Origin of the sequence: Halococcus sediminicola (genome assembly GCF_000755245.1) — an archaeon.
GTDB lineage: Archaea > Halobacteriota > Halobacteria > Halobacteriales > Halococcaceae > Halococcus > Halococcus sediminicola.
The window spans coordinates 53,872-109,524 of record NZ_BBMP01000004.1 but is presented as its reverse complement, the minus strand read 5'-3'; the positions used below and the strand labels follow the sequence as shown (position 1 = coordinate 109,524).

Genomic DNA, 55,653 nt, shown 5'->3' with positions numbered 1-55,653 from the left:
ATGCTTCCTCACATCCTTCGACTCCGGGCGGAAAATGATATCTACCTCCGAATCGGTGGAGCAACTAGGCGCGCTTTTAGCAAGCGTCACCGGCCACATTCTCAGGCTGATGAGTCGCCCGGCACTCGTCGTGAAAACAGTGACTGATAGTTAGCGACGCTCGCCAACCGCCTACTTTTCTCAGATATTCCTCGAATCTGGTTCGCTACTGTGGACGGCGTTTCAGAGCTCTGTTCGCGTTTCCGTTCGCGTGGTCAGCTCGTCGGGAACGAGCCGATAGAACTCGAAGGCCACTTCCCGCGGGGGTGTGCCGAAGATATCGATGAGGGGAATGTGGACTCGCTCAAGCCCCTGCAGGCTCTCGGTAGCGACCGATTCTTCAGAAGTTCGCTCCAGCTGTCCGGTCGCCACGACGCTTTTCCACCCGTTGTCGTTGCCGTAGGTCACGAACGAGACAGACCGGTCGGCGAGGTCGCCCTTCTCGCTGTCTGGCTGGGCGGCGAGCCGGAAGTAAAAAACCGACTCAGCCGCGTCGTAGCCGTACGAAACGGGAGTCGAATACGGTGCCGTCTCACCCGCTGCGAGGGAGATGACGCCCGTGCCACCGGTGCCGAGAAACCCATCCCGTTCGTCTTCATCCATCGTCCCGGAGTTACCCTCACCCATAGCGTGTACTATGCAATCAATCGACAAAACTCTACCCCAGTGGCGAATCGGAGCGACCCAACCACCACGGGAACGGGAAGCATGAATCCATAGGCCCGTTCCCCGCACCCCGGAACTGTCGACTGGATTTATGTGCCAGCGAATCGACTCGACGGATGATGTACGAAACCATCCTCGTCCCGACTGACGGCAGCGAGCACGCGATTCGGGCCGCCGAACACGCCCACTATTTCGCACGGATATTCGACGCGACGGCTCATCTCGTCAGCGCCGCCGACATCCAGACAGCGGGTGGTATGTTCAACGCTGGCGGCGTTGATCAGCAGTTCATCGAGCGTATCGAAGCCGAAAACGAAGAAGCAATCGCGGCGACCGAAGCCGCCTTCGAGGGCGACGCGGTAGAGACAGCGGTACTCAGAGGAAGACCCGCCGACGCGATAGTTGAATATGCTGATGAGCATGACGTCGATTTCATCTCGATGGGCACCCACGGCCGGACCGGAGTGAGCCGGTACGTTGCGGGCAGCGTGACCGAGCGCGTCGTGCGCCAGGCTTCGTGTCCGGTACTGACGGCCAAGGCAGTCGAGTGCAGCGAACTCACCGGCGACTACGGAGACGTGCTGATTCCGACCGACGGTAGCGATGCGGCGAGCATCGCCATCGGCCACGGTATCGAGATCGCCAAACGGGCCGGCGCTCGCATTCATGCAGTCAATATCGTCGATGTCGGCGCGATAACGCTCACGCCGGGCTCTTCCGCGCCGACGGAACTGGTTGAGCGGTTCGAAGCCGAAGGCGAGCGCGCGACCGAAGAGATAGTCGACCGCGCCACGGACGCGGGTCTCGATGTGACGACGAGCGTCCAGGAGGGGGTGCCGGCGAGCGACCTGCTCGACTACGCTAACGAACACGAGGTCGACCTCGTGACGATGGGCACGACCGGCCGGACGGGTCTCAATCGCTACCTCCTCGGAAGCACGGCCGAACGAGTTATCAGACACGCTGAAATGCCGGTATTAGCCGTCAACGCGCGGAGAGACGTGGAACGATAACAACCGATGCACTGGGCGAACACAGCATAGTCGCGCTCGGGTACCCCCAACCAATCAGGCGGTCGACACGGTGAATCACCCGATCAGGACATCTTTGCCGCCCAATGTGCAAGATACGCCCCCTGTATCTCGCACGGCGATTTCAATAAATCGGATATCTGTGATGTGAAAACCCTCGAGGATCAGTGCTAATCTCTAGAGCAATCAGCTCGATATCTACGTCCACCGATAGAACAAAGTGCTGAGCATCAAGTGATAGCAGTATGTCAGAGTGTCTGAATTGCGGCGCGTTCGTCACCGAGCGATACGTTCGCGTGTTCGCTCCGACCGGCATGGAGACCGTGCGAGTCTGTCCTGAATGTCCCGATATGCTTCGTGAGGGTGGTGACGTACGCGAGGCGAAATCCCCGCGACAGTAGTCGTTTACCTTGTTTCAGATCGAGTAGACATCAGAGATGCAGCTTTCGCGAAATCGGGAGCTCGTGGGCATTCATCTCGAACTGCCGATCGAGGTCTGTTCGGACTGCTGTGCTGGCGGGCAAACACCGATTTCGGGGTATTCTGGTTCATGAGTATTTTCGACGGATCGCCGGCCAGTAGCCGGTGATCCATCTGTGACATCAGCAAGCCCGTTGTGTGTCTCGATGAACCCGCGCCATCGCTCCAGCGCTGGCAGGGCGGCGAACACCTCGTCGATCTCTACCAAGCCGGCAAACAGCTCGTAGTTGAGCCGGAGTCAGGCAGAGAGCAACTCGATCCAACGGACTCTACCTTTATTCCGATGGTTCGTATCATGGTCTTGTATTGTGAAATCGTTCACCACATCATTCCGAGTGTGTGAACTCTAGTTCGAGGAGCACATAGCGGCACACAGGCGGTTTACACACCGCTACTGTACCTTTGCTTGCACGACACGGTCCAAGCTACGTTTCAGTCAATCCAATGGAGGTGGAACACCTCTTTGGAAGAAAGTCATCTCAGCGTCCCTCCTCGTCGGTTCGTGTGGTGAACTTGTTCACAGTGTCCGGGTCCTGTGAATTCCCACGGAGCTTGCCACAATCGACCTTGAGCGCCTTCTTCTTCTGAGTGGTGCCGCTCCCGGTCGTGACGCTCATTGCATCGCGGACGCCGGCCCACTCGTACTGGTCGCTGTTGCCGATGGTATCGACGAGGTCGTAGGCGTAGCGGCGACTCACGCCAGTACAGCCGCGGATCTCGCTCGCCTCGACGAGGACCTTTGACTGGCTTCCGTCGACCTTTTGTTGAGCGAAGGCAGCAATCGCGGCGACCTTCTCATCCTTGCCGGTCTTCTCGCTCCCGACATCGCGAATGGCTTCGAGCTGTTTGCCGTGATTCGTGACGGCGCTCTGGAGGTCGTCGATGTCACCACGGGTCTGTTCACCGGCGCCGGGCAATCCCTCGAGCGGGTGGTGCTCGCCGCCGATCTCGGCGTCGGTAAGCACAACGAGCGTCCGTTTGATGAACGCCAATTCGTTACGCATGGCTGACGTGCTCTCATCGAGACTCTCGATTTCGTCTTCGAGATCGCGGATGTGTGCTTCGAGCTCGTCATGCGTCCACTCGCCGAGCGCGACTGGCGACTCACTCATCGGCAGAAGCCTCCACGTACGGGTCGGCGTTCTCGACATCATCGCTGCTGTCGCCAAGATGGTCACCGGCGTCGGCCTGCCGGCCTGCTTCGGCGGCCTCGCCGATGAACTTGACGCAGTCCTCGCGGCCGAGTTCTTCGAGGAGCCGACGGCGTTCAACGTCGCCGCACTTGATGGGACCAGTGCGCGTCATGTCGCCCGCACCTCCTCGATTGCTGGCTCGTAAATCTCACCGTGGCGCTTGAGACGGTTGTAGGCCTGCTTAACCACGCTTTCGGAGAGGCCTAGCACACCCGCAATGCGGAAGACGTCTTCGACAGGGACGCCCGACACTCGCCGGTCTTCATCGAGGCGATTGTCGAGGAACACAATCGTTCGTTTGACGTCAACGACCGCCTCTTGTCCGGCCGCCTGTTCGTCATCTGCGAATCCATAGACGTCAGCTTCGAGGTCGCGCACGCGTGCTGCAAGACTCTCGACTGTAGGTTCATCATCGCGCTCGTCGCCGTCGCTGTTGCTAGCTGTGATCTCGTCGAAGCTCATGGCGTTCCTCCCGTGACTGCAACCCGCACGATTCGCTCGCTATCAGCGAGGTCCTGTTCGCAATCGTCGCAACGGTAGATCTCCGTCGAGAGCGCCCCGCAAGAATACGGCTTTCGGAGGTCGTCGACGTTGGCCAAATCGTTCTCCTCCCGATCCGTCACGCTCGCTCACCCCCTTCGAATTCACCAAAGCCGCACTGTGGCGTCTCGACCTCGCTGACGAACTGGTCTTCGAATAGCGTCGTCAGTGGGGTGGTCAGCCCGCGCTTCTTCCCGGCAAGGTCCGAATAGCGTTTGACGATGACCTTTACCTGCGGGCCGTCGCCGACGGTGCGCCGGGGATTCACGCCGACTTACCCCAGCTGTCCGCGACTACGCTGCTACACTGGTTCTGGAGCAGGCCGCCATTGGCGTGGATAGGAATTCCGGACGGCCCATAGTCAGGACACATACCGCGGGGATGGGGCGTCGAAGCAGCCATCACCTCACTCCCAAATCCTTGCAGCACTTGCTCTGGCAAGTACCTGCAAGCCTTGCAGAACGCTCTTACAGAACGTCCAAAAACTCCAGGAAGAGGCGAGATATGGACTGTTATGTTAGCATAGGCGTTCTTATACCATAGTATAGGCCACTATTTCCGGTATATTTTCGCAGGCTCAGCATATATAGACCCCTAGAATCGAAGTGACGTCTCATTTGGATAGATAAGAATTAGAGTACGGAATAGTGTTGTCCCGGTAATGGCCACGATTTGCTCGAACGAGAGTGTCGTCGGCACTCCTTCGAGTATGTACTTACGGACGGACGGCTGGCCAGAGAGCCGCTCGGTGAAGAGGTATCGAAGCGTGTACGGCGTGAAGTTGTTCAGCTCGGATTCCTCGTCGGTGAATCCCAGCGTCGCAGCCCGTGGTTCGACTGAATTATGGATGGCAAGCGGCGACAGCCGTTCGCCCCACGAGTACGTACTGACGAACAGCGGTCGAGACCGCCGCTGTGTATCTGGACGGACAGCCAACCAGCGCTTGAAAATCCGACACATCAGCTCGTCGAGTGGGATGAGAGTGGTTTTGGCACGCTCACTCCGTGGTGAGTAGGGTTCGTCCCCTTCGACGCGGATTCGAAGCGCTGGGTGGTCGTTGTTCACCCAGTCGAACTCCCTGACCTCGTGTGCTTCGGAAACGTCGCCATCGTCGAGAAAGACATTCGCCATGCACAGATCACAGAGTTCGCCGACGCCGATACCGGTCTTCGCAAACAGTCCAAGGATCGCCCGTTTCAGCGGATGCTGGGTCCTCCGAACCAGCCTGCTGACCTCCTCGACTGTCGGCAGTCAGCGTTCGTTCTCCGTTTCCCTGTTCGGGTCATACACGTTCTCTTCGTGAGCACCCGCATGGTACGACCGACAGACCGCCACCAGGTTCGTCGGCTTGTTCTCGTCCCGCCCTGTTCGAGCGGCACGACGTGGTGTACTTCGAGATATGTCTGTGCCCCCCCAGTTGACACACTGGTGGCCGTCGTGGGAGAGGACCTCCTTTCGCAATCGATTCCACTCGGCGGAATCCAGACGCTGGCCCGGAGCCGTCTCCTTGTCCATCTGACTAGTACCGAGTGCGCTGGATACCATTTATCGCTACCGGTCACCCGTCAGCAGCACTACCGCAGTCCTTTCCAAGTGTCCGCACGACCGTTTCCTAGCTACTTGATGGATTTTCCCGAAATTCGAGCGTGATAGTTGTTCCAAGCCCAACCAGTAAACTACATGCTGCTATATCATGCCCACTACGCTATTCGGCCCCGCCGATGGCCTGGCGCTCGTGAATCGGGCCGGTGTGCTCGGCGAGGTGTCGCGGCGTTCGATCGCTTTCGACCGCGAGCACCTCGGCGACGATGCTGTAGGCGATGCGATAGGGAGAATCACCGCCGAGGTCGAGACCGATGGGCGTGTAGATACGGTTGATGTCCTCTTCGGCGAGTTCCACGCCCTCCGCGGCGAACTCCTCGCATATCTCCTCGAAGCGTTCGTGTGGCCCCATCAGACCGATGTACGGCACGGGGGTTGCGAGCAACTCTTCGAGCGCGAGGCGGTCGTCAATGAAGTTGTGCGTCATCACCACCACGTGGGTGTCGTCGTCGAAGTCGACCGCTTCGCGCAGTTTCGGTGGCGAAGTGGTGCGAACCGCGTCGGCCGCGGGAAAATCACCGGCAGACAGCGCACCGCGGAAGGCGACGACCGTGCTCCGGAGACCGACCCGCGCTGCGAGTTCGATTACTGGACCGACGTCGGGTCCCGAACCGACCACGACGAGTTTCGAGGGCGCTTCGATGCCGTCGACGAACACCTCGACGGTGCCCTCGTCCGTTTCCACTTCGACCGTTTCGCTCCGCCCCGCTTCGAGGAGCGCCGTCGTCGGTTCGGCCAGTCTCTCAGTCATCCACTCGGGCAGATCACCCACAAACCCGTCTTCGGAGTCGTACACCCCGCGCTCGCCGAGCGGGCGGTCGCCGCCGGTGACCGTGACGACCGCACAGTCGATACCGTTCGTCACGTGCTCGACGGCCGGTCGATAGCTCGCCTCGAGCGGTTCGAGCAACACGGTGATGATCCCGTTACAGCCCATGCCGAGACCCCAGACGTCGTCGTCACCCATCAGGTCGTAGGTCTCGATGCGGGGCCGGCCCGCGTCGAGGACCTCACTCGCCAGTTCCCGCACCTCGTCTTCGAGGCAACCAGCGGTGAGGCTGCCCGCGCCGCCGTCCTCGTCGATGAGCATCTTCGCGCCGGGGCGGCGGTACGCACTGCCCTCGACGTCGATGACGGTCGCAAGCACCGCCTCGCGCTCCCTCTCGATCGCGTTGCCGATCGCTGCCAGTACGTCCGTTTCGACCATTCCCCAGTTCGTGTCGGTCATGTCGTTTGTGTTTGGTGAGTCGTTCGTCGCTCGGTTCGCCACGCGTCGTGTTCGTAGCCGATGGAGCCGTGGGGACCCTCTCGTCGGAGCTGCCGGGCGAGGTCGACGAGGTCGGCTGGCCCGGCGAACGCGAACAATCCGTCGAGATACGGAAGCGCGGCGGCCATCCCGCGAGCCGTCGGCTCGTACTCCGGCGAAGCCGCGAGCGGGTTCAGCCAGAGCACCGCGCTCGCCGTCCGTGAAAGCCCCGACAGCGCCGTTTCGAGGGCCGATACATCGCCCATCTCCAGTCCGTCGCTGACGACGATCAGCACCGACCGGCGGTCGACCGAGTATGGAAAATCGGTGCGGAGGCGGTCGAGCGATCTTCCAAGATGCGTGCCGCCGCCCCATTCGGTCTCGGCGCGTTCGAGAGCGGCGAGCGCCGCGCCCGAACTCGGTGCGTCGAAGGAGTCGGTGACCTCCCGGAGGTCCTCGTCGAAGAAGAATGTCCGTGTATCGCGCCACTCCGCGTGCGCACGCTGGAGAAAACGAAGCAAGAAGGGCCGCTCGACGACGTCGAGTACCGACCGGCTCACGTCGACGACCACGCGCGCCCGCACCGCCGTCCGCGCCCGCTCGCGTCGCGGGAGATCGACGACCGCACCACCAGTGCCAAGGCTCGCCCGGAGCGCACGCCTGACGTCGGGGCGCTCCTCGCCGCCGGTCCAGCGCCGGCCCGCAAGTTCGGCGAGCGCGCGCGTCAACTCGTCGAACGCATCGTCGAACCCCTCCGTGTCGGGAACGGCGAACGACGAAATCGCCTCTCGTTGGCCCGTCGGGCTGTATCGTGCCGCCGTCACCTCCTCGCCGGCCTCTCCGGCCCCGCGACCGACCACCGCGCCCAACCCGCTCCGTTCGCCCTCCTCCCCATCGCGCTCGTCGTTCTCACCGTCGGAGTCGGCGTGCTCGCCGGGGGCTGGGTCGGCCCCGAGCGGCGCGAGACCGCCATCCGGCGGGTTTTCGGGTCGCTCGGCGGGACCGCTCGGATCGAGTCCGGCGGTGAGCCGTCGCCAGAACTCCGCGAACAGTTCGTCGAACGTCCCTTCGTCCTCTCCTTTGGTGATGAGCGACGCCCGGAGGGCGACCCGCACGCGTTCGCGGTCGGCTAGTCCGACGGCGGCGAGCGCACTGGCGGCCGTCGTGCCGGCGTTGGCGGGGACGGCGACGCCCGCCCGGCGGAGTGCGCGCACGAATCGCACGAGTTCCTCGCGGGCGTGCTCGGCGGGGTCCATCAATCGGCCTCCGTGCGGGCGCGCTCGGCGGCCTCGCGCAGCGATACTAGTAGTTCTTGGTCGACGCGCTCGATGTCCTCGACTTCCTTCAAGAGACAGCCGAGCGTGCGTTCGACCGTCTCGTCGTCGAGAGCGCTATCCCCGCCATCGCGCAGCGCGGCGACCGCCCGCGCCCAGTCGATGGTCTCGGCCGCGCCGGGCGGTTTGAGCAGCGGCTCCTCGCGCAGTCGTCCGGTCATCGCACAGAGTTCGGCGGCCACAGTCCTACCGAGTTCGGGCACCTTGCGCTCGACGATGGCGCGCTCTTTCTCGAAGGTCGGCGGCGCGACGTGCAAGAACAGACACCGGCGCTTGAGCGCGTCCGACAGCCCTCGGGTTCGATTCGAGGTGATGATCACGACCGGCGGGGTCCGTGCGCGTACGGTCCCTAACTCGGGAACGCTCACCTGAAAGTCAGAGAGAACCTCCAGAAGGAGTGCCTCGAACTCCTCGTCGGCACGGTCCACCTCATCGATGAGCAACACTCGTCGACCCTCGCCGCGGAGCGCGCTCAGCAGCGGACGTTCGAGCAGATGTTCCTCGTCGAAGACTGACTCGCCACCCTCCGCGCTCTGCATGCTCAGCAGCTGTTTCGTGTAGTTCCACTCGTAGAGCGCGCTCTCGGCGGTCAGTCCCTCGTAACACTGGAGCCGAAGGAGTTCGGCGTCGAACCCCCCCGCGAGGACTTTGGCGAGCTCGGTCTTGCCCGCGCCCGGTTCGCCCTCGACGAGCAGCGGCTTGCCGAGTCGCAGCGCCAGTTCGACGGTTGTAACGATGTCGTCGTCGGCGACGTAGTTCTCCGACTCGAAGGCCGCCCGGACGTCGGCCGTGGTCACGTCACTGAACCCGGTGGCGGCGTCGCTCATTCACCCTCCACAGCCCGCCGGCGACCGGTCGACGACGCCGGCCGTCGAGCGCCCCCCGGCGGTGTTGGGATCGGTCCACAGCGCACGATACGGAACGTTGGTTGTGGCACGCCCGCACGTAACGCACCGATGCGTAAAACCCGTTCGTCAGTCCACCGTCACGAACCACCGGACGGATGCTCACCGACTCGGGGAACATCCGCGCTCGCCAGATCGCTCGACGACGGCCGAAACCGTCGAAAAGGATAGCGGGCTCAGTCGGCCGCGGCCGACGACGAGCCGGCGTCCATCGCGTCCGTCAGCGCCCGCTCGGTGTAGACTTCGAGCAGTTGGGCGCGGAACTCGTTCGAGGCCTGCAGGTCGGACATCATCATGTCCACGTCGAGGTCGTCGCCGGCGTGGCTCGCGGCCGTCCCGATGTCGTCGCCGTCGGCGAGCGCGTCCTCGACGGGCGAAAGGCGCACGCCGTGGTCCATTACGCCGTTCGCGCCGACGCGCGCCGACGTGACGCCGTCGCCGTCGGTTTCGAGCAGGGCGGCGACGCCGACCATCGCGTAGCCCGACGAGGGACTCGGCTTCTTCGCATAGGCCCCGCGCGCGCCGGCGGCCGAGGGTATCTCGACGCGCGTGAGCAGTTCGTCGGGACCGACGTCGGTCGTGTACATCCCGAAGAAGAAGTCGTCAGCCGGAATTTCGCGCTCGCCGTCGGGACCCTCGACGACGAGCGTCGCATCCGAGGCGAGCGCCGCGCCCGGCAGGTCCGCCGCCGGGTCGGCGTGGGCGAGGTTCCCACCGATAGTACCGCGATTTCTGACCTGGACGTCGCCGACCTGCGCGACGGCCGCCGCGAGCGCCGGGGCGTGTTCGCTCACGTCCTCGGAGTCGACGAGGTCACTGTAGCGCGTCATCGCGCCGATCGAGAGCGTGTCGCCATCGACCGTGATGCCCTGCATCTCGTCGACACCGCTGATGTCGATGAGGACATCCGGACTCGATAATCCCGTTTTCATCGCCGGTAGGAGACTGTGGCCGCCAGCGAGCAGTTCTGCCTCCGTATCGGAGTGCTCGTCGAGCAGCGAGAGTGCCTCCTGGACGCTATCGGCCTTGTAGTAGTCGAACTCGTCGGGATACATCAGTTCTCACCTCCCTCGTCGCTTCCGGACGGCTCGTCTTCGGCGCGCTCGCCGCCGTCCGCAACCGCCTCGCTGCCTCCGTCCTCGGCGCTCGGGGCGTCGTTCACCGCGCGCCAGACTCGCTCGTTCGTGAGCGGCATGTCGATGTGGTCGATGCCGAACGGTTGGAGTGCGTCCGTGACGGCGTTCACCACGGCCTGCGGAGCCGCGATGGTGCCTGCCTCGCCGACACCCTTGACGCCGAGCGGGTTGTGCGGCGAGGGCGTCACGGTCGAATCGGTCTCCATCCGTGGAATGTGCTCGGCCTTCGGCACCACGTAGTCCTGCATCGACCCCGTGACGAGCGTCCCATTACTATCGTACTCGGCCCCCTCGTAGAGTGCCTGTCCGATACCCTGTGCGACGCCGCCGTGGACCTGTCCCTCGACGATCTTCGGGTTGATCTGTGGGCCGACGTCGTCCACAGCAACGTAGTTCTCGAACTCGATCTCGCCCGTTTCGGGGTCGACCTCCACGACCGCGATGTGGGTCCCGAACGGGAAGACGAAGTTGTCAGGGTCGTAGAAGGAGGTCTCTTCGAGCCCCGGTTCGATGCCCTCCGGCATGTCGTGGGCGAGATACGACTGGGCGGCCACGTCCTGGATGTGCATCGAGCGCTCGGGCGCTCCTGCAACCGAAAATTCTCCATTGCTGAACTCGATGTCCTCCTCGCTGGCCTCCAGTTGGTGGGCGGCGATCTTCTTCGCTTTCTCGACGACTTTTTGTGAACTTGTCGCCAGCGCGCTTCCGCCGACGGCCGCCGAGCGCGAGCCATACGTGCCCATCCCCTGTGGGATTTCATCGGTGTCACCCTCGACGATCTCGATGTCGTCGTAGGGGATCCCCAGTTCGTCCGAAACGATCTGGGCATACGTCGTCTCGTGACCCTGGCCGTGCCCAGAGGTGCCACAGAACGCCGTGACTTTTCCTGTGGGGTGGACTCGCACGAGACCGGACTCCCAGAGGCCGGCCTGTGCGCCGAGTTGACCCGCGAGTTCGGATGGTGCGAGCCCACAGGCCTCGATGTAGCTCGATAGTCCGATGCCCAAGTATCGACCCTCCTCGCGCAGTTCCGCTTGTCGCTCTCGGAGATCGTCGTAGCCCACGGCTTCGAGGGCTTTGTCGAGCGCCGGTTCGTAGTTGCCGCTGTCGTATTCGACGGCGACGGGCGTCTGGTGGGGGAAGTCGTCTTCGGGGACGAAGTTCTGCCGCCTGAATTCGGCGGGATCCATCCCCATCTCGCGCGCGCCGAGGGTAATGATGCGCTCGACGAGATACAGTGCCTCCGGCCTTCCTGCACCCCGATACGCATCGACGGGTGCGCCGTTGGTGAACGCGCCGACCACGTTACAGTGGATGGCCGGGATGTCGTACTGGCCCGACAGGAGGGTGCCGTAGAGGTATGTGGGGACTGCAGGCGCGAACGTCGAGAGATACGCGCCCATCCCCGCGTAGGTCTTGACGCGCATCCCAGTGATCGTTCCTTCCTCGTCCATCGCCAGTTCGGCGTGTGAGACGTGGTCGCGGCCGTGGGCGTCGGTGAGGTAGGTTTCGGTGCGCGTGGCGGTCCACTTGACGGGCCGTCCGGTTTCCATCGCACACCAGCACGCGAGCGCCTCGTCCGGGTAGTGGTGGATCTTCGAACCGAACCCGCCGCCGACGTCGGGCGCGACGATGTGGAGTTTGTGCTCGGGCACGTCCAGCACCCCGGACATCAACTGGCGGTGGAGATGCGGGTTCTGGGAGGTCAGGTGCACCTCCAGTTCCTCGGTACCGGGTTTGTACTCGGCGACGGTCGCGCGCGGCTCCATCGCGTTCGGGATCAGTCGCTGATTCGTGAGGTCGACCTCGGCGGTGTGGGCCGCGTTCGCGAAGGCGTCGTCCGTCTCGTCGGCGTCGCCGATCTCCCAGTCGAAGGCTGTGTTATCCTCCAAATCGTCGTGGACCACCGGCGCGCCGTCTTCGACGGCTTCCTTGGGATCCGTGACCGCATCGAGGCGTTCGTACTCGACCTCGATGGCGTCGCGCGCGTCGCCCGCGATGGAGCGCTCCTCGGCGACCACGACCGCGATGCCGTCGCCCTGATAGCGCGCCACGTCGCCCGCCAGCAGCGGGTGGACCGGCGTTCGGAGGCTGTCGAGCAGCCAGCCGACGGGTATCTCGCCGGGGACGTCGAGGTCGTCGGCGGTGTAGACACCGATGACCCCGTCCATTTCTTCGGCCGCGCTGGTGTCTATCCCGTCGATCCTCGCGTGGCCGTACTGGCTTCTGAGGACGGCCATGTGGGCCATGTTCGGCCGCTGGATGTCGTCTGTGTATTCGGCCTCGCCCGTGATGAGCGCGGGGTCCTCGCGGCGCTCGACCGCCGAGCCGAGTACCGATTCGACGTCGAGTTCGTCCGATGTGATGGTCTCGATTCCCATGTTCAGTCACTCCCTGCGGGTTCGCCGCTTCCGTCCGCCGCAACCTCGGCCATCTCGTCGGCGGCGAACTCGACGGCGTTGACGATGTTCTGATAGCCCGTACACCGACAGAGGTTGCCCTCGATCGCTTCCCGAATCTCTTCCTCGTCGGGGTCGGGGTTGCGCTCCAGCAGGTCGTTCGCCGCGAGCATCATCCCGGGCGTGCAGTAGCCACACTGGAGACCGTGCTCCTTCTGAAACCCTTCCTGAATCGGGGCGTAGCTGCCGTCGTCGGCGAGTCCTTCGACGGTGCCGACCTCGCTGCCATCGGCCTGTACCGCCAGTAGCGTACAGGATTTCACCGCGTCGCCGTCCAAATGCACCGTACAGGCCCCACAGGTCGAACTTTCACAGCCGATATTCGTCCCTGTATAGCCCAACTCGTCGCGCAGAGCGTGGACGAGCAGCGTCCGTGAATCGACGGTGAGTTCGTGTTCCGTGCCGTTGACCGCAATCTCGATGTCGTGTTCTGTCATGTGTTAGTTTCCTTCCGATCGGCCGAGAATGCGGTCGACGATGCCGCGGTCGTCGTCGGTCGATTCGGCCGCTTCGACTTCGCCGCCTTCGGCGATTTCGCGCTCGCGTAGTTCGTCCTGGACCGACGAGAAGAACCGCTTGACGACCTGGTTGGCCGCCGGGTTGATGACGCGCTGGCCCATCCCCGCGATGCGCCCGAACACGTCGGCCTCGGTCTGCCACTCGACTTCGACGCCGTCGTCGACGTCGGTCAGATCCATCCACGAGGTCATCTCGAAGGAACTGTCGCCGGCCGACCCCTCCCCCGAGGCCTCCATGTACGGCTGGTCGCGCTCGTCGATGGTCACCACCGTCTCGAAGGTCGGATTCACCGGACCGATGCTGATGCCGACGATGCCGGCGTAATGATTCCCTTCCTCGAAGGCGCGCTCGGCGATGACTTCCGGGTCCGAGGTCGGTTCGACGTCCCTCTCGCTATACTCCTCGCGGAGGGCGTCGAAGTCCGGGTTCGTGTCCTCGACCTCGACGAGGAACTCACAACCCGGCAGCGCGTGTGCGATCATCACCGGGTCCGAGAGCGCGAGCCACACTTCCTCGGTCGTCGTGTCGTCGAGTTCGAACGTCCCACTGAATTCCATGTGTGAGTGTCTCCTCCGGGAGTGACCCACTCCCACGTTATACTCCCGCCATGTGACCAAAAAGATTGGCATGGAATCGGGGGGTCGCGACGGCGTTAATCGATCGCGATAGAGCCGTCGAAGAGCCAAACCACACCCATTCCACCGAGTCGTGAACCTACTCCAACCCAGCGAGCACGTCATCGAGCGCCGCCACGAGGTGGTCCGCGTGATCGCTCTCGAACACCAGCGGCGGCCGAATCTTCAGTACGTTCCCCGCTTTCCCGGTCGCGCCGATGAGAACGCGGCGCTGCCGGAGACGGTCGACCACTTCCGTCGCCTCGTCCGTCGCCGGCGTCCACGTCTCCCGGTCCTGTACGAGTTCGACACCGACCATGAGTCCGCTCCGGCGTATCTCCCCGATGGAGTCGTACTGTGCAGCCAGTTGTGTCAGGCTCTCCTGTAGATAGTCGCCGACCGCGGCGGTGTGCGCCAGTAGCTCCTCGTCTTCGATGACGTCGAGTACGGCGAGCGCCGCCACCGACGACACCGGGTTCCCGCCGAAGGTGCTGAACAGTCCGGTTCGCTCCCTGAGCGTCGCGGCGATCTCCGAGCGCGTCGCCACGGCCGCGACGGGATGGCCGTTGCCCATCGGCTTGCCCATCGTGACGACGTCGGGGACGACGTCCGCCGCCTGAAACCCCCACATATGTGAACCGGTTCGCCCGAACCCGGCCTGCACCTCGTCGGCGACGACGAGTCCGCCCGCCTCGTGGACCTGTTCGACCATCCGGCGGAGTTTCGCGGGTTCCGGCGGGAGGATGCCGGCGCTGGCGAACAGCGGGTCGAATAGGAACGCGGCGATTTCCGACCCTCGTTCCCCGAGCGCGTCGAGCGCATCGGCCATCGTCGCCGCGGAATCGGCGGCATCGATTCCGTGATACTCGGAGCCGACCGGTGGCGAGACGGTCTCGACGTGGGATGGCCGGTAGCCGTCCGGCCAGTTCTCCGGCGACAGCGCCGCCGTCGTGTCGGTGATGCCGTGGTAGGCGTGGTCGGTCACGATACCGCCCTCTCGACCCGTCCGGGTGGTCGCCAGCCGCCACGCGACCTCGTTGGCCTCGCTGCCCGAATTGACCAGTATGACTCTGTCCAACTCGTCGGGCAGTGTCGCCAGCAGCCGCTCGGCGAGCGCGACCGTCGACTCGTGCAGGTATCGGGTGTTGGTGGTCAGTTTGCGGGCTTGCGTCTCGATGGCGGCAGTGACCTCGGGGTTCGCGTGTCCGACGACCTGCACGTTGTTGTACGCGTCGAGGTAGCACCGTCCGGACCCGTCGAACAGCCAAGCGCCGTCGCCGGCGACGAAGTGGACGGGGTCACGGTACGAGAGCCGCGCCGAACCGAGCACCCGCCGGCGGCGCGAGAGCAGTTCGGACGTCTCGGTTTGAGTATATGGAACGGCGCTTCCCTGCGCGGCGGTTCGCAGGAGCCGTCTCAGTGCGTCGAGATCGGTCCCCTCGAGCGCCAGCAACGTCTCCCACAGCTCGTCGGCGTCGTCGGCGTTGTGTGCGTACTTCTCGCGTTTCCACGCGTGCATGATCCCTCTCGCGGCGAGTCGTGCCGCCACGAGGTCCGGCAGCAGGCGAATCTCCGCGTCCTCCAGCGGCGTGACACCCACGTAGCCTCTGACAACCGACTGGGCCGCCGCAAGCGGGTCGTCGTGGCGGTTCAGCACGTTGGCGAGTACGACGGCGAGGTCACAGACGAGCGCCGTGTGGGTGAGGTCGCCGAAGTCCGTGATACCACTCACCCTGTCGTGCTCGTCCAATAGCACGTTGTCCGGCCCGAGATCGTTGTGAATCACCTGCGCGCGGAGGTTGCCGAAGGCGGGTTCGACGCGCTCGTCGAATCGGTCGAGGACGTCCTCGGCAAGGTCATGTCGCCGGTCGTCGGTGACGTGGTCGAGCAACGAACGGAGTGCCGACGCGTGGCGGAGGTCCCAGATGATGTCGTACCCCGCTTCGGGATGGAAGAAGCCGCGCAGCGCCCGCCCCATCCGCGCCACGCTCTCGCCGTATGCGTACAGCGCATCGTCGTCGAGATTCTCGAACGACGCGCTCCGACCGGGGACGAACGTGAACAGCTGTACGAGATGGGTCTCGCCGTCCACGGTCACCGACGTCCACGGGGCCCTGTCGACCGTCGGAATGACGTCCATCACCGGCAGGTCGGAATCCGTGTCGTGGATGTGTCGTATCGCCTGCGTGCGGAAATCGATTGTTCCTTCGTCGTCCGCCCGGTTGTACACCTTGAGAACGTATCTGTCCCCCTCGTCCGTGTCGATGCGGAAGTTCCGGTCTCGCTCCCCGCCCAGTTCCGTGGCGGTTCCGCGTTTCCCGAACCGCTCTGCGGCGATGTTCGATGCCTGCGGCGCATCGAGTGCCGGCGGGTCGGTGGTGAGCGGTTCGGAACCAGGGATGTCGTCGCTCATGTCGCTGCCACCGTTCGACTGCGGTTCATACTCCGGGGCGCTCGGCGTGCGTGGTTAAAGGTTTGGAGGAGCGAAGGAGGGCGGGAAACGGTCTTCGCAGGCAGCGAGCGCCCCGAGTCGATGACCCCGGACGGGGGCCAGTAGCACTAAGAGTCTGTACCGACTATATGGATTCATGGCAGACGACCAAGTGATAGAACTGCTCCGCAGCGCCTACAACGACGAGATGGAGACGGTGATGAACTATCTCACGAACGCCGCGGTGCTCGACGGCGTCAGCGCCGCCGAGGTCAAGGACAGCCTCCGCGCCGACGCCAAACAGGAAGAGCTACTCCACGCCGAGCGCCTCAGCAAACGCCTGAAGGAACTTGACGCGAAGCCGCTCGGGTCGTTCGAGTTCGAACCCGCACAGGAGGCGCTCCAGCCGCCCGAAGACACCGCCGACGTTCTGAGCGTCATCGACGGCGTCATCGAGTACGAACAGGCGGCCATCGACACCTACCGTTCGCTCATGAAAGCCGCTCAAGAGGCCGACGACCCCGTGACCGAGGACCTCGCCATCGATATCCTGAGCGACGAGGAGTCACATCGTAGCGAGTTCCGCAGTTTCCGCAAGGGCTACCGCGAGTAGTGACACCTACCCACACCCGAGGCCCAGCCAGCAAGACTAAATAGCACACCGAACCGAACCGTTTTCATGCCCGACCGGTACGACGTCGTCATCGCCGGCGCTGGTCCCGCCGGCGCACAGTGTGCTAGAGACCTCGCCGAGCGCGGCTACGAGGTGCTCGTCCTCGAAACCGAGCCCGAAGGAACGTTCCCGGCCCAGAGCAACAAGTCCACCGGGGGAACGTTCCCCTCGATGATGGGATCGTTCGGCATCCCCGACGACGTGGTGATGAACTACACCGACAGTGTCGTCTTAGAGTCGCCGAGCGAGAACTTCAACCTCACCCAACCCGGTGCGGTCCTCGAATTCGCCGACTTCAAGCGCTATCTCGTTCGCGATGGCCGCGAGCGCGGCGCGACCTACTGCTTCGATGCCCGCGTCTCCCAGCCCATCATGGAAGACGGCGCGGTCGCCGGCGTGCGCTACGGCGGCGGGAAGGAGGTGTACGCCGACATCGTCGTGGACGCGACCGGCCCGTCCGCCCCGATCGCCAAAGCGCTCGGGATGAGCGAGTTGCAGCGGAGCAAACAGGCCATCGGCATCGAGTGGGAGTTCGATGGGGTGGACCTCGATTGTCCCGACTACGCCGACCTCACCGACGCGATGATGCTCCGACTCGACCACGACCTCGCGCCCGGCGGCTACGCGTGGATATTCCACACCGGCGCGGACACGGCGAAGGTCGGTCTCTGCTTCATCCAGAACGAAAAGTACAGCCCGGAGGCCGAACGGGTCCGTATCGACGACGCGCTCACGCGCTGGCTCGACGACGACCCCCGGTTCGCGAACGCCGAGCGCATCGACGACAGCCAGCACCGTGGCTCGGCACACATCCAGCCGCCGGGCCAGTTGAGTACGGACGGATTCATGGCGATCGGCGACACCGTCCCCTCGATCGACCCGCTGTGGGGACAGGGCATCGACAAGTGCATGAAATCCGGGCGGGCGGCGGCCGTCACCGCCGACCGCTGTTTCACCGGTCGGATGGACACCTCGGCCGACGAGATGACGATCTACGACACGCTCTGGCATCGCGACGTGGCCCCGAAGGTCGCGGTGCGCCTGCTGATGACCCACCTGCTCTACTACGCCCCGACCGAGCGCTACGACCGCCTCATCCGCGACCTCCACCGACTCAGCAACGACACGCTCACGGCGGCCAACGGCGGCAACCCGCTCGCGCTGGCGAAACTGTTCCACGTCGGCGACGTCTCCCTGCTCAAGGAGTTCGCGGCCGATCACCGCGACCTCATCGGCCAGTTGCTCCCCGTTCCCCGCTCGCTGCTGCCCGAGTGACGGCGGACGGCGAACCCACCCTTCGAATCAGCGGTCGATTCGGTTCTCCCCGTCGGCCCGCGCCGGAGTCGCCCGCGTCGCGGTCGCCTTGAACGAGGCGAGCGCGTCGTCCCCGGGCGCGAGGTCGAGCGTGGCGATGCTCTCCCGTGTCACGAGCGCGAGCAGTCGCGTGTCGGTTCCCACGTCGAGCGCGACGCGCGCGAGCGCATCGCCGCCGTCGATGTCGACGACGGTCCCGCGAAACCGATTGCGGGCGCTGGTCTCTGATTCCGGGGTCGCCCCCGGTGCGTGGAGCGTGACGGCATCGGCCCGGACGGCGAGGCGAACGTCGCGGGCCGTCGCGGGGACGATCGCCCGGACGCTTCCAGCGAGTGTCTCGACCGTGGCGAGTTCGCCGTCGCGGTCGGCGACGGTGCCCGAAAGCACCGTCTCTCCGACCTCGGCCACACCGGTGAACTCCGCCCGGAGGCGGTCGAACGCGGCGAGGAGATCGTGGGCGGCCTCGGTGAGGCTGCTTCCGCCACCCCCCGAACCGCCCCGCTTGCGGGCGACCAGTGGGCCGAAGGCCTCTTCGAGGGCGACGACGCGGCGCTGCGAGCGCGAGTACGACCGCCCGAGCGCGTCGGCGGCCGCGTTGAGCGAGCCGTGGTCGTCGATGGCCCGCAGCAGCGCCGCGTCGCGCTCGTCGAACCCGACCCCCGACTTGTCGAACTGGGCGTCGAAACCCGCATCGAGATCCATGTCGGTCGGTTCGGGCGGGCGGGCAAAGCGTTTATGACGAATCGAGAACAACCCGGTTGTGTCCATGAGGGAACAACGCCGGCCGGCCAGCCGTTCGCGCCGCACGTTCCTGCGCGCGGCCGGCTCGGCGGGGCTCGTGGGTCTCGCCGGGTGCGTGGGGAGCGGTTTCAGCCGCACCGGCGGGCGCAAGGGAACCGCCGGCGATACCGATCCGGTCTCGATCCTCGCTGCCGGGAGCCTCCAGAACGCGCTGTCGAACGGTCTCGCTGCCGCCGTCGACGTTCCTGTCGAAGTCGAAGCCCACGGCTCGGCGACGGTCGCCCGACTGGTCGCCGAGGGCAAGCGCGACCCCGACATCCTCTCGATAGCGGACGTGGCGCTGTTCGACCGGCCGCTCTCGCCGGCGTGGCACTCCGTGTTTGCGAGTAACGCCGTCGTCGTCGCGTACAATCCCGACACCGAGGGCGGCGAGCGCCTCGCCGAAGCGGGGCCGGAAAACTGGTACGAGGCGCTGGCCGACGGGGACGTGCGACTCGGCCGCACCGACCCCGATCAGGACCCGCTCGGCTACCGGACCCGCTTTACCCTCGACCTCGCCTCGCGGTACTACGAGGATGCGTCGAACCTCACGGAGAAACTCCTCCAACGAAATCAGATCTACCCCGAGACGGGCCTCATCAGCCGCTTCGAGAGCGGTTCGATCGACGCCGCCATCGCCTACCGGAACATGGCCGTCGAGCGCGATTACGAGTACATCGATCTGCCCGACGAGATCGACCTGAGCAACCCCGAACACGAGAAGGATTGGTACTCGACGGTCTCGTACTCGCTGCCGAACGGCCGGACGGTACGAGGGGGACTCGTCAGCTACGGGGCGACCATCCGAGAGACGAGCGACGCCGCCCTCGACGTGTTCGCCGCCCATACGACCGGTGACTACCTCGACGAACACGGCTTCGTCCTGCGCGAGGGATTCCCGACCTACGAGGGAAGCGTGCCGAAACGGGTGCAACGAGTGATCGGTGGGTCCGAGACGGCGAACTCTGGGGCACAGTCCTCGCTTGGCGATCACAGCGGCCGACCGTCACCGTCGAAGTCGGGACCAGGGTCGTAACTCGCCGATGGCAACACGCTCGAATCCGTCCCGAACCGGAACGACGCTGCTCGGTTTCGACTGGCTCACCGTCGCGCTCGTCCTCGGCGGCGTGCTCTGTCTCTACTATCTCGCGCCGCTGATCTCGCTGTTCCTGTCGGTACCGCCGGGTGAGGTCATCGCCCGAATGACCGATTCGACGGTCGTGGACGCGGCGACGACGTCGGTGCTGTCGGCGTCGATCAGCACGACCGTCGCCACCGTGTTCGGACTGCCGCTCGCGTACTGGCTCGCGCGGGGCGAGTCGCGCTGGACGAACGCCGTGCTGGGGGTCGTCGTCCTTCCCCTGGTGCTCCCGCCGACGGTCGGCGGTATCGTCCTGCTCACGGTGTTCGGTCCCGGCGCACCGATCGGCGCGGCCGCGGCCAGCGCCGGCGTGCCGCTCACACGCTCGCTGACCGGCGTAGTGCTCGCTCAGACGTTCGTGGCCTCGCCGTTCATCGTCGTCACGGCGAAGGCGGCCTTCGAGGGCGTCCCGCTCGACCTCGAACACGCCTCGCGCTCGCTCGGCAAGGGGCGGTGGACGACCGCACAGAACGTGACGCTACCGCTCGCCATGCCGGGGATTCTCGCCGGCGTGACGCTCACCTTCGCGCGCGCGATGGGCGAGTTCGGCGCGACGATGATGCTGTCGTACTACCCCCGGACGATGCCGGTCCAGATCTGGGTCTCGTTCGTCGAGCTCGGACTCGACAACGCCTACCCCATCGCCATTCTCCTCCTTCTCATCTCGGTCGCGGCGCTCGCCGTTCTCAACACCATCGCGGCCAATCCGTGGGAATGACGCTCGTCGTCGACGGCGTGTGGAAATCCCACGGCGACTTCGAACTCGGTCCCATCGACCTCGCCGTCGGCGAGGAGGTCCTTTCAATTCTCGGGCCGTCCGGCTGTGGCAAGACCACGCTCCTGTCGGCGATCGCGGGCGTCGTCACTCCCGACGCCGGCGAGGTCGTTTTGAACGGGCTGGATCTCACCGGGCAGCCACCCGAAGCGCGTGGCACGGTGCTAGTCTTTCAAGATGGCGCGCTCTTTCCACATATGACCGCCCGCGAGAACGTCGCTTACGCCGCCCGATCGGAGGGTCGGGTGACGGAACTCGCCGACACGCTCGAAATAGCGGGAATACTCGACCAGCGCGCGGACACTCTTTCCGGGGGTGAGCGCCAGCGGGTCGCGCTCGCACGCTCGCTGGCGGCCGACCCCGATGCATTGCTGCTCGACGAACCGCTCGCCAACCTCGACGCGCCGATCAAACGTCGGCTCCGCGACGAACTCCGACCCATACTCTCCTCGCTCGACGTCCCCGTTATCTACGTCACCCACGACCAGCGCGAGGCGACGGCTATCGGCGACCGGTTGGCGGTCATCGCCGACGGCGAGATCCATCAACTCGATACGCCCTCGGAGGTATTCGCCCACCCCGCGACGCCCTTCGTCGCCTCGTTCACCGGCAGCGTCAATCTGTTTCGGGGACGAGTTATCGACACCGAAGCGGGGCCCGCGCTCGATTGGAACGGTCGGCGACTCGACGCCACCATCGAGGAAGGAGTGGGCACCGAGGTCTGGTTCTGCATCCGACCCGAGTACGTCGGACTCGTCGAGGTCGACCACCCGAACACCCTCACCGGAACCGTCACACGATGGGTCTTCGAGGGTGACGGCCATCTGATCGACGTCGCACTCGACGGGGGCGACGAGACCGTGCGCCTCGCGCTCTCGCCGTCCGTCGACGACCTGCTCGCTGGCGAGCGCGAGCGGGTTCGAGTGGCGCTCCCGCCCGACGCCATCCACGTCATCGGTGGCGTCGACGAACACTCTCAGTGAGATCGATGCCTCGGTAAGTCGGCGGTCGGACGGCACCGACACGCCTATGTTCCAAACCCGAGACGGGGGACGTATGTCACTCGTTCGACCCGCCGACGCGGCCGTCGAGGCGGTCGCCGCAGGCGATACGATCGCCGTCGGCGGGTTCGTCGCCGTCGGGATCCCCGAACACCTGCTCTCGGCGCTCGGCGAGCGCTACGCACGAACGGGGTCGCCCGGCGACCTCACGCTGTACCATCCCGCGGCCGAGGGCGACCGACAGGGGCACGGCGTCGCCCATCTCGCACGCGACGGGATGCTCGAACGGGTCATCGGCAGCCACTGGGGGTTCGTCCCGCAGCTCATGGAGCGCATCGTCGACGGCGACGTCGAGGCCTACAACCTGCCCTTCGGCGCGATGGACCACCTGCTACGCGACGCCGCAGCCGGCAAACCGGGAACGGTAACGACCGTCGGACTGCGGACGTTCGTCGACCCGCGGCGAACGGGCGGGAAGGCGAACGACGCGACCACCGAGGACCTCGTCGAGGTCATTACGCTCGACGGCGAGGAGTATCTGTTCTATCACGCGATAGCGCCCGACGTCGCGCTGATTCGCGGGACGACCGCCGACGAGCGCGGCAACGTCTCGATGGAACGCGAGGCGCTCACGGCGAACATGCTGGCGACCGCACAGGCCGCCCACAACGCCGGTGGGACCGTCATCGCACAGGTCGAGCGCGTAACCGAGGCCGGCTCGCTCGACGCACGCGAGGTCGATATCCCAGGAATCGTCGTCGATACGGTCGTCGAAGCCCCCGCCGAGGACCACACGCAGACGTACGGGACCGACTACAGCGGTGCGCTGAGCGGCGAGGTCCGGCCACCGCGCGACTCGACGCCAGAGGAAACGCCGCTGACCGCGCGGACGGTCATCGCGCGTCGGGCGGCGATGGAGCTGGTGCCCGACGCCGTGGTGAACCTCGGCGTCGGCGTGCCCGAGGCGATTCCGGCCGTCGCGGCCGCCGGCGGCGTCAGCGACGAGATCACTCAAACTGTCGAGGCGGGTCCCATCGGTGGTTCGCCGTCCGGCGGTATCGACTTCGGAACGGCCAGCAACCACGACGCGCTCGTGAGTTCGCCCGAGCAGTTCGACTTCTACGACGGCGGCGGACTCGATATCGGCTATCTCGGCATCGCACAGGCCGACCGCGACGGCAACGTCAACGTCAGCCGGTTCGGCTCGCAGCTACCGGGCTGTGGCGGGTTCATCAACATCACTCAGAACGCCGAGAAGGTGGTCTTCTGTGGCACGCTCACGACCGGCGACTCCTCGGTGTCCGTCGGCGACGGACGACTCACCGTCGAAAGCGAGGCTGGAGCACCGAAATTCGTCGAGCGCGTCGAACAGGTCACGTTCAGCGGCGACTACGCGCTCGAAACCGACCAGCCGATCGTCTTCGTCACCGAGCGGGCCGTCTTCGAACTCGGTGATGAGGGCGTCACGCTCACCGAGATCGCGCCGGGCGTCGATGTCGACAGCGACGTCGTCGACCGGATGGCGTTCGCGCCGGCCGTCGCCGACGACCTCTCGGAGATGGACGCGCGGCTGTTCCGTGCGGAGCCGATGACGCTGACCGAGTTCGTCCGATCGGAGTAAAACGGCTATTCGATGTGGCCTTCACGACGGAGCTGGTCGGCGTCTTGGTCGGAGTAGCGCCACTCGATGGTCCCCTTCTCGTCCTGCCAGTCCCACGGCTCGACGAGCACGACGTCGCCCTCGTTGATCCAGACGCGATACTTCATGCGACCGGGGATGCGGCCCATGCGCTCCTTGCCGTCCATACACTGGAGTTGGACGTGATTGCCGCCGTTGTGCTGGGTCACGACGGCGAACACCTGGTTGTCGTCGGGCATGCGGAGGTTCTTCCGCCCCGATGATTCTTCGCTCATGCGTCCGATAGGGATGGGAGACGGTTAAGCCGTTGGGAATCGCCGGCCTCCCCTCACTCCATCCGTCCGCCGAGTCGCGCGCCGCCGACGTACATCCCCTCTCCAGCGGGGCGCTCGTTCGCGTACCCCTCGTGGTACTCCATCAGTTGAAAGAGCGTTCCCGTTGCGTTCCGTGGCGAGACGAACGCCTCCGTCCACTCCTCGAAATCCGTGCGGTCGATGACCCGCAACCCGGCCGCCTCGCACGCCTCGATGACCCGCACAATGTCGGCGACTTCGAGCGTGACGTGATGGAGTCCCGGCCCGTGCTCGTCGAGGAACTCCGTCAGAAATCCCTCGGTTTCGGGTTCGATGAGTTCGAGCCGCGAGGCGTCGCCGAGTTCGTAGTACGCCCATCGGAATCGCCCCTCGACCGACTCCTCGGTGAGTTTCTCGCAGCCGAGCGCCACGAGGACGGGTTCGGCATCGGCGATGGACTCGACCGCGATACCCACGTGGTCGACGCGGATCGGCGTGTCGTGTGTCATCGCCTCCCGTTCGGAGACCGGGGATAAATCGCTACGGGTGAATATTTGGGTGTCGACCCACCACTCATTCGTGGACGTAGACGTTCTCGCGGTAGGTCTCCTCCCCGATGCGGGTCTCGCTTTTCTCGTCCAGTTCGAAGTCGAAGCGCCGATAGAACTCGTTGCCCGGCTCGTTTTCGGCGAGCACCATCGCGCGCACCCGCTCGGCACCGCGGTCGGCGAGTGCCTCGTGGGTGTGGCCGAGCAGGTCGCCGCCGATGCCCTCGTCTCGGTGGTCAGGCGCGACGTAGACGCGCAAAATCGTGCCGCCGGTCTCGTCCTCGACGGCGTGGGCGAACCCGACGATCTCGCCGTCGCGCTCGGCCACCGGTACCACCGCGTCGTCGCTGTCGATTTCGGTGGCGATGGTCTCGGGTGCGTACCACTCCTCGACGCCCTGTTCGACCGTATCGCGGCTCAGAATGTCGGGATAGTCGTATTTCCACGACACCCGCGCCACGCCCGCGATCGACTCCGCGTCGTCGCTCGTCGCCTCACGAACTGTCATGACGTGACGTATCACGGCGACCGGCATAGCCGTTTTGACGGCCTGGCGAGTGCGCTCGGGGTCACTCGCGGGCGTTGCTGTCGAAAGCGGAGCCGTTTAGCCGTCGGCTTCCGATAGGCCGTCCGTGACCATCCGATCATGACCGAGTGGGAATACGAGACGCTGCGCCCGCCGCGCGGGCCGACACAGAAGGAGGCGAGCGACCCGAAAGCGGAACTGAACGAACTCGGCGCTGCGGGCTGGGAACTCGTTACAAGTGTCGAGTACGCCGGCGGCGGCACGAAATTCTTGGTGCTCAAACGCCCCGTCGAGGGGTCCGCATGAGCGCCGACCCCGACGCACGGACGGACATCGATGCCGACCCGGAAGCGGACGTCGAGATGCACTCGGACATCGACCCGGACGTCGACGTCGGCACGGCGAACACGATGCGCGAGCGCGCCGACGAGAGCCGCATCAAGCTCTGGGTCATGCTCGGTGCGAACCGCCTGTTCATCACCGGCCTGCTTGCGCTCTCGGTGTTCGTGGCGTTCGTCGTCCTCGGCGTGTTCGTCTATCCGCCGTTCGAGGCGAGTCTCAGAACCGCCGACACCATCGAGACGATGTTCTCGACGATGGTCAGCGCCATCGTCACCGCGACGACGCTCGTGCTCACCATCTCACAGCTCGTCATCTCCCAAGAGAACGGCCCGCTCGGCGAACAGCACGCCCGCATGAGCGACACGATGGACTTCCGGTCGTACACCCGCGACCTCATCGGCCAGCCGATGCCGGCCGACCCATCGATGTTCCTCCGGGTCATCATCGACGCGACACGGCGCCGAGCGGTGGCACTCCGCGACGCCGTCTCGGACAACGACGACGACCAACTCCGCGCCGAAGTGGACGAGTTCACCGAGAGCATCGCCGGCAATGCCGACGAGGTCGACGACGAACTCGAAGGCGCGACCTTCGGCGAGTTCGACGTGCTCTTTGCGGCGCTGAACTTCAACTACGGCTGGAAGGTCTTTCAGGTCGAACGCATCGGCGACGACCACGAGGACAGCCTGACCGACGAGGACCACGCGATCCTCGAAGAACTCAGGACGACGCTGTCGATGTTCGGTCCCGCCAGAGAACACATCAAGACCCTCTATTTCGAGTGGGCGCTCATCGACCTCTCACAACTCATTCTCTACGTGGCGGTGCCGGCGCTGGTCGTCGCCGGTGCGATGCTCGCGTTCGTCGATGGCAGCACGCTCACCGGCGCGACGCTCGGCGTCCCGGACATCCTCTGGCTCGTCTCCGGTGCGTTCACGGTCTCGGCGCTCCCGTTCTTGTTGCTCATCGCGTATATCGCTCGGGTCGCGACGATCGCCAAACGTACACTCGCCATCGGCCCGCTCATCCTCCGTGGCTCCCAACGGTAGTCAGAAGAGTTCGTCGCCGCCGGTTTTCACCGTGTGCGTCTCGATGGTCGTTCCGTTGATCGAATCGGTAGCGGTGATGGTCGCGTTCTCGCCCGCCGGGAGATAGAGGGTGAGACCGCTGGTCTGGCCGCTATCGACCGTCGCCGAGTCGAACGATTTCCCGCTCTCGGTCGTCACCGTGAGGTCGGTGACGCTCTGTTCGCTCGTCGCGTTCGACGCGAGCGTGACCGACGTCTTGACGCGGCCGCTGACCCACGGTTCGGTGGTCGATATCTTCTCGAAGACGGCCGAACTATCGGTGTTGGCCGAAACTGTAGGGTTGAGAGTGAGACAGCCACCGAGTGCGAGACCGCCGACGAGCGGAAGGGTGGCGAGGAACCTGCGGCGTGAACGGACCATTGCGCTCGATTTGCGGTGTGAATACTTGAACGTTGCACTCCGCCCATGCAGGCACAGCGCTTTTTTGTCGGCTGCCGTTGTGTCCGTCCATGCTCGGTAGCACGGCAGTCATCAAGGCAGGGAAGAAAGGCTACAAACGATACGGAGTTCCCGGGGCGCTGGCCGCTGGCGTCGGGGCGCTTTTAGGGATCCGGCTGGTGAAGCGCATGCTCAGCCCCAGTAGCGGCAACGACGACACCACCGACGCCGCGGACGCCGAGAGTCAGTAACTCGCGACGAGTCCGCCCGTTTATCCGTTTCGGCCCAGTAGTCCGCCCATCGATGGCGACAGTCGTCAAGGGCCGAGTGCCTGCCGATGAGTTCGCACTCTACGAGACGCTCGCGTCGGGACCGGACATCGAGTGCGAGATCGAGCGCATCGTCGAGACCGGTGACGATGTCGTCATGCCGCTGGTCTGGCTCCGCGGTGCGAGCCACGAGGCCTTCGAGACGGCGCTGGCCGAGGACCCGAGCGTCGCCGACCCCTCGCCGTTGAGCGAACTCGACGCCGAATCGCTCTACCGGATGGAGTGGGTCGCCGACATCCAGCTCGTCGTCCAGATGCTCACCGGCTCGGAGGCGACCATCCTCGACGCCTACGGGGCCGACGGCTGGTGGTATCTCCGGGTGCTCTACCCGACCCGCGATTCGCTGTCGGCGACCTACGACTTCTGTGAGGCCAACGGACTGACCTTCGAAGTCCAGACCATCCGCGAGATGGACGGCAACCCGGTGGGTCGCTACGGCCTGACCGAAAAGCAGTACGAGGCGCTCACGCTGGCGACCGAGCAGGGCTACTTTTCGGTCCCACGAGAGATCGATGTCTCCGACCTCGCCGATGAACTCGACATCTCCCATCAGGCACTCTCCGAACGCCTGCGCCGCGCCCAGCGCGTACTCGTCGAAGACACGCTACTGATGGGCACGCGCTCGGACGAGTGATTCGGCCGGCTCAGCCAGCCCGATAGAGGCGCTCGTACTCGTCGGGCAGTTGGGCTCTGACCGCGTTCCACGTCTCCCCGGCGACAGACTCCGAGAGACTCTCGAAGACTGCCTGCGTGTGCAGTCGGGCCTTGTCGGCATCGAGGTCGGTCGTCTTCTCGCGCTCGGCCTCGCGCACCCACTCGACGAACTCGTCGGGGGTGAACCCGGCGGCTTCGTCGCCCGCGCTGTCGAGTGCCGCCGCGAGGTTTGCGGAGAGTTCGTCGGCGAGCGCCTCTATCGTGTTGAGCCGTTCGCCGAGCACGCCGAGGACCGACTCGGCGGCCGCGACCGCCTGCTCGTGGCTATCGAGATCGGCGCGCGATTCGACGTCGGAGAAGAACTGCTCGTCGTCCATGGCCGATCGTCGCCGACGGGCGTGTTCGGCGTGCTGCCTGCAAACGAAAGTCGTCTCAGAGGCCGAGGAACGCCTCGGCGTTCTCCCAGAGGAGTTTTCGTTGGATCTCTTCGGAGTAGTCGGTGTGTTTTGCGAAGGAGTCGAGCCACGCCTCCGGACGGATCATCGGGTAGTCGGTACCGAACATCACTTTGTCCTGCAGGATGGTGCCCGCGTAGTGGAGCACCTGCTCGTCGATGTATTTGGGGAGCCAGCCCGACAGATCCATGTAAACGTTCCCCTTCTGCTGGCAGATGGCCAACTGCTCTTTCTCCCACGGAAAGGCCGGATGCGCGAGCAGGATCTGGAGGTCGGGAAAGCGCGCGGCCACGTCGTCGACGAGGAGCGGGTTGCCGTGGTTGACCCGAAGGCCGCGTCCGCCCGGTGAACCAGCCCCCAACGTGGAGTTCCCACCGTGGAACACGACTGGGACGCCGAGGTCCTCGATGGTCTCCCACAACTCGTCGTGGTCGGGTGCGCTCGGGTCGAACCCTTGCGCTATCTGTTGAAATTTGAATCCCGAGAGGTCGAGGTCCTCGATCGCGCGCTCGGCCTCCTGCACGCAGTCGTCTTTGAGGGGGTCGACGCTCGCAAAGCCGGTGAAGAAGTCGGGATACTCGTCGCGGACTTCGGCCACGTAGTCGTTTTCGACCGGTGGATTGCCGGTGTTGGTCTCTGCATCCCACCCCAGCAGGACGGTGTGGCGGATGCCGGCCGCGTGGTATTCGTCGATCATCTCCTCGTAGCCCCACGTTTCGAGTTCCGTACCGAACTTGCCGGCCGCATCGTGCATCATCTCGCCGCCGGCGTCGTGGAGGAACTCCTCGGTCGGCTGGTGGGCGTGGGTGTCGATGGCGCGCGGTTCGTCGAGCAGATCGATGTCGGCCATACTTCCCCCATTCGGCGGCGTCTCGAAAAGCGTGTGGGTCGGGACGCTGACGTTCGTGCGAGTGGGCGAGTTCAGTGACGGTCGTCGGGATTCGTGTGTCGGTATACCTTGACCTGTCTACGCAAGCACACGATCTATTTCAGACCCGGTCGTGATCTGATTCGGAACGGGGATAACGAGACTCCCAACTACCATTCATCCCTGTTCCACGTTTACCGTGGGTAACCTCTGAGGCCGTCCGTTTCGCTATCCGTCCGCAGCCTCGGCGTCCTTGCGCTTGAATAGGAACTTCATGTCGCCGGCGAAGACCGACTCGCCGTCCTGATTGGTCATCTCGGTATCGACCACGACCAGTCCCGCGTCGTCGCGGCTTTCGAGGTCGCGCTTGTCGGTGATTTCGTACTCCGCAGACACTGTATCGCCGATGAACACCGGATTCGGAATATCCATGTAGTTCATCCCGAGAAAGGCGACGACTGTTCGCTCGACGATCCCTGTGCGCTGGAAGAGTCCTGTGGAGAGGATGAACGTCATCGGTCCCTGCGCGATGCGCGCGCCGAAGGGACCGTCCTCGGAGTATTCCTTGTTGGTGTGGAGTTCGGTCCAGTCGCCGGTGAACATCGAGTGGATGGCGAAATCCGTCTCCGTCACCGTGCGCCCGGCGCTCTCGAAGGTCTGGCCCACGTCGAGGTCCTCGAAGTAGTGCGGCTCGTAGCTGTACGGCATACGTCGTCATCGACAGTGCGATACAAGAAACCCCACTATTCACTCCCCGCCATCGACGGCTACTCGGCCGGCACGAATTTCACGCCGTAGCGCCCGATGCCCTCCTGTTCGTAGATGCGCCGGACGACCGCCCGGACCGAATCGCCGATTTGCACCCTCTCTGGGTCACAGTCGGTGAGCTGGGCCGGCAGCGTCACGTCCGTCCCCTCGAAGCCGACTACGACGACCCCGTAGGCCCCGTCGCGGCGCTGCTGGGTCGCGAACTCGGGCGGTGCGCCGCCCTGCCCGACGACCGTCCGCGCCCGCACCGTGCCGACTTGGGGAAGGTCGTGTGGCTCGAAGTCGGCCCGTGAGCCACAGTCGGAGCAAGCACCCTCTGGCGGGAACTGTACGTTTCCGCAGTCGGGACAGCGTCCGGCGCGGAGGTGGTAGCGCTGGTCGAGACTCTCGCGCCACGTCGGCAGGCTCACGCGCGCGCCGCCGCCCGCGACTTCCTCCTCGTCGAGCACGCCGCGCTTGCGGAGGGCGTGCGCGTACGAAATCCGCTCGCCGTCGGGCAGGTCGCCGCCGTCGAGACCCGCTACCGGAAGAGTCCCTTCGAAGACGAACGCCGCGCCCGCGCCGCCGCTGCCGAACGCACCCACGAGCGTCCGGTCGTCCGTGGCGGCGGTTGCGAGCACACGAGTCAATCCGAGAAAGACGGTCGCCGCGCCGGCGTCGCCCACTCGATCGACGACGGTCCCGCGCTCGATTGCACCGCCGTCGAGCGGAAGGTCGCCAGCGATGCGACCCGGCATCCGTCCGTCGGGCTGATGGAGTGTGGCGTGTGCAACGCTCTCGATGCCATCGAGCTGTGCGGCGGCTCCGGCCACACACTCGCGGGTCGCCGTTCGCTCGTACGTCGTGACGCCGATGGATTCCACAGTCTCGGAGCCGCGCTCGCGGTAGCGGAGCCCCGGATACTCGTCGGTGTACCACGCCCGCTCCGGAACCACGACTGCGGCGTCGTCGGTCACGAGGAGTGCGACCGCGCCGGCACCCCAGCCGTCCGCCGGGTCGCTGGCGGGGCAGTCGGTCACGACGACGAGCGCCGGCCCGCTCGCGTCGAGCGCGCGCGAGAGCGCCTCGGCACCCGCGAGCGTGCTCTGGGTGTACTCGCTGGTTTCGGTCTCGTTTCCCAACCCGAGTGCGCGCCCGAGTCGCGGTGCGAACAGCCCTTCCTCCAATGGGGGCGTCGTACTCGCAAGAGCGACGTGCTCGACCGCCTCGCGCTCGGAGTCGGCCTGTTCGAAGAGTCGACCGGCCGCCGCGACGGCCATCGTGAAGGCGTCCTCGTCGGCTCCCGGAACGACCGTCTCGCTGTGTGGACTCCGTCCCCACGCCGCCTCGACTTCCTCGCCGGCCAGTCGATAGCGCGGGAGATACACGGCGGCGTCGTCGATGCCTCTCATTGCGTACCCCCGACGTCCGTGCGTTCGAGAACCGTTACTGTGGCCCCGCCACCGCTCCCGCCGACGTTGTGGGCGAGTCCGACCTGTGGACTCTGGACCTGTACATGGGCCTCACCCTGAAACTGCTCGAACAGCTCGACGAGCTGTCCCGTGCCGGTCGCGCCGATGGGATGCCCCTTCGATTTCAACCCTCCAGAAGTGTTGACGGGCCGCTCGCCGTCGGGGTCCGTCCGTCCGTCTTCGAGGAGCGTCGCTGCTTCGCCGCGCTCGCAGAAGCCGAGGTCCTCGTAGGCCAGTAGTTCGGCGATGGCGAAGCAGTCGTGGACCTCGGCGAAATCCACGTCCGCAGGACCGATTCTCGCCCGTTCGTACGCGCGTTGGGCGGCAGTTTTGCTCGCCGGAATCGACGTGAGGGTTTCGCGCTCGAACAGGCCGACGCGACCGCTCGCCGCGCCGACACCCGCGACGCGGACGGGCGAAAATTCCTCGGCGATGTCCTCCGAAACCACGAGGACGGCGCTCGCCCCGTCGGAGATCGGACAGCAGTGATAGCGATTGAGCGGCTCGGCCACCGGCGGCGCGTTCGTCGCGTCGTCCATCGAGCAGGCGAACCCGAGGTGTGCGTTCGGGTTTTTCGAACCATTGGCGTGATTCTTGACCGCGACGCGCGCGAGTGATTCCGGGTCAGCGTCGTACTCGTGGAAGTAGGCGTTGGCCATCTGGGCATAGACGCCCGCGAAGGTCGTCCCGCTGAGGCGCTCGTACTCGGTGTCGCCGCTCACGCCGAGCCACCACCGGGTCTGGTCGGCGCTCGTGTCGGTCATCACCTCGTAGCCGCCCGCGAGGGCGACGTCCGCTCGACCCGACTGCACCGCCGTGACCGCCGACCGGAACGCGTAGCCGCCGGCCGCACAGGCGTTCTCGACGCGCGTCGTCGGCACGCCGTGCAGTCCCACGTGTTCGGTGACTGCGGGGCCACTCAGGCCGATCTGGCGACCGCCGACGCCGAGCGTGCCGAGGAAAGCCTCGTCGATGCGGTCGGGATCGAGTTCGCCATCCACGCTGTCGAGGGCGTGCCCGAAGGCGGTATCGAACAGCGAGCGGTAGGTTGCGTCGGGAAACGAGCCGAACGGCGACTGGCCCGCGCCGACGACGTATGCATCGCGCATGCGAACCACAACACGGCGTGGCAGTAAAACGTCCCGTTCGCCTCAGCCCGACAGGCGGCCGGTGACCGACGAGCCGAGCCGCGAGCGCGTGGCTCGATTCCGGTATCGCTTGCTCGCGGCCCCGACCGTCGCACCCGCGAGCAGCCAAAAGGCCGCGTTGCCGACCGTCCAGTGGTAGGCCGCCATCCACGAGGAGTAGGCGTGGAAGGCGGCCATCGCCGCCAGCATGGCGACCCAGAGCAGGCGTTCGGTTCCCTCGGTCGCCACCACCAACCGAAGGGCGACGAACGCCACGGCGAGGGCGGCGAGGAGGTAGAAGCCACCACCGACGAACCCGGTCGCGGCGAGGTTCGTGAGGATGGTGTTGTGAACGCCGAGGTCGGCCGGCAGGCCGTAGCGCTCGGAGAGCAGATAGAAGTTCTTCCCGCCGATGCCGAACAACGGGTATTTGACGGCGACCTGCACCGCCGTGATGTACTCCTCGACCCGGACCGCGAGCGTGTCGGTACGGAAAATTCCGGTGTCGCCGTCGCTCGACTGAAAGATGGCCCACAGGACGCGGGCGACGGCGCCCCAGACCGCGACGGCCACGACGCCGGCGACCGCCGTGATGGCGGTTGAAAAGCGACGGTTCGACGCGAAGAACAGCCAGACGGTGAGGGACGCGCCGAAACCGAGTCCGAGGAGGATGAGCGTCGCCCAGCCGGCATCCGTGTCGGCGATGCGAATCGAGAACACCGAGGCGGCGATGGCGACGATCACCACCGGGGAGAACCACGCGCGACGAACCGCGACGACGACCGCGAGCGGGAGCGCCAGCAGCAACACCATCACCAGTTCGCGGCCGTGGCCGACGAACCCCCCCGCGTAAAAGCCGGTTGCGACGTCGGTAGAACCGAGGACGAACGAGCGGAGATATCTGTCGGGTGGCTCACCCAAGAAGGGAAAGCCGAGCATTCCCCCGTTGGTGATCTGGGCGAGCGAGACGAGCAGGTTGCCGGCGACGGCCACGAGGAACGGATAGAGTACACAACGGACATCCATGTGGTAGACGATCAGCGCGGCGACGCCGAACACGACGAGGTTGCGCAACTGCTCGATGGCGTACATGAACGCGGCCGCCGACGAGACGCCGTTGGCGACGACGCCCGCGGCGAACGCCCAGCAGACGAACGCCAGCAGGCCGACTGCCGCGAGCGAGCGCTCGTTGACCCGCAGCGACACCCCGTCACGGACGCTCTCGTACAGCAGGACGAACAGGAGCGGAACGGCGACGAGGTCGGCCGCCACGACGTCGACCGTCGCGATGCCCGGGCCGTCGACGAGCGTCACGGCGACGTCGAACAGACTGAGGACGACGACGGCGCTCGCGAGACCGGTCTGGACGTGTCCGCTCACGAGGATGACGGCGAGATAACAGAGGCCGGCCACCACGACGAGTACCGGGGTCGGGAACCCACTCGCCGCCGCGACGACCGGCACGCAGACGGCGAGCAGCGCGGTCAACAACAGTGCGAACCAGACGGACACCCGTACCGCGCTCTCGCGGACCGGGAGGGCGTTGTCGGTCGTCCCGAACTGGTCGGCGAGCAGTCCATTCACGTCTATACGCTGACATCATACGCGGTCGCCCCACATACGTGTATCGGTATTTTCACAGTCAGGCGCGTGGGAGGAAGCAATCGAACCGCCTTTATCCGGCCGCCGTGGCCGGTGGACATGGACCGATCGGTCGTGCTGGCGCTCGTCGTCGGGATTTTACAGGGTGTCTTCGAGTGGCTGCCGATTTCGAGCGAGGGGAACATCACGCTGTATCTCACCGTCGTCGAGAACGTCTCGCCGGCGGTCGCCGTCCAGCTATCGCTCTTTCTCCACGCCGGGACCGCGCTCTCGGCGCTCGCTTACTACCGCGACGAGGTCATTGAACTCCTCGGCGAGATCCCCAACTGGCGGCCCGACGGAGCGTTCGACCGCGAGCGCTCGGAACTCACCTTCCTGGTCGTCGCCACGCTCGCGACCGCGGCGGTCGGCTTACCCGCTCTGCTGGTGCTCGAAGAACTGGTGGGTCAACTGGCGGGCGGGGCGTTCGTCGCGCTCATCGGCGGTCTGCTGGTCGTCACGGGACTCGTCCAGCGCGGGGTCGAGGACCGTGGTGGGCGGCGCGAGACGCCGGACCTCTTCGATGCGGTGCTGGTGGGCGGTCTGCAGGGACTGGCGATCTTGCCGGGCATCTCCCGGTCGGGGACGACCGCGAGCGCACTGTTGCTGCGGGGCCACGACGGTCCGTCGTCGTTCCGGCTCTCCTTCCTACTCTCGATTCCGGCGGCGCTCGGCGCGGGCGTGGTCACGACGCTCAGCGACGGGATTCCGGCGATCTCGCCCGCGATGGCCGCCGTGGCGCTCGCCACGAGCGCGGTCGTCGGCTATCTCACCATCGACGCGCTGATGCGACTGGTCGAGCGCGTTTCGTTCTGGTTGGTCTGTGTCGGACTCGGCTCGCTCGCGGTGGTCGGCGGCGGCGTCTTCTTGCTCTGACGGGCCAGTTATTTCACCGGTCGGACTGCAGGACGATCATGCCAACGTACCGCTCAGTTCCAGACGACCGCATCTACGAGTTCCGGGCGATCCATCAGTACGCCTTCAGCCCCGCCGAACCGTCGGAAATCTCCGAAAACGTCGACGACCTCCCGCGGCGAGCGAGACCCGGCGCGCGCCGCGGTCTGTTCGACAGTGACGAACTGCTCTGTACCGCTACTCACCACTGGTTCACGACGACGGTACGCGGCGGCGAGCACCCGCTGGCGGGACTCGCGGGCGTCGCCACCCCACCCGAAAACCGCCGGCAGGGACTGATCGCCCGACTGCTCCGCGAATCGCTCGTCGAGTACCGCGAACGGGACCAGTATCTCTCCGCGCTCTGGCCGTTCGAGTACGCCTTCTACCGACGGTACGGCTGGGCACGGGCCGGCACCACGGCGATCTACGAGTGCGATCCCGAGGCACTCGCCTTCGCGGCGGGGACCGACGGCGGCGAGTTCCGCCGGCTGAGTGCCGACGATTTCGCGGCGATGAATCCGGTGCTCGCGGCCGGCGGCGAGGGCGTCTCGCTCTGGATGCGCCGCAGCGAGGAGTGGTGGCGCGATCGGATTTTCACCGGTCGCGAGAACGACCCCTACGTCTACGGTGTGGAGCGAAACGGCGACCTCCGGGGCTACGTCGTCTACGACGTCGAAACCGACGACGGGCGAACGATGTGGGTCAAGGAATGCAACGCGATCGACCACGAAGCGTTTCTCGATCTCCTTCGATTCCTGTACTACCACGACTCGCAGGTCGAGCGCGTCCGCATCCGCGGCCGCCTCGACTGGCCCCTCCTCGATCTCGTCGACGACCCGCGTGCCATCGACTGCGAACTGACGCCCGGCGGAATGGTCCGTCTCGTCGACGTCGAGCAGGCGCTCGCCACCCTCGACTATCCCACGCCCGCCGAGGGCCGCGTTGTCCTCTCGGTCGACGACTCGACCGCCGCGTGGAACGACGACACGTTCGCGCTCGCGGTGGAAGACGGCGCGGCGACCTGCACTCGTGTGGACGAGTCGCCGGACGCGAGAGTCGGGATTACGACGCTCTCACAGCTGTTCGTCGGCCATTTCTCGATCGAACGGGCAAGGATGGCCGGCGACCTCGCCGTCGAATCGGACGAGGTGGCGGCGCGTCTCGACGGGATGTTTCCGGCGCAGGAGGTGATTCTCAGCGAGGATTTCTGATCGAGCGGTGGTTATCTACTGGCGCTGGCTGTAGATCAGGTTGCGCTGGACGGCGTTGGCTCCCTCGTAGATGACGGGGATCCGGCAGTCACGATAGACGCGCGCGATGCGGTTCTCGGTCAACACGGAGCGCCCGCCGTGGAGTTGCATCCCTTTCTCGGCACAGTCGACGGCGGTCTCGGTCGAGTTCGCTTTCGCCAACGCGGCCCAGTAGCCCGCGTTGTCCTGATTGGCTACCTTCTCGGCGGCGCGCCAGTTGAGCGCGCGGGCGCGTTCGAAGTCGATGAGCATGTCCGCCAGATCGTGCTGCACCGACTGAAACTCGCTGACCTCGCGGCCGAAGGCGTCGCGGTCGTGGACGAACTCCCAGGCCTCCTCGATGGCTGCCGCGGCGAGACCCAACCCGTGACCGCCGACGACGATACGGCCGTGGTTGAAGAACTCGGCGAGCATGTAGAAACCCGTCCCCTCGTTGCCGACGAGGTTCGCCTCGGGGATCCGGCAGTCCTCGAAGAAGATGTGGCCCTGTTTCGAGGCGCGAAAGCCCATCTTCTCGGGGATGTGCTCGGCCTCGTAGCCCGGCGCGTCCGTGGGCACGATGAACATCGAGAAGTTCGAGTAGCGGTCGTCGGAGTCGTCCGTCTTGGCGTAGACGGTGAGCCAATCGCCCTCGACGGCGTTGCCGACCCAGTATTTCTCGCCATTGAGGACCCACTCGTCGCCGTCCTTCTCGGCGGTGGTCTGCATCCCGGCGAGGTCGCTGCCGGTCTGGGGCTCCGACACTGCCAAGCCGGTGATCTGCTCGCACTCGGCGACCGGGCGGAGATACTCCTCGTGTTGGTCTTTATTTCCATACTTCTCGACGATCTCCGCGCCGAAGCTCGCCAGTTGGAGCGTGAGCGCGATGCCCGCGTCGGCCCTGTAGAACTCCTCGCCGATGGCGAGCATCTGCTGGAGGTCGAGGTTCCGTCCGCCGAGGTCCTCGTTGATGTCTTGGGCGACCAGCCCCGCCTCTTGGCCGGCTTCGAGGATCTCCCACGGGTACTCGCCGCTTTCGAAGTATTCCTCGGCGTTGGGCGCGATGTACTCCTCGGCGAACTCGTGGGCGTCCTGTTTCACCTCGCGGGCGTGTTCGGGAACGATGGACTCGTCCAGTAGCTCCATGTCCCCACGTCGGGGGCGCGACCCAAATAACTCGTGTAAACCGGCAACGGGTCGTGGAGAGTTGTCGACTCGCTATTCGTCCTCGGGAGCGGCCTCCGCCGGCGCTTTGCCCGCGACGAGCGACTCGTCGGAATACTCCTCGCGGAGGTCCTTCTTCGAGAACTTTCCGGTCGCCGTTTTGGGTACCTCGTCGATGAACACCACGTCGTCGGGCACCCACCACTTCGGGTAGTCCTCGCGCACGAGATCGAGCAGTTCCTCCTTCAGCGATTCGCGCTCCTCGCCGACGACGAAGGCGACGGGCCGCTCCTGCCAGCGCTCGTGGGGCACCCCTACCACGGTGGCCTCGCTCACGTCGTCGTGGGCCATCAGCGCGTTTTCGAGTTCCACGCTCGATATCCACTCGCCACCCGACTTGATGACGTCCTTCGCGCGGTCGACGATCTTGATGTAGCCCTCGGGATCGACGCTCACCACGTCACCCGTCTTGAGCCACCCATCTTCGAAGTCCTCCTCGTTGGCCTCGGGGCGCTCGAAGTATTCGGTCGTGACCCACGGCCCGCGGACCCATAGCTCGCCGAACTCCTCGCCGTCCCACACGATCTCTTCGTCGTCCTCGTCGATGACTTTGAACTCTAGCCCAGGAACCATCAGGCCCTGTTTGGCGCGCTTTTGGTAGCGGTCGGCGTCGTCCCACTCGTCCATCCCGTCTTTGAGTCTGGCGACCGACCCGATGGGACTCATCTCGGTCATCCCCCACGCGTGGAGCACGTCCACCCCGTGCTCGTCGAAGCGCCGAATCACCGACTCGGGCGCGGCGCTCCCGCCGATGATGACCTGTTCGAGCGAGGAGAGGTCGACCTCGTTTTCTTTCATGTAGTCGAGCAGTCCCAGCCACACCGTGGGCACGCCAGCGGTGATGGTGACGCCCTCCTCTTGGATGAGGCGGGCGATGTCGGCGGGATCGGGCGAGGGGCCCGGATAGACGTGTTTCGCGCCCGCTGCCGTCGAGGTGAACGGCATCCCCCACGCGTTGACGTGGAACATCGGGACGACCGGCATCACCACGTCGGTGTCGTCGAGACCCAGCCCCTGGGGCGTGAGGGTCGCCATCGTGTGCGACCAGAGCATCCCCTGAGTGTATTCCACACCTTTTGGTTTACCGGTGGTGCCCGAGGTGTAACACATCCCGGCAGGGCGCTCCTCGGAGAGCGCCGGCCAGTCGTATTCGTCACTGTGCCCGTCGATGAACGATTCGTAGTCCACGCAGTCGAGGTCCGTCTCGGGTATCTCCTCGCCCATTACGACGAATTTCCGTACCGAAGCGAACGCGTCCTCGTCGACCGCGCCGGCGAGTTTTTCGAACAACGACGGGTCCACGAACAGGAGTTCGTCGCTCGCGTTCTGGACGATGTACTGGATGTGCTCGTCCGGCAGGAGGGGATTGATGGTGTGGAGTTGCCGGCCCGAGTCGGGTACGGCGAAGTACGTCTCGAAGTGGCGGTGATGGTTCCAACAGAAGGTCCCAACACGGGCGTCGTCGCTAATACCACTCTCGTCGAGGGCGTTCGCCAGTCGGGCGACGCGCTCGCCGAACTCCGCGTAGTCGTAGCGCTCGATGCCGTCGTGGGTGCGCGAGACGATCTCGACGTCGGGATACATTCGCTCTGCGCGCCACAGGAAGGGTCGAAGTGTCTGGTCGCTGCCTCCGGGCATACTCATTCCTACGGCCGACAGCTAATGATTCTTCCCCACGGTAATTGTTCACATACCGTGGGTGGTGAGTCGGCTACTTCCACTTGATCGAACAGCCACGCGAGGGCCGAAACTGCTGGTCGACCGGCACCCCCGAAAGCACCGATTCGATGGCTCCGGCCATCTCGAAGCCCGGTTCGCCCGACGGCCGTTCGTCCGGGCCGGTGGCGTCGTCGAGGCGACCATGATACGCGAGTTCGAACCCAGCATCCCCGTTGCGAAAGAGGAACGGGTCGGGCGTACAGACCGCACCGTAGGCCCGCGCGACCGCCTGTGACTCGTCGTGCAGATAGGCGTCGTACTGGACGGTGCCGTCGGCGACGAGTTCCTGCATCCGCTCTACGGAGTCGTCGGGATATTCGTCGGCGTCGTTGGGGTTGATGCCGACGACGGCGACGTCGTCGTAGGCGTTCGCGAGACCGTTGAGCGGTTCCACCTTCGCCTGTGCGTACGGACAGTGATTGCAGGTGAAGACGACCAGCAGTGCTCGATAGTGGGAGAAATCGGCGAGCGAATACGTCTCGCCGTCCGCGCCGGGCAGTTCGAACTCGGGGGCCGGGTCGCCGCGTTCGAGGTCGCGCGTGGACTCTTCGAGGACCATGCCCGGCCACACGACCGCGGGGGCTAAAGCTTCCACGGACACGCGGGTGGCGGCCGTCGATGGCGACCCGGAGACAGGTTTTTCTCATTCCGGTGGCATTCGGATACACCGAGGATGACCGAGGGGATTTCGGTGCTGATGGTCGACGACGAACCGGCGGTCGCGGACCTCGCCGGGACGTATCTCGAACGCATCGACGACAGGCTGGACGTCACGACCGAGACGGCCGTCAATGCGGCGCTCGAACACGTCGCCGCCGCGGAGGTCGATTGCATCGTCAGCGACTACCGAATGCCGGAGATGAACGGTCTCGAACTGCTCGAAACGGTGCGCAAGAGCCATCCGAACCTCCCCTTTATCCTCTTCACCGGCGAGGGCGGCGAGGGCGTCGCCAGCGAGGCCATCTCGGCCGGCGTCACCGACTACCTCCGGAAGGGGTCGGGCGGTGAAGGCTACGAACTGCTCGCCAACCGCATCGCCAACGCCGTCGAGAGCTACCGTGCCGAGCGCGCGCTCGAACGCTCCGAGCGGAAGTACCGCTCGCTCATCGACGCCGCCCCGGATGCGGTGTTGGTGGCCGACGCCGATACTGGACGGATCGTCGAGGCGAACGTCGCCGCCGAGGCACTGCTCGACCGTTCACGCGAGGACATCGTCGGGATGGACCAGACGGACCTCCATCCCGAGGGGGAAACAGAGCGCTACCGCGACCTCTTCGAGCGCCATCTCGGTGACCCGGGCAACGACGTCGCCCGGTTTCCCGACGGCTCGGACGTCGTGGTCGAAACCGCCGACGGCGAGACGGTGCCGGTCGAAATCAGGGCGCGCGTCGTCGAAATCGGCGAGCGGACGCTCCTCCACGGCGTGTTCAGGGACGTCTCCGCGCGGCGCGACCGCGAGCAGGCCCTCGACGAGGAGCGCGCGCTCACCGAGGCCATCTTCGAGGCGCTGCCCGACCCGGCGTACGCCTTCGACACCGAGGGGGAGATGGTCCGCTGGAACGAGGAGTTCGCGTCGGTCGTCGGCTACACCGATCCGGAGATCGCGCGGATGAACTATCGGGAGTTCGTGCCGAGCGAGGACCACGAGCGCATCACCGAGCGCGTCGGCGACATCGTCGAGACGGGCGAGCGCGCCGTCGTCGAATCGGCGCTCGTGACGAAAGCCGGCGAGACCATCCCCCACGAGTTCAGCGCCACGCGCTGTGTGGGGACGAACGGTGGCCACGGCATCGTCGGCGTCGGGCGCAACGTCAGCGAACACCGCCGGCGCGAGCGCGTCGTCACGGCGCTCCACGAGGCGACACGGCGACTCGTCGCCGCCGAAACTAAGGATACTATCGCCGAGAGTGTCGCGGCGACCATCGAGGAGATTCTGGGCTTTCCCATCGCCGTGGTCCGCTTTCACGACGACGCCCGCGACACGCTTGACCCGGCCGCCGTGACCGACGCGACGCGGGACCTGCTCGACGAGCGGCCGAGCTACGCGCGCGGCGAGGGGTTTCCGTGGCGGGCGTTCCGCGCCAATGAGGCGGTCGTCGTCGGTTCGGGAGGCACACCCGGCGACGAGATCCCCATCCGTCACCGCCTGTATCTCCCACTCGACGGCCACGGGACGATAACCGTCGCCTCGCTCGACGAGCCGTTCGACGACACGACCATCAGACTCGCGCGCGTGCTCGCGGCGAACGCGACGACGGCGCTCGACCGCCTCGAACGCGAGGAACGACTGCGCCGCTACGGGCGAATGCTCGACGCCGCCGGCGACATGATCTACACGCTCGACTCGGACGGACGATTTCGCACCGTCAACGACACGCTCGTCGCCGAGACGGGGTACGCTCGGGAAGACCTCCTCGGCGAGCACGTCTCGACGCTGCTCGACGCCGACGACGTCGCCACCGGGCGGTCGCTGGTTCGCCAGTTGCTCGCCGACGGTGTCGACGCCGTCAGCGACTCCTACGAGACGGACGTGCGGGTCGCCGACGGGCAGACCATCCCCTGTGAGGTCCAGCTCACCGTGCTGGAGGGGGAGACGGGGTTCGAGGGTACCGTCGGCGTCGTCAGGGACATCACGGCCCACAAGCGCCACGAGCGGCTGCTCGAAGCGCTCCACGACGCCACGCGGGAGATGATGACCGCCACCACGCGCCGCGAGGTCGCTACCGTCGCCGTCGAGACTGCCGAGGACGTCCTCGACATGGAGCTGAACGGCGTCTGGTTCCACGAGGAGGGGGTGCTCCGACCAACGGTGATCTCCGAGGCTGGCGAGGAACTGTTCGACGCCCCTCCGACGTACACCGGCGGCGAGAGCCTCGCGTGGGCGGTCTTCGAGTCCGGCGAGATGGAACGCTACGACCGCGTCGACCATGAGTCGGGCGTTCACAACCCGAACACGCCCATCAGGAGCGAGCTACTGTTATCGCTCGGTGACCACGGCATACTGACCATCGGCGCGACCGAACCGGCCGCGTTCGACGACCGCGACGTCTCGCTTTCGAAACTGCTCGCGGCGAACACCGAGACGGCGCTCGACCGTGCCGCCCGCGAGCGCGACCTCGTCGTCGAGCGCGACCGCCTCACCGCGCTGTTCGAGAACGTCCCCGACGCGGTGCTGCGCTACGAACTCGTCGACGGCGAGCCGATCGTCCGCCGGGCGAACGAACGCTTCGAGACGATGTTCGGCTACGATACTACGGAAGTCCTCGGGGAGAACGTCGACGAGTACATCGTCCCACCCGACCACGAAGCGGAGGCCACGGCGCTCAACGCGGCGCTCGCCCGCGGCGAGAGCCATCAGACGACCGTTCGCCGGCGGACGGCCGACGGCGTGCGCGATTTCCTGTTGCACGTCGCGCCGCTCGCGCTCGGCGAGCACAGCGGCGGCGGCTACGCCATCTACACCGACATCACCGACCAGAAGCGCCGCGAGCGCGACCTCGAACGCCAGAACGAACTGCTGGACGGGTTCGCGAGCGTCATCTCCCACGACCTGCGCAGTCCGATGGGCGTCGCGCGCGGACGGCTCGAACTCGCCGAGGCCGACCAGCACTCAGAACACCACGAGGCGGCGCTGTGGGCCGTCGACCGGATGGACACGCTCATCGAGGACGTGCTCACGCTCGCCCGGCAGGGGCGCGTCATCGACGACACCGAACCCGTCGAGCTTGCGACCGTCGCCGAGCGGGCGTGGCGAACGGTCAAAAGCGACGCGGCGACCGTCGACGTCGAACTCACGGAGACGGTCGATGGCGATCCCGATCGACTGCTACGGCTGTTCGAGAATCTCTTTCGCAACGCCATCGACCACGCCGGCGACGACGTCCACGTCACCGTCGGCTCGATCGAGGAGGGCTTCTTCGTCGCCGACGACGGTCCCGGCATCCCCGCCGACGAGCGCGAGCGGGTCTTCGAACACGGCTACTCGACGAGCGAGTCAGGAACTGGATTGGGACTGATGATCGTCCGCGAGATCGCCGACGCCCACGGCTGGACGATTTCGGCCGCCGATTCGGCCGAGGGTGCCCGATTCGAGGTCCACACCGAGCAGAGCGAGGGGCGACGAACACCGATGACGACGCGGCGATAGGACGAAGCTATCGGCGTGGCTACATACTGTTTTTTATCGCAGGGGCTACTGTGATATCTTACACAGTGAGCGAACGGATGGACAGCGCCGATGGGGTTCACGTGCTCTTCGTCGACGACGAGCGCCACGTCGTCGAGACGGCGGCGATGGCACTCGAACGGGTGGGTAAGGGAGTCACCGTCCACGCCGAGACGAGCGCCGCGGCGGCGCTGTCGTATCTCGACGCCGAGCACGTCGATTGCGTCGTCAGCGACTATCGGATGCCGGAGATGAACGGCCTCGAACTGCTCGAAACGGTCCGCGAGCGCCATCCAGACCTTCCCTTCGTACTCTCGACGGGGAAGGGAAGCGAGGACGTGGCGAGCGAGGCCATCTCGGTCGGCGTCACCGACTACCTCCAGAAGGGCGGCGGTCTCGACCAGTACACGGTGCTCGCAAACCGCATCGAGAACGCGGTGGCGAAACACCGTGCCGAGCGCCGTATCGAGAGTCAGCGCGACGAACTGGCGACGCTCGACCGCATCAACGTCGTCATCCAGGACATCGTTCGCGGGTTGGTCGCGGCGGCGACGCGCGACGAGATCGCGGCCACGGTCTGTGAACGTATCGCAAGCGCCGACCTATACGAGTTCGCGTGGATCGCCGAGCGCGACGCGAGCGGCGCGTTCGCCATCCGGACGGGAGCCGGCATCGACACCGCCGATGTGGAGATCGCCACCGCCGACGGCGGCATGGCGACGATGGCCGACGAACTGCCGGCGACGGGGGACGTGGAGGTCTTCGAGGGCGGTGCGGGACCGTGGCAGGCGAGCACCGAGGACGCCGAGTCGATGGCGGCCGTGCCGCTGTCGTACAACGACGTCGTCTACGGGGTGCTCGTCGTCGCGGCGACGCGCCCGGATGCCTTCTCCGAGCGCGAGCGCGCCGGCTTCGCCGCCCTCGGCGAGGTGGCCGGCTTCGCCATCAACGCCGCCCAGACGATGAAGTTACTCCTCTCCGATACGGCGGTCGCGCTCGAACTCCGGGTCACCGACGAGCAGGCGTTTTCGACGACGCTGACCGAGCGCCTCGACTGTCGGTACGTCGTCGATGGCGTGGTCCCCGCCGCCGACGGTGCGGTGCTCCAGTACGTCACCGTCGAGGGTGTCGAGAGCGAGCGCGTGCTCGACCTCGCCACGGAATCGTCGGCCGTCGTGGACTGCCGGTCGGTCAGCAGCCACGAGGAGGGCGGCGTCTTCGAGATCATCACTCGGGAATCACCCGTCAACAGCGCCGTCAGCGCCGGCGGAACGGTCGGCGCGTACGGCGTCGAGGACGGGGTCGGGAACATGGTCATCGAAGTCGCCCCCGAGACCGACGTGCGCGCGCTGGTCGATTCGTTCGAGCGCGCCCATCCGGGGTCGGAGCTACTGTCGAAACACACCGTCGAACGCCCGGTTGCGGGCGATGCGGGCGTTCGGCGGTCGGTCGACGAGCGGCTGACGGACAAACAGCGCGCGGCGCTGCGGGCGGCGTACTTCGCGGGCTACTACGAATGGCCGCGGCGCTCGACGGCCGAGGAGATCGCCGACTCGATGGGTGTCTCCTCGCCGACGCTGCACAACCACCTCCGGAAGGCCCAGCAGAAACTCCTCGTCGCCTTCCTCGACGAGGAGTAGCGACGGAACGCTTTTGTCCCGCGGCGCTGGCGTCGCTGTATGGACTCCCGCGCGGAACTGCTTTCGTTGCTCCGTGAGAACGCGCGCTATACGACCGCCGACCTCGCACGCATGCTCGGTACCGACGAGGGTGACGTCGTCGACGGTATCGAGACCCTCGAAGCCGAGGGCGTCGTCCGGGGCTATCAGGCAGTCGTCGACTGGCGACGGACGGACGAGGAGCCGGTGCGCGCGCTGGTCGAGTGCAACGTCACGCTCGACCGCGAGACGGGTTACGACGACATCGCCGACCGGCTCGTCGGCTTTCCGGAGATCCAGTCGCTCAGGCTCGTCAGCGGCGAGTACGACTTTTCGGTCACTGTGGAGGCCGATTCGATGGGCGACGTCTCCAGATTCGTCTCCGAGAAGGTCGCGCCCGTGCCCGAGATCACCCAGACCGTGACCCACTACCTGATGGAGTCGTACAAGGAGCGCGGCATCGAGTTCGACGATGGTCACGACGACGACCGGCTCTCGGTCTCGCCATGAAAACGTCCGAGCGGGTCGAGCGGGTGCCACCATCCGGAATCCGCCGATTCTTCGAACTCGCCGAGGAGATGGACGACGTCATCTCGCTGGGGGTCGGCGAGCCGGACTTCACCGCACCGTGGAGCGCGCGCGAGGCGGCTATCGACTCGCTGGAGCACGGTCGCACCTCCTACACCGCCAATCGCGGGATGGCGTCGCTCAGAGAGGCCATCGCCGAGCGGGCGGCGGCACAGTACGGTCTCGATTACGACCCCGACGAGGAGGTGCTCGTGACCGCCGGCGCGAGCGAGGCCATCGACGTGGCTTTTCGCGCGTTCGTCGATCCGGGGGATCGGGTGGCGGTCGCCCAGCCATCCTACGTCTCGTACGTGCCGGGCGTAACTTTCGCCGGCGGCGAACCGGTGCCGATTCCCACCAGAGAAGCGGACGACTTCGAACTCACCGTTGAGGCACTCCGCGAACACGGTGCAGGCGACGCCGAGGCGCTTGTGTTCTGCTATCCGAACAACCCGACGGGGGCGACGATGAGCGAGCGCGACCTCGAACCGATCGCCGACTTCGCCCGCGAGCACGATCTGACCGTGCTCGCCGACGAGATTTATGCGGACTTGACCTACGAGGGCGAGCACACCTCGATAGCGACCCTGCCGGGGATGCGCGAGCGCACGGTCGTCTTCAACGGCTTCTCGAAGGCGTACGCGATGACCGGTCTGCGACTGGGCTACGCGCTCGCCCCGCCCGAGGGGATTCGGGCGATGAACCGCGTCCACCAGTATTCGATGCTGTCGGCCCCGACGACGGCTCAATACGCCGCTCTCGACGCACTCGACAACTGCGAGGCACAGGTGAGAGAGATGTGCAACCAGTACGACCGCCGTCGCCGGTTCGTCCTCTCCCGGTTCGACGAGATGGGTATCGACTGCTTCACGGCCAAGGGCGCGTTCTACGTCTTTCCCGAGAGTCCGTGGGAAGATGCCGAGGCGTTCGCCGAGGCGCTGCTCGAATCCGAGGGCGTGGCGGTCGTCCCAGGAGATATCTTCGGCGCTGGCGGCGAGGGCCATCTCCGAGTGTCGTACGCGACGGGCATCGGGGAGTTGCGCGAGGCGATGGACAGGATCGAACGATTTCTCGACTGAGCACGGCTCGCCGACCCGTACGTTACGGCAACGATCTGTGCCCCGAAACCCTCGTCGTAGCGAACACGACAGTCGTCATCAACTCATCGGTCGTTTCCGGCTCCTACGGACCATTCATCGGATCGACCTCGCCCGGTCCGACCGTCGTTCTCAGTTCCCCGTCGATATACACCTGTAGTGTGGCGTTGCCGTCGTTGGAGAAGCCTTCGAGGTACGGCCACTCGACTCTGTACGTGTCCTTGGCGTGATCACCGGTAATGCCCTTTGCCGTCGGGAAGCTCCCGTCGTTTTCCGTGCTCACTATCGTATCCGTTTTCTCAGTGTCCTGAACGGGATACGCACTTTCGCCGACACCGTTCGCAACGTATTGTGACGTCCCACCATCGACGGCTCGTATCGTGAGATTGTGAGCAGGCCTACCATTGTCTACTGTAGTGGTCGATGGGCTCGCGTTCTCGTTCGGCTCGTACGTCCCCCGTAGCTCCCCGTCGATGTATAGCTTGAGCGTTGCCGTCCCGTTGTTCACGACCTGCCCGACGCTCTCGGCCCGGATATCGAAGGTGTCTGCGGCCTGTTCTCCGGTAATACCCGTGGCGTAAGTTGCCGAGTCGTTTGCAACGACCGAATCCGTTTTCTCAGTTCCTGCTGCGGCCTTCGCACCGTCACCCACGTCATAGATCGTATAGCTTGACGTACCGTCGCCCACGGCTTCTATTTTCATCGTATGAGCGTCCATCGTCGTCTCCGTCTCCGTCAGTGTCGCAGTCGGTGTTGCCGTCGGTGCGATCGTGGCATCGGACGTCTCGGTCGCTGCCGTGGTCGGTGTTTCACTCGGATCGACAGCCGTCGCGTTTGCCACTGTTGCCGTCGGTGTCTTGGACTCCCGGATGACTGTCGATGTCGCGGTTGATTCGCCATCGTTTTTGGCGAGACCCGAACAACCAGCTGACACCACCAACATCACGAGGAGGACGGTGCTAATTGATCGTTTCATGTCTCACCAACACGTGACCGGCATATAATCGTCCGGTCTCGAAGCATCGACTGTCGGAAATGCGACAGTCGACAGCGACTGCGAGCCCTGGTGAACGATGGCGTGACCTACGACGGATCGTCGACAACCTGGGACGCGGTTCGTTTGTCTGCGTCGGTTACGCCCCGCCGTAGACGGGGAAGACGCGAAAGAGCAGGTAGGAGGCGATCGCCGACAGCGAGGGGGTGAGAATCCAGAGCATCACCACTCTTCCCGTGGCCGACGGGTCGAAGAGGTCCTGTGCGGTGAGGTCGGTCGGCTCCTCGTCGCCGATGGGACGGACGCGCTCCGGCCGGCCGCCGTCGGCGGTGCCGCCTGCGCCCTCGGCGCGCTCCGGTGTCTCCGCGGCGAGCGCCCCAGTTGAAAGGGTCGCGCTTTCTTCACCTTGGATGGCCGCCGAGGCGGCGTCGGCGATGGTCGTCGTTCGCGTCGCCCGTCCCCAGCCCAGCCCCACGATGCACATCGTCGCGCTGACGGCCAGACTCGCCGGGATGCCTAGTTGTGAGAGGATCGTGATGATGGAGGCGCTCACGCTGGCGACGATGAGCGACGCCAGCAGTGGAAGGTCGGTGAGGTCGTTCCCGATGGTGTCGAGGGTGCGCCGAGCGATGGTGAACGCGCCGATGGCGATGGCTCCGGCGGCGATGAGGACGCCCTGGTCGATGGTGATCGCGCCGTTGCCGACCAGCGGCGCGACCGCGTTGGCGACGTTCGACGCACCGGCCGAGAAGGCCATATAGCAGCTGATGGCGAGGACGACGCCGCTCCAGAACACTTCCTTGGGTCGGGTGTTCTCGGCGAGTCGCGGTATCGGCACGGTGCCCGAGCGGTCGACGTCGAACAGCGCGCTGTCGGATCGGTCGAGCGCGAACCACGCTTCGAGATAGGGGTAGAGATACCGGCCGACGACCGCACAGACCCAGAACGCTACCACCGGAGCGACGAGCCACCACGAGACGATGCGCCCCATCACTTCCCAGTCCAGGTTCCCGCTCGCGAGACCCAGCCCCGCGATCGCGCCGACGGCAGTCATCGAGGTCGAGGCAGGTACTCCAAAGAGATTCGAGATGAGCAGGGCAAGCCCGACGAAAAAGAGCACGCCGACGCTCGCCGCGAGCGTGAACGCGCTCGATGGGACGATGTCGCCGCCCATCGTCGCCACGACGTTGCGTCCGACCGTCCAGCCGCCAACGAGCGCGAAGAGCGTAAAGAGCGCGGCCGCGCCCGTCTTCGAGACGAGCCGGCTCCCTACTGCCGGCCCGAACGCGACGCCCGTCGAGGAACCGCCGATGTTGAATCCGACGAAGACCGCGACCGCGAGACCGACGAGAAGAAGGACCGTATTCATACCGAGAATACTTTCGGAGTCGGGTAAACGGTATCGTTCTCGACCGGTGTGAGGGTTTTTGTACGATACCGCGGCCACCCTCGGCAATGCCGGATGGCGCGAACGACGTCGGCGTCGAAGCGATCGAAAGTCGCCTCGCGGACGCGGCCGAAACCGGACACGCCCTCGCCGGCGTCGTCGCTGCTCGGACCGTCGAGACGAGCGCCGACTGCGACGAGGACGGATTTTTCACCGGGGCGGACGGGCGGACGACGGTCGCGAACCGCTACGACCTCGAAAAGGCCGTCCCGATCGAGCGCAAACCCCACTTCCGCGAAGTGACACGCTACTGGGTCAACGAACCCTACTCGTTCGTCGTCATCTTCCATTCCACGCGCGAAAACGAGGAGAAATACTACCTCGTCGAGCCACACCTCACGCCCATCGAGTCGGAGCTACAGGCGTTTTTCACCGGGAAACTCAAGACCGGTATCACGTATTCGGGCGACGAGAGTATCGTGGGGGGCGACGAGTTCGAGCGCGCGGACGTCATCGAGGCCGAGACCGGCCGCCTGCTCGACCGCTACGACCTCTACGACGGCTCCATCGCCGGCGCGGGGAGTTCGGGGCTGTTCGGGAAGTTGAAAGGATTGTTCGGCAACGACGCGGGCGATACCCACGACGGGTCGGGGTTTTCGGGTATCGCGGCCCGCCCGGAACCGGCGGTGCTCGACGAGGATTCGAAAACGCTCACCGAGTATCAAGTCGAGAAACTGCTCTACTATCTCAAACGCGATTTCATCGGCTACGAGCGCATCGACGGCATCAAACACGACGTCAACGTCGAGGACATCTCGTGTGACGGGTACGATTCTCCGGTCTTCGTCTACCATGCCGACCGCGAGCAACTCATCACGAACGTCCATCACGGCGAGCGCGACCTCGACGATTTCGTCGTAAAACTCGCCCAGCGCTCGGGCAAGGGCATCTCGAAACGCCAGCCACAGGTCGATGCCACCCTTCCGGATGGGTCGCGCGCCCAGCTCACGCTCGGCTACGAGGTGTCCGACCACGGCACCAATTATACCATCCGGCAGTTACTGTTTCGCAAGTATAGGAAAGTTCTATATCACCCCGGTCCATAGTAGGGATATGGGACGGACCCAAATCAACCTACAAGTCTCACCCGGTACGAAAGAGGAGTGGGAGCAGTACGCCCAAGAATCGGCCGAAACCAGTAGTTTATCCCACCTGATACGACTCTCCGTCACGGAGCACATGGCCGGGTCCGACGGACAGGACACGTCCGACCGTACGGAGCAAGGTTCGGAAGCAACAGGCGAGATCTTGAGCGCACTAACTCAAATCGATAACAAGGTAACGGACCTACAAGACCGGATGGGTGCTGTCGAACGCGAGCAGGATTCAGCCGAAGGGTATGACTTCCGGAAAGTAGTGTATGAAATGCTACCGGAAGGCGAACCCCGGTCGCGCGGAGACGGTATTACTGCCGAGGACATAGCCCGCCGTATCGGGGCCGATGAGTCCGACGTTACGGACGCTCTTGGGACCCTTACCGGTGAGACCGCAGGCGTCTCGTCGGCCACCAATGCCCCACCCGATGGGTCCGAACCACGGACCGTTTACTTCCGAAGGGGTGGCAACTAATGCCAGCGCAAAAGACGGTCCCCGACACGGAATATGAGAACCTGTTAGATGGATTTAAGGATAGGGTCACGGTCACGAACACGGCGGGTACGGCAGAACGATACACCTACTCGATCCGCTACTGGCTCCGGTACCTCGCAGACAACGATATTGACCCCTTCGACGTGACTACAGCAGATTTGCGGGTACACCTCCGTAAGATGCTACAGGACGACTATTCTGTGAGTATGGTCAAAATGCGCCGGAACGCGGTATCAAAGTTCTACGGCGAATTGGCCGACATGCAGGCCGAAGGGTTCGACGTTCCGACCGCACCGGAGAACCCTACCGACGAATTAGATATATCGGATTGGTCGGCACTACGAAAGGGGACCGAGAAATCGCAGGCACTGCGGGAAGACATACACAGCATTACGCCGGAAGAGGTACAGGCCATCTGCGAGCACGTCCGCGACCCACCGCTCCGTAATGAGTTACTAATCCGTCTCGCATATCAGACGATGCTTAGGAGGGGCGAATTGGTGCAAATCCGTCTGACAGACATAGACCGCGAGGAGAGAAGCATCAAGATCCGGGCGGATAAGACCCACCTCAATCGGACCGTGTACTATCAACCGTCACTGAATTTCTTGTTAGACCAATGGATTGATATCTACCGCGAGGGGTATGCCAAATCCGACGCAGGATACCTGTTCCCGACGCATAGGTCGGAGTATATAAACGACCATACATTTAATAGGATTATCCAGCAGTCGGCCGAAGATGCTGGCATACAGGAACATCTATACACCGACCACGGCGGGAAAGACCATATGCGAGTAACCAGCCACACGCTTCGCCACACGGGGGCCGTCCAATCGCTCCGTAACGGCATGGACGTTCGGACACTGCAAAAAGTATTGGGCCACAGTAAGTTAGATACGACCGAAAGGTATTTGGATATTGCTACAACCGATGTCCGTGATATGACCCGCAAATACGGCCCCGGAACCGAGTAGATCGGCCGATTTGTGTATTTGCAGCGACGTCCCCCTCTGGCGATTAGCCGGTTCCCAGATCCATCTCTATTAAGGTGTATTCCCTGCGCTCGTGGGTATGGGATTTTTACTGCCGAAAGGGCCGGTCCTCAGGGGGTCTAAACTGTCGATCCCTCTATTCGTGTCTGAATTTTGCCGACGGAAGGTCGCACTGCTCATCAATTAGTGCTTCAAGGAACTGCTCCCCCTCGCGGATAGTATCAGCGTCAAATTCGGACTCATCCGGGTCAATATTCAGGTCGACGTTTACCCGTCCGTCCGAACCCAGATTGTGCCCGTGCATGTCCACGTATGTAGAGTATTCGTGATTCGTTCCGCCTTTCTCGATTCGGTATAGGAGGTGGTATGCTTCCACCTCCCCAAACTCTATTGTAGCCATTTCAGTTTCCTCCCCGAATAAGTCAAACATCTACTCGAAGTCACCGGGTTCTACCGACAACTCACTCATGTCGAGCATAACGGTCCGACGGGACATTACATGCTCTGGCGTAAGGTCGTTCAACTCGGCGACCCGCTTCACAAGTTCTCGGTCGTAGGCCTCTCGACTCAATTCCTCTCGGTGCTCCGTTTCGACCGTAATGGGTTCGTCGTCGCTACTGTTCTCCTCAATGTTCTCGGCGGAAACGTCAATCATTCTAAGTCATCGAGAGTGTACTGAATCGATGCACGTACCGCGTCGGGGAGATCCGTGTCGTGTCCTTCCGATAGTTCCTCTACTTGTGACGTAGTGCTGGCACCATTAGCGAAACGTAGTCGTTGCAATTCTACGCGGTCGCGCCGTCGGTCAATCGATTCTTTAAGGGCCTGTGCTGTCTCGTCGTCCAGACTTACAGTTACCTGCTTCATTTGTTGTAGTTCTCCACAATAATACCGGATGTTTCCGGACTATCTGCTGATTGCGGCTGTATTTCTACATTCTCTAACAGAAAATAGAGTGTATCGTGTGTTGCATTGTCGCCCCTGATTTGCTGGATGGAGCGTAGGCGCTCGCGTGAGTCCCTTCGGATTTCTACGGTTGTAATATCTGGCATGTTGCGACAGGACCGGTCCCAGTTGCCCGGAACCGGCCGGAATTGGAGGGTCGTTCTCGGCCGACCCCCATGCCGTGCTCCTTTGTCAAGAGGCCTTGAGCCTCGGCCCATTTCAGACGCTTCAAGTCCGAACGACCTAATGACACGATCTGGATAGATGTCGAGGTCGTCGTCGGAATCGGCGTTTAATGAGGGGAGGTCCCCCCATGTCTAATTTGTAATAGTCCCAACTACTTAAGTCTTTCGGTTGTCTATAGTTATTTTTATTTACTATTACAAGAATAGAACCCTCTCGCCGGAACGAATAAGGGTCTCACCGACCCGGCTATAGGAGCCGAAATTTTGGACAGAAATCACTCTGGATTTTCTCAGTCGATGTACCCACTCTATATATAGAGTTTTCTATATATAATTATTTTAAAAAACTTCTTGACACGTTCGGGCAGAACCGTGTCATACATACGTACGCCACTACTCGCCCGAAACAAAAGAACTACCACAGAACCAACACTATTTCCATCCGAAGCCATCGACCGAGATAATAGGTCCGAGAGGATCGTTCGATGTCCGGATAAATACAGTCAAGTACGACCAGAAAAGAATAGATGCGGTCGGATAGGTGCCGAGTCCCGCCGACCTACTCACATTGCCGAGAAGGCACCTGATTGGCCCGTGAGCACGTTTCGTTCTCTCGGTAGGGGTATCCATCCTGTGAGACACAGCGGGCGCTGACGGACATTAGTAAACCGTGACCCGGATGGGTACGGCAGTGGTCAGAAAGTCGAGAGTATGGGTGTACTCTCTTCACTAAAGGTGAAGGGTTCAGGCTATAAAAGCCTTTCGGTACTTGCAAGTGCCTGCCCTTTAAGTATATATGGGGACTTCGCGCGACAGGTTTATATCTATGCAGATTATTCACGTACGTTACTCATAAGTTATTAGTGGTAAGTATTTGGCAAATAAATGGGGAGTAAGTATGATCATAAGTTACGAGAATAATATGGAAAACCACCGCGTTACGTACCAAGGCCTCCGTTCGCCGAAAGACTTAAGTATCTGGCCAACTAAAGTTGGGTGTCGTCAAAAGCGGGGGAGGACCAATAGGCAAGGTCAACAGCAATAGTTAAGCTGTACTCCCTCAGTAGTATGTCGGCGTTATTCTAACGAACCATCAGGTTCTCCAGAAAGTATTCTCCTACCGCACAGGAGGGACCCCAGAGGGGGTCCGGTCTAAGGGGAGAAGAAATCATGGAGGACAAACTACTCACCGACAAGAGTGGGACAGGTCCGGAAGAAAAAGCGCCGAACTATTGCTGTAGGAGTAGATCCATCCGCAAAAGGTCGGACGGTGTCCGGCAGAACAGTACGGTTCTGGCCGGAACGGAACACCGTTCACCCGAATACATCGGGGCGTCTTTTTCGGACAGACTAATTACATTCAGGGAGCACGTTAACAGTTCTCATCCGACCGGCACGGACTGGTCCGGTGGCAATAATATCATTCGCCCCGAGGTAATTCATCGTCGGCCAGAACTATCTTCATTCGGATAGAACTATTTTTGTTCTGTAGTATCAACTATATGGTGCTACTAATGACCACCGAAAAGTTTATACGCATAGAGTGCATACGGATAACTGTACCAGCCTTCAGACCGGCCTTAATTGGTCCTCCACAATGCGGTACTGGTACACTTCCCCCGCTTCGGACGAACATGCCTATTCGTCCACACGTTTTCTATTCCGGCCGAACGTCGCTAATGCAACAGTACATAGCCTGTCCGGGCGCAACAGTATTCGTGGCGGACGGACACTTCCATCGGTCTCTTAGTTGCAGCTGTGGTGCCTTCGAGACCGAGACCGTCGAACGGGTCGCACTAACCACCAGTCCGGCCGAACCTTGCCCCGATTGTGTGCTGACCGAGATCCCTTCCGACGACGGTCCCAGTCTCGCCGAGCGCCTTTCGACCGAGTAGCCACGTCCCCCCATGACGTTCTCTCCCCCTCAAACCGTAACCCGGTTGGGACGGCGGTGGTCGAGACCGGAAGCCGGTCGGGTGACATAGATAGGTCTATCCGGATATTGAAATGTCGAACGGATAAGTAACCGTTCGACCCTATGGTATGAGTTGACCGCAAGGAAGGTAGCTGTCGCGTTTGACAGTATCAATACTATTACTTCCAAACATTTAAGTCTTTCGGTTACTTGACAAGTTCTGCGGTCCTCTCCCGTGGCGGTCCCATCCATGGCGGTTGCGGTTGCGTCCGTGAGTTTTCGAGTAGGATTAACTTTGATATAATTACGGTTCTATGTTGGTTGAACGCGAACGACGGTTTTAAGGACCCGTAGCTCATAGGGTATAATAGACACTGAGGGGCGCAGTCCTTCGGAAAAGGACCGTGCTGATACACGGCCCTTCGGTGTCCGCCAGACCATGACGGACGACAAAATCAACACGCGGACAGCGAAAAAAGGTATCGCTCTTGAGACCACTCTGTGCGCAAACGGGGTCATCAACTGTTGGTCCCCACTCGGCAGCGGTGACGCGCACTCGGTCCACGTCTCGACGGACGGGACCATCGACAAGTGCACGTGCAAAGGATGGACGCACCACGGCCACTGTTACCACACGGATGCTATTCGGGCGGACGGTGCGCTCCGTTCGGCAGCACGGGCCACCGCTACGGCAGCACGGAACCCGGTCGCCACGGACGGGGGTCAAGTCGAGACCGACGACGAGACCGACGACGAGAACGATATAGACGAACGTCGGTTCCTCCCACCGGAGGATCCCCGCCATGTCCCGGAACCCTAAATGAAGTGCGAACACTGCGGTGAGTCGTTCGACCCCGACAACGTGCCGACGACCCCACTCAATGCGGGCAACCTATACAGGTGCCCGAACTGTTCTCGGTGGACCGACGGGCGCACTCGATAGGTCGCCCGGACTATTCGTTTTCTTCCTCTAATAGCTCATCCAGTCTGTTCTGTATTCTGTCCTTTTGAACTGAAACAAGCTCCCCATCTACGTACAG

General features: G+C 64.1%; 55 protein-coding genes and 1 pseudogene (1 of these 56 only partly in view). 22 read left to right on the top strand and 34 right to left on the bottom strand.

Annotated elements, in window-relative coordinates:
• Positions 1-222 precede the first annotated feature (222 nt).
• Entirely contained in the window at positions 223-666 is a 444-nt protein-coding gene (locus ACP97_RS01705; RefSeq protein WP_049996115.1) for a pyridoxamine 5'-phosphate oxidase family protein, read from the bottom strand.
• Between the two features lie 158 nt (positions 667-824).
• Here ACP97_RS01705 and ACP97_RS01700 point away from each other — a divergent pair, with 158 nt between their 5' ends.
• Together ACP97_RS01700 and ACP97_RS20250 are read left to right on the top strand one after the other, a co-directional pair.
• Entirely contained in the window at positions 825-1,718 is an 894-nt protein-coding gene (locus ACP97_RS01700) for a universal stress protein (protein ID WP_049996153.1), read from the top strand.
• A gap of 263 nt (positions 1,719-1,981) precedes the next feature.
• Positions 1,982-2,137 carry a DUF7563 family protein gene (locus ACP97_RS20250; protein ID WP_202593531.1) on the top strand — a complete coding sequence of 52 codons (156 nt, stop codon included), beginning with the start codon at positions 1,982-1,984 and terminating at the stop codon, positions 2,135-2,137.
• Positions 2,138-2,695: 558 nt separating this feature from the next.
• Here the strand turns inward: ACP97_RS20250 and ACP97_RS01695 are convergent.
• The 14 genes from ACP97_RS01695 to ACP97_RS01635 form a co-directional block, all read right to left on the bottom strand.
• Positions 2,696-3,328 (bottom strand): hypothetical protein, encoded by a 633-nt coding sequence (locus ACP97_RS01695; protein ID WP_049996114.1) that lies wholly within the window; start codon positions 3,326-3,328, stop codon positions 2,696-2,698.
• Positions 3,321-3,521 (bottom strand): hypothetical protein, encoded by a 201-nt coding sequence (locus ACP97_RS01690; RefSeq protein ID WP_049996113.1) that lies wholly within the window; start codon positions 3,519-3,521, stop codon positions 3,321-3,323. The genes ACP97_RS01695 and ACP97_RS01690 overlap by 8 nt, the downstream gene beginning before the upstream one ends.
• Positions 3,518-3,871 (bottom strand): hypothetical protein, encoded by a 354-nt coding sequence (locus ACP97_RS01685; RefSeq protein WP_049996112.1) that lies wholly within the window; start codon positions 3,869-3,871, stop codon positions 3,518-3,520. The genes ACP97_RS01690 and ACP97_RS01685 overlap by 4 nt, the downstream gene beginning before the upstream one ends.
• On the bottom strand, positions 3,868-4,032 hold the full coding sequence (locus ACP97_RS19575) for a hypothetical protein (protein WP_154019888.1): 165 nt from the start codon (positions 4,030-4,032) through the stop codon (positions 3,868-3,870). Before ACP97_RS19575 ends, ACP97_RS01685 begins: the two co-directional genes overlap by 4 nt.
• Positions 4,029-4,217, bottom strand: a complete 189-nt coding sequence (locus tag ACP97_RS01680; protein WP_049996111.1) for a hypothetical protein — start codon at positions 4,215-4,217, stop codon at positions 4,029-4,031. The genes ACP97_RS19575 and ACP97_RS01680 overlap by 4 nt, the downstream gene beginning before the upstream one ends.
• 326 nt (positions 4,218-4,543) lie before the next feature.
• Positions 4,544-5,080 carry a hypothetical protein gene (locus ACP97_RS01675; RefSeq protein ID WP_049996110.1) on the bottom strand — a complete coding sequence of 179 codons (537 nt, stop codon included), beginning with the start codon at positions 5,078-5,080 and terminating at the stop codon, positions 4,544-4,546.
• A gap of 574 nt (positions 5,081-5,654) precedes the next feature.
• A complete protein-coding gene (locus ACP97_RS01670; protein WP_049996109.1) occupies positions 5,655-6,779 on the bottom strand; it encodes an XdhC family protein in 1,125 nt (374 codons plus the stop codon).
• Positions 6,776-8,053, bottom strand: coding sequence for a VWA domain-containing protein (locus ACP97_RS01665; protein ID WP_049996108.1), 1,278 nt, complete (start codon positions 8,051-8,053; stop codon positions 6,776-6,778). The genes ACP97_RS01670 and ACP97_RS01665 overlap by 4 nt, the downstream gene beginning before the upstream one ends.
• A complete protein-coding gene (locus ACP97_RS01660) occupies positions 8,053-8,958 on the bottom strand; it encodes an AAA family ATPase (protein WP_049996107.1) in 906 nt (301 codons plus the stop codon). Before ACP97_RS01660 ends, ACP97_RS01665 begins: the two co-directional genes overlap by 1 nt.
• Positions 8,959-9,212: 254 nt before the next feature.
• Positions 9,213-10,091, bottom strand: a complete 879-nt coding sequence (locus ACP97_RS01655; RefSeq protein WP_049996106.1) for an FAD binding domain-containing protein — start codon at positions 10,089-10,091, stop codon at positions 9,213-9,215.
• Entirely contained in the window at positions 10,091-12,553 is a 2,463-nt protein-coding gene (locus ACP97_RS01650) for a xanthine dehydrogenase family protein molybdopterin-binding subunit (protein WP_049996105.1), read from the bottom strand. The genes ACP97_RS01655 and ACP97_RS01650 overlap by 1 nt, the downstream gene beginning before the upstream one ends.
• Before the next feature lie 2 nt (positions 12,554-12,555).
• Positions 12,556-13,068 carry a (2Fe-2S)-binding protein gene (locus tag ACP97_RS01645; protein WP_049996104.1) on the bottom strand — a complete coding sequence of 171 codons (513 nt, stop codon included), beginning with the start codon at positions 13,066-13,068 and terminating at the stop codon, positions 12,556-12,558.
• 3 nt (positions 13,069-13,071) lie between these two features.
• Positions 13,072-13,707: a CoxG family protein gene (locus ACP97_RS01640; RefSeq protein ID WP_049996103.1), complete on the bottom strand. Its 636-nt coding sequence runs from the start codon at positions 13,705-13,707 to the stop codon at positions 13,072-13,074.
• Between the two features lie 157 nt (positions 13,708-13,864).
• Positions 13,865-16,177 carry an aminotransferase class III-fold pyridoxal phosphate-dependent enzyme gene (locus tag ACP97_RS01635; protein WP_049996102.1) on the bottom strand — a complete coding sequence of 771 codons (2,313 nt, stop codon included), beginning with the start codon at positions 16,175-16,177 and terminating at the stop codon, positions 13,865-13,867.
• 175 nt (positions 16,178-16,352) lie between these two features.
• Here ACP97_RS01635 and ACP97_RS01630 point away from each other — a divergent pair, with 175 nt between their 5' ends.
• Both ACP97_RS01630 and ACP97_RS01625 read left to right on the top strand, forming a co-directional pair.
• Positions 16,353-16,808, top strand: coding sequence for a ferritin-like domain-containing protein (locus tag ACP97_RS01630; RefSeq protein ID WP_049996101.1), 456 nt, complete (start codon positions 16,353-16,355; stop codon positions 16,806-16,808).
• A 66-nt stretch (positions 16,809-16,874) separates the two neighbouring features.
• Complete coding sequence (locus tag ACP97_RS01625) at positions 16,875-18,143, top strand: digeranylgeranylglycerophospholipid reductase (protein ID WP_049996100.1); 1,269 nt, start codon at positions 16,875-16,877, stop codon at positions 18,141-18,143.
• A gap of 27 nt (positions 18,144-18,170) precedes the next feature.
• Here the strand turns inward: ACP97_RS01625 and ACP97_RS01620 are convergent, their stop codons facing one another.
• Positions 18,171-18,884, bottom strand: a complete 714-nt coding sequence (locus ACP97_RS01620; RefSeq protein ID WP_049996152.1) for a TOBE domain-containing protein — start codon at positions 18,882-18,884, stop codon at positions 18,171-18,173.
• Positions 18,885-18,948: 64 nt separating this feature from the next.
• On the opposite strand from ACP97_RS01620, the gene ACP97_RS01615 reads away from it, so the two are divergent.
• The 4 genes from ACP97_RS01615 (at position 18,949) to ACP97_RS01600 (ending at position 23,500) form a co-directional block, all read left to right on the top strand.
• Positions 18,949-19,998 (top strand): extracellular solute-binding protein, encoded by a 1,050-nt coding sequence (locus tag ACP97_RS01615; RefSeq protein ID WP_049996099.1) that lies wholly within the window; start codon positions 18,949-18,951, stop codon positions 19,996-19,998.
• Between the two features lie 7 nt (positions 19,999-20,005).
• On the top strand, positions 20,006-20,821 hold the full coding sequence (locus tag ACP97_RS01610; RefSeq protein ID WP_049996098.1) for an ABC transporter permease: 816 nt from the start codon (positions 20,006-20,008) through the stop codon (positions 20,819-20,821).
• Positions 20,818-21,861 carry an ABC transporter ATP-binding protein gene (locus tag ACP97_RS01605; protein WP_049996097.1) on the top strand — a complete coding sequence of 348 codons (1,044 nt, stop codon included), beginning with the start codon at positions 20,818-20,820 and terminating at the stop codon, positions 21,859-21,861. Before ACP97_RS01610 ends, ACP97_RS01605 begins: the two co-directional genes overlap by 4 nt.
• A gap of 73 nt (positions 21,862-21,934) precedes the next feature.
• Positions 21,935-23,500 carry an acyl CoA:acetate/3-ketoacid CoA transferase gene (locus tag ACP97_RS01600; protein ID WP_049996096.1) on the top strand — a complete coding sequence of 522 codons (1,566 nt, stop codon included), beginning with the start codon at positions 21,935-21,937 and terminating at the stop codon, positions 23,498-23,500.
• 5 nt (positions 23,501-23,505) lie between these two features.
• Here the strand turns inward: ACP97_RS01600 and ACP97_RS01595 are convergent, their stop codons facing one another.
• The 3 genes from ACP97_RS01595 to ACP97_RS01585 all read right to left on the bottom strand — a co-directional run bounded on the left by ACP97_RS01595 (position 23,506) and on the right by ACP97_RS01585 (position 24,867).
• Positions 23,506-23,793 (bottom strand): translation initiation factor eIF-1A, encoded by a 288-nt coding sequence (locus ACP97_RS01595; protein ID WP_049996095.1) that lies wholly within the window; start codon positions 23,791-23,793, stop codon positions 23,506-23,508.
• 53 nt (positions 23,794-23,846) lie between these two features.
• Entirely contained in the window at positions 23,847-24,320 is a 474-nt protein-coding gene (locus tag ACP97_RS01590) for a VOC family protein (protein WP_049996094.1), read from the bottom strand.
• 64 nt (positions 24,321-24,384) lie between these two features.
• A complete protein-coding gene (locus tag ACP97_RS01585; protein ID WP_049996151.1) occupies positions 24,385-24,867 on the bottom strand; it encodes a GNAT family N-acetyltransferase in 483 nt (160 codons plus the stop codon).
• Between the two features lie 138 nt (positions 24,868-25,005).
• On the opposite strand from ACP97_RS01585, the gene ACP97_RS01580 reads away from it, so the two are divergent.
• Both ACP97_RS01580 and ACP97_RS01575 read left to right on the top strand, forming a co-directional pair.
• Complete coding sequence (locus tag ACP97_RS01580) at positions 25,006-25,191, top strand: hypothetical protein (protein WP_049996093.1); 186 nt, start codon at positions 25,006-25,008, stop codon at positions 25,189-25,191.
• Positions 25,188-26,276 carry a hypothetical protein gene (locus tag ACP97_RS01575; RefSeq protein WP_049996092.1) on the top strand — a complete coding sequence of 363 codons (1,089 nt, stop codon included), beginning with the start codon at positions 25,188-25,190 and terminating at the stop codon, positions 26,274-26,276. The genes ACP97_RS01580 and ACP97_RS01575 overlap by 4 nt, the downstream gene beginning before the upstream one ends.
• Here ACP97_RS01575 and ACP97_RS01570 read toward each other — a convergent pair whose 3' ends face one another.
• Positions 26,277-26,675: a hypothetical protein gene (locus ACP97_RS01570; RefSeq protein WP_049996091.1), complete on the bottom strand. Its 399-nt coding sequence runs from the start codon at positions 26,673-26,675 to the stop codon at positions 26,277-26,279.
• A gap of 89 nt (positions 26,676-26,764) precedes the next feature.
• On the opposite strand from ACP97_RS01570, the gene ACP97_RS01565 reads away from it, so the two are divergent.
• Together ACP97_RS01565 and ACP97_RS01560 are read left to right on the top strand one after the other, a co-directional pair.
• Positions 26,765-26,944: a hypothetical protein gene (locus ACP97_RS01565; RefSeq protein ID WP_049996090.1), complete on the top strand. Its 180-nt coding sequence runs from the start codon at positions 26,765-26,767 to the stop codon at positions 26,942-26,944.
• Positions 26,945-26,996: 52 nt separating this feature from the next.
• Positions 26,997-27,656, top strand: a complete 660-nt coding sequence (locus ACP97_RS01560) for a helix-turn-helix domain-containing protein (RefSeq protein WP_049996089.1) — start codon at positions 26,997-26,999, stop codon at positions 27,654-27,656.
• A gap of 10 nt (positions 27,657-27,666) precedes the next feature.
• Here the strand turns inward: ACP97_RS01560 and ACP97_RS01555 are convergent, their stop codons facing one another.
• The 6 genes from ACP97_RS01555 to ACP97_RS01530 all read right to left on the bottom strand — a co-directional run bounded on the left by ACP97_RS01555 (position 27,667) and on the right by ACP97_RS01530 (position 33,929).
• A complete protein-coding gene (locus ACP97_RS01555; RefSeq protein WP_049996088.1) occupies positions 27,667-28,053 on the bottom strand; it encodes a DUF2267 domain-containing protein in 387 nt (128 codons plus the stop codon).
• A 55-nt stretch (positions 28,054-28,108) separates the two neighbouring features.
• Positions 28,109-28,981, bottom strand: a complete 873-nt coding sequence (locus tag ACP97_RS01550; protein WP_049996087.1) for an amidohydrolase family protein — start codon at positions 28,979-28,981, stop codon at positions 28,109-28,111.
• A gap of 246 nt (positions 28,982-29,227) precedes the next feature.
• Positions 29,228-29,707, bottom strand: coding sequence for a MaoC/PaaZ C-terminal domain-containing protein (locus ACP97_RS01545; protein WP_049996086.1), 480 nt, complete (start codon positions 29,705-29,707; stop codon positions 29,228-29,230).
• Between the two features lie 59 nt (positions 29,708-29,766).
• Entirely contained in the window at positions 29,767-31,158 is a 1,392-nt protein-coding gene (locus ACP97_RS01540) for a zinc ribbon domain-containing protein (RefSeq protein WP_049996085.1), read from the bottom strand.
• Positions 31,155-32,327 carry a thiolase C-terminal domain-containing protein gene (locus tag ACP97_RS01535; RefSeq protein WP_049996084.1) on the bottom strand — a complete coding sequence of 391 codons (1,173 nt, stop codon included), beginning with the start codon at positions 32,325-32,327 and terminating at the stop codon, positions 31,155-31,157. The genes ACP97_RS01540 and ACP97_RS01535 overlap by 4 nt, the downstream gene beginning before the upstream one ends.
• Positions 32,328-32,369: 42 nt before the next feature.
• On the bottom strand, positions 32,370-33,929 hold the full coding sequence (locus ACP97_RS01530) for an O-antigen ligase family protein (RefSeq protein WP_049996083.1): 1,560 nt from the start codon (positions 33,927-33,929) through the stop codon (positions 32,370-32,372).
• 117 nt (positions 33,930-34,046) lie between these two features.
• Between ACP97_RS01530 and ACP97_RS01525 the strand changes: the two genes are divergently transcribed.
• Both ACP97_RS01525 and ACP97_RS01520 read left to right on the top strand, forming a co-directional pair.
• Entirely contained in the window at positions 34,047-34,862 is an 816-nt protein-coding gene (locus ACP97_RS01525) for an undecaprenyl-diphosphate phosphatase (RefSeq protein ID WP_049996082.1), read from the top strand.
• 38 nt (positions 34,863-34,900) lie between these two features.
• A complete protein-coding gene (locus ACP97_RS01520) occupies positions 34,901-36,094 on the top strand; it encodes a GNAT family N-acetyltransferase (protein ID WP_049996081.1) in 1,194 nt (397 codons plus the stop codon).
• A 15-nt stretch (positions 36,095-36,109) separates the two neighbouring features.
• Here ACP97_RS01520 and ACP97_RS01515 read toward each other — a convergent pair whose 3' ends face one another.
• The 3 genes from ACP97_RS01515 to ACP97_RS01505 all read right to left on the bottom strand — a co-directional run bounded on the left by ACP97_RS01515 (position 36,110) and on the right by ACP97_RS01505 (position 39,614).
• Positions 36,110-37,258: an acyl-CoA dehydrogenase family protein gene (locus ACP97_RS01515; protein WP_049996080.1), complete on the bottom strand. Its 1,149-nt coding sequence runs from the start codon at positions 37,256-37,258 to the stop codon at positions 36,110-36,112.
• A gap of 72 nt (positions 37,259-37,330) precedes the next feature.
• A complete protein-coding gene (locus ACP97_RS01510) occupies positions 37,331-38,974 on the bottom strand; it encodes a long-chain fatty acid--CoA ligase (protein WP_049996079.1) in 1,644 nt (547 codons plus the stop codon).
• Positions 38,975-39,047: 73 nt separating this feature from the next.
• Positions 39,048-39,614 (bottom strand): thioredoxin family protein, encoded by a 567-nt coding sequence (locus tag ACP97_RS01505; RefSeq protein WP_049996078.1) that lies wholly within the window; start codon positions 39,612-39,614, stop codon positions 39,048-39,050.
• Positions 39,615-39,728: 114 nt separating this feature from the next.
• On the opposite strand from ACP97_RS01505, the gene ACP97_RS01500 reads away from it, so the two are divergent.
• The 4 genes from ACP97_RS01500 (at position 39,729) to ACP97_RS01485 (ending at position 46,524) form a co-directional block, all read left to right on the top strand.
• Entirely contained in the window at positions 39,729-43,202 is a 3,474-nt protein-coding gene (locus tag ACP97_RS01500) for a PAS domain S-box protein (protein ID WP_049996077.1), read from the top strand.
• 65 nt (positions 43,203-43,267) lie between these two features.
• The gene (locus tag ACP97_RS01495; protein WP_237561055.1) at positions 43,268-44,860 is read left to right on the top strand and encodes a bacterio-opsin activator domain-containing protein; all 1,593 of its coding nucleotides are present in this window, start codon (positions 43,268-43,270) and stop codon (positions 44,858-44,860) included.
• Positions 44,861-44,899: 39 nt separating this feature from the next.
• Entirely contained in the window at positions 44,900-45,388 is a 489-nt protein-coding gene (locus ACP97_RS01490; RefSeq protein WP_049996076.1) for an Lrp/AsnC family transcriptional regulator, read from the top strand.
• Positions 45,385-46,524: a pyridoxal phosphate-dependent aminotransferase gene (locus ACP97_RS01485; RefSeq protein ID WP_049996075.1), complete on the top strand. Its 1,140-nt coding sequence runs from the start codon at positions 45,385-45,387 to the stop codon at positions 46,522-46,524. Before ACP97_RS01490 ends, ACP97_RS01485 begins: the two co-directional genes overlap by 4 nt.
• A 103-nt stretch (positions 46,525-46,627) precedes the next feature.
• Here ACP97_RS01485 and ACP97_RS01480 read toward each other — a convergent pair whose 3' ends face one another.
• Entirely contained in the window at positions 46,628-47,518 is an 891-nt protein-coding gene (locus ACP97_RS01480) for a hypothetical protein (protein ID WP_049996074.1), read from the bottom strand.
• 157 nt (positions 47,519-47,675) lie between these two features.
• Complete coding sequence (locus ACP97_RS01475) at positions 47,676-48,905, bottom strand: inorganic phosphate transporter (RefSeq protein WP_049996073.1); 1,230 nt, start codon at positions 48,903-48,905, stop codon at positions 47,676-47,678.
• A gap of 86 nt (positions 48,906-48,991) precedes the next feature.
• Here ACP97_RS01475 and ACP97_RS01470 point away from each other — a divergent pair.
• A pseudogene (locus ACP97_RS01470) lies at positions 48,992-49,981 on the top strand (secretion system protein); the annotation flags it as partial.
• Between the two features lie 570 nt (positions 49,982-50,551).
• Entirely contained in the window at positions 50,552-51,550 is a 999-nt protein-coding gene (locus ACP97_RS01460) for a tyrosine-type recombinase/integrase (RefSeq protein WP_049996071.1), read from the top strand.
• Between the two features lie 154 nt (positions 51,551-51,704).
• On the opposite strand, the gene ACP97_RS01455 is transcribed toward ACP97_RS01460, so the two are convergent.
• Both ACP97_RS01455 and ACP97_RS01450 read right to left on the bottom strand, forming a co-directional pair.
• The gene (locus ACP97_RS01455; RefSeq protein ID WP_049996070.1) at positions 51,705-51,998 is read right to left on the bottom strand and encodes a hypothetical protein; all 294 of its coding nucleotides are present in this window, start codon (positions 51,996-51,998) and stop codon (positions 51,705-51,707) included.
• Positions 51,999-52,223, bottom strand: a complete 225-nt coding sequence (locus ACP97_RS01450) for a hypothetical protein (protein ID WP_049996069.1) — start codon at positions 52,221-52,223, stop codon at positions 51,999-52,001.
• 2,154 nt (positions 52,224-54,377) lie between these two features.
• On the opposite strand from ACP97_RS01450, the gene ACP97_RS19570 reads away from it, so the two are divergent.
• Complete coding sequence (locus ACP97_RS19570; RefSeq protein ID WP_154019886.1) at positions 54,378-54,593, top strand: hypothetical protein; 216 nt, start codon at positions 54,378-54,380, stop codon at positions 54,591-54,593.
• A gap of 459 nt (positions 54,594-55,052) precedes the next feature.
• On the top strand, positions 55,053-55,433 hold the full coding sequence (locus ACP97_RS01445; protein WP_049996068.1) for a hypothetical protein: 381 nt from the start codon (positions 55,053-55,055) through the stop codon (positions 55,431-55,433).
• Positions 55,434-55,566: 133 nt separating this feature from the next.
• On the opposite strand, the gene ACP97_RS01440 is transcribed toward ACP97_RS01445, so the two are convergent.
• Positions 55,567-55,653: the 3' end of a hypothetical protein gene (locus ACP97_RS01440; protein ID WP_154019885.1), read on the bottom strand. It continues 267 nt past the right edge of the window; only the last 87 of its 354 coding nucleotides appear in the window; its start codon lies off the right edge, out of view; it ends in the stop codon at positions 55,567-55,569.

What these genes read in the sequence shown, in the direction of transcription:
- ACP97_RS01705 (WP_049996115.1), bottom strand. Translation starts at nt 666, where the DNA reads ATGGGTGAGGGTAACTCCGGGACGATGGATGAAGACGAACGGGATGGG.
- ACP97_RS01700 (WP_049996153.1), top strand. Translation starts at nt 825, where the DNA reads ATGTACGAAACCATCCTCGTCCCGACTGACGGCAGCGAGCACGCGATT.
- ACP97_RS20250 (WP_202593531.1), top strand. Translation starts at nt 1,982, where the DNA reads ATGTCAGAGTGTCTGAATTGCGGCGCGTTCGTCACCGAGCGATACGTT.
- ACP97_RS01695 (WP_049996114.1), bottom strand. Translation starts at nt 3,328, where the DNA reads ATGAGTGAGTCGCCAGTCGCGCTCGGCGAGTGGACGCATGACGAGCTC.
- ACP97_RS01690 (WP_049996113.1), bottom strand. Translation starts at nt 3,521, where the DNA reads ATGACGCGCACTGGTCCCATCAAGTGCGGCGACGTTGAACGCCGTCGG.
- ACP97_RS01685 (WP_049996112.1), bottom strand. Translation starts at nt 3,871, where the DNA reads ATGAGCTTCGACGAGATCACAGCTAGCAACAGCGACGGCGACGAGCGC.
- ACP97_RS01675 (WP_049996110.1), bottom strand. Translation starts at nt 5,080, where the DNA reads ATGGCGAATGTCTTTCTCGACGATGGCGACGTTTCCGAAGCACACGAG.
- ACP97_RS01670 (WP_049996109.1), bottom strand. Translation starts at nt 6,779, where the DNA reads ATGACCGACACGAACTGGGGAATGGTCGAAACGGACGTACTGGCAGCG.
- ACP97_RS01665 (WP_049996108.1), bottom strand. Translation starts at nt 8,053, where the DNA reads ATGGACCCCGCCGAGCACGCCCGCGAGGAACTCGTGCGATTCGTGCGC.
- ACP97_RS01660 (WP_049996107.1), bottom strand. Translation starts at nt 8,958, where the DNA reads ATGAGCGACGCCGCCACCGGGTTCAGTGACGTGACCACGGCCGACGTC.
- ACP97_RS01655 (WP_049996106.1), bottom strand. Translation starts at nt 10,091, where the DNA reads ATGTATCCCGACGAGTTCGACTACTACAAGGCCGATAGCGTCCAGGAG.
- ACP97_RS01650 (WP_049996105.1), bottom strand. Translation starts at nt 12,553, where the DNA reads ATGGGAATCGAGACCATCACATCGGACGAACTCGACGTCGAATCGGTA.
- ACP97_RS01645 (WP_049996104.1), bottom strand. Translation starts at nt 13,068, where the DNA reads ATGACAGAACACGACATCGAGATTGCGGTCAACGGCACGGAACACGAA.
- ACP97_RS01640 (WP_049996103.1), bottom strand. Translation starts at nt 13,707, where the DNA reads ATGGAATTCAGTGGGACGTTCGAACTCGACGACACGACGACCGAGGAA.
- ACP97_RS01635 (WP_049996102.1), bottom strand. Translation starts at nt 16,177, where the DNA reads ATGAGCGACGACATCCCTGGTTCCGAACCGCTCACCACCGACCCGCCG.
- ACP97_RS01630 (WP_049996101.1), top strand. Translation starts at nt 16,353, where the DNA reads ATGGCAGACGACCAAGTGATAGAACTGCTCCGCAGCGCCTACAACGAC.
- ACP97_RS01625 (WP_049996100.1), top strand. Translation starts at nt 16,875, where the DNA reads ATGCCCGACCGGTACGACGTCGTCATCGCCGGCGCTGGTCCCGCCGGC.
- ACP97_RS01620 (WP_049996152.1), bottom strand. Translation starts at nt 18,884, where the DNA reads ATGGATCTCGATGCGGGTTTCGACGCCCAGTTCGACAAGTCGGGGGTC.
- ACP97_RS01615 (WP_049996099.1), top strand. Translation starts at nt 18,949, where the DNA reads ATGAGGGAACAACGCCGGCCGGCCAGCCGTTCGCGCCGCACGTTCCTG.
- ACP97_RS01610 (WP_049996098.1), top strand. Translation starts at nt 20,006, where the DNA reads ATGGCAACACGCTCGAATCCGTCCCGAACCGGAACGACGCTGCTCGGT.
- ACP97_RS01605 (WP_049996097.1), top strand. Translation starts at nt 20,818, where the DNA reads ATGACGCTCGTCGTCGACGGCGTGTGGAAATCCCACGGCGACTTCGAA.
- ACP97_RS01600 (WP_049996096.1), top strand. Translation starts at nt 21,935, where the DNA reads ATGTCACTCGTTCGACCCGCCGACGCGGCCGTCGAGGCGGTCGCCGCA.
- ACP97_RS01595 (WP_049996095.1), bottom strand. Translation starts at nt 23,793, where the DNA reads ATGAGCGAAGAATCATCGGGGCGGAAGAACCTCCGCATGCCCGACGAC.
- ACP97_RS01590 (WP_049996094.1), bottom strand. Translation starts at nt 24,320, where the DNA reads ATGACACACGACACGCCGATCCGCGTCGACCACGTGGGTATCGCGGTC.
- ACP97_RS01585 (WP_049996151.1), bottom strand. Translation starts at nt 24,867, where the DNA reads ATGACAGTTCGTGAGGCGACGAGCGACGACGCGGAGTCGATCGCGGGC.
- ACP97_RS01580 (WP_049996093.1), top strand. Translation starts at nt 25,006, where the DNA reads ATGACCGAGTGGGAATACGAGACGCTGCGCCCGCCGCGCGGGCCGACA.
- ACP97_RS01575 (WP_049996092.1), top strand. Translation starts at nt 25,188, where the DNA reads ATGAGCGCCGACCCCGACGCACGGACGGACATCGATGCCGACCCGGAA.
- ACP97_RS01570 (WP_049996091.1), bottom strand. Translation starts at nt 26,675, where the DNA reads ATGGTCCGTTCACGCCGCAGGTTCCTCGCCACCCTTCCGCTCGTCGGC.
- ACP97_RS01565 (WP_049996090.1), top strand. Translation starts at nt 26,765, where the DNA reads ATGCTCGGTAGCACGGCAGTCATCAAGGCAGGGAAGAAAGGCTACAAA.
- ACP97_RS01560 (WP_049996089.1), top strand. Translation starts at nt 26,997, where the DNA reads ATGGCGACAGTCGTCAAGGGCCGAGTGCCTGCCGATGAGTTCGCACTC.
- ACP97_RS01555 (WP_049996088.1), bottom strand. Translation starts at nt 28,053, where the DNA reads ATGGACGACGAGCAGTTCTTCTCCGACGTCGAATCGCGCGCCGATCTC.
- ACP97_RS01550 (WP_049996087.1), bottom strand. Translation starts at nt 28,981, where the DNA reads ATGGCCGACATCGATCTGCTCGACGAACCGCGCGCCATCGACACCCAC.
- ACP97_RS01545 (WP_049996086.1), bottom strand. Translation starts at nt 29,707, where the DNA reads ATGCCGTACAGCTACGAGCCGCACTACTTCGAGGACCTCGACGTGGGC.
- ACP97_RS01540 (WP_049996085.1), bottom strand. Translation starts at nt 31,158, where the DNA reads ATGAGAGGCATCGACGACGCCGCCGTGTATCTCCCGCGCTATCGACTG.
- ACP97_RS01535 (WP_049996084.1), bottom strand. Translation starts at nt 32,327, where the DNA reads ATGCGCGATGCATACGTCGTCGGCGCGGGCCAGTCGCCGTTCGGCTCG.
- ACP97_RS01525 (WP_049996082.1), top strand. Translation starts at nt 34,047, where the DNA reads ATGGACCGATCGGTCGTGCTGGCGCTCGTCGTCGGGATTTTACAGGGT.
- ACP97_RS01520 (WP_049996081.1), top strand. Translation starts at nt 34,901, where the DNA reads ATGCCAACGTACCGCTCAGTTCCAGACGACCGCATCTACGAGTTCCGG.
- ACP97_RS01515 (WP_049996080.1), bottom strand. Translation starts at nt 37,258, where the DNA reads ATGGAGCTACTGGACGAGTCCATCGTTCCCGAACACGCCCGCGAGGTG.
- ACP97_RS01510 (WP_049996079.1), bottom strand. Translation starts at nt 38,974, where the DNA reads ATGCCCGGAGGCAGCGACCAGACACTTCGACCCTTCCTGTGGCGCGCA.
- ACP97_RS01505 (WP_049996078.1), bottom strand. Translation starts at nt 39,614, where the DNA reads ATGGTCCTCGAAGAGTCCACGCGCGACCTCGAACGCGGCGACCCGGCC.
- ACP97_RS01500 (WP_049996077.1), top strand. Translation starts at nt 39,729, where the DNA reads ATGACCGAGGGGATTTCGGTGCTGATGGTCGACGACGAACCGGCGGTC.
- ACP97_RS01490 (WP_049996076.1), top strand. Translation starts at nt 44,900, where the DNA reads ATGGACTCCCGCGCGGAACTGCTTTCGTTGCTCCGTGAGAACGCGCGC.
- ACP97_RS01485 (WP_049996075.1), top strand. Translation starts at nt 45,385, where the DNA reads ATGAAAACGTCCGAGCGGGTCGAGCGGGTGCCACCATCCGGAATCCGC.
- ACP97_RS01480 (WP_049996074.1), bottom strand. Translation starts at nt 47,518, where the DNA reads ATGAAACGATCAATTAGCACCGTCCTCCTCGTGATGTTGGTGGTGTCA.
- ACP97_RS01475 (WP_049996073.1), bottom strand. Translation starts at nt 48,905, where the DNA reads ATGAATACGGTCCTTCTTCTCGTCGGTCTCGCGGTCGCGGTCTTCGTC.
- ACP97_RS01460 (WP_049996071.1), top strand. Translation starts at nt 50,552, where the DNA reads ATGCCAGCGCAAAAGACGGTCCCCGACACGGAATATGAGAACCTGTTA.
- ACP97_RS01455 (WP_049996070.1), bottom strand. Translation starts at nt 51,998, where the DNA reads ATGTTTGACTTATTCGGGGAGGAAACTGAAATGGCTACAATAGAGTTT.
- ACP97_RS01450 (WP_049996069.1), bottom strand. Translation starts at nt 52,223, where the DNA reads ATGATTGACGTTTCCGCCGAGAACATTGAGGAGAACAGTAGCGACGAC.
- ACP97_RS19570 (WP_154019886.1), top strand. Translation starts at nt 54,378, where the DNA reads ATGCAACAGTACATAGCCTGTCCGGGCGCAACAGTATTCGTGGCGGAC.
- ACP97_RS01445 (WP_049996068.1), top strand. Translation starts at nt 55,053, where the DNA reads ATGACGGACGACAAAATCAACACGCGGACAGCGAAAAAAGGTATCGCT.